The organism is Lichenicola sp. GTC18331, assembly GCF_055386855.1.
In genome coordinates this window covers 1,183,424-1,237,366 of the sequence record NZ_AP045015.1, presented here as the reverse complement: position 1 = coordinate 1,237,366, position 53,943 = coordinate 1,183,424, and the positions used below count along the sequence as shown (strand labels likewise).

The 53,943-nt window shown below is 66.9% G+C and carries 54 protein-coding genes, 2 tRNA genes and 1 pseudogene (2 of these 57 only partly in view); 31 read left to right on the top strand and 26 right to left on the bottom strand.

What is annotated here, in order from left to right:
* From ACZ5BM_RS05790 to ACZ5BM_RS05770, 5 genes are all read right to left on the bottom strand, one after another.
* Nucleotides 1-383, bottom strand: partial view of an ABC transporter permease gene (locus ACZ5BM_RS05790; protein WP_498910506.1) — the start only. The gene continues 592 nt to the left of window position 1, outside the view; the window shows 383 of its 975 coding nt (coding positions 1-383); its start codon is at nucleotides 381-383; its stop codon lies off the left edge, out of view.
* Complete coding sequence (locus tag ACZ5BM_RS05785; protein WP_498910504.1) at nucleotides 380-1,384, bottom strand: ABC transporter permease; 1,005 nt, start codon at nucleotides 1,382-1,384, stop codon at nucleotides 380-382. Before ACZ5BM_RS05785 ends, ACZ5BM_RS05790 begins: the two co-directional genes overlap by 4 nt.
* The gene (locus ACZ5BM_RS05780; protein WP_498910502.1) at nucleotides 1,381-3,150 is read right to left on the bottom strand and encodes an ABC transporter substrate-binding protein; all 1,770 of its coding nucleotides are present in this window, start codon (nucleotides 3,148-3,150) and stop codon (nucleotides 1,381-1,383) included. The genes ACZ5BM_RS05785 and ACZ5BM_RS05780 overlap by 4 nt, the downstream gene beginning before the upstream one ends.
* Nucleotides 3,147-5,951, bottom strand: coding sequence for a DNA polymerase I (gene polA, locus ACZ5BM_RS05775; protein ID WP_498911510.1), 2,805 nt, complete (start codon nucleotides 5,949-5,951; stop codon nucleotides 3,147-3,149). The genes ACZ5BM_RS05780 and polA overlap by 4 nt, the downstream gene beginning before the upstream one ends.
* A 68-nt stretch (nucleotides 5,952-6,019) precedes the next feature.
* The gene (locus tag ACZ5BM_RS05770) at nucleotides 6,020-6,241 is read right to left on the bottom strand and encodes a zinc-finger domain-containing protein (RefSeq protein ID WP_498910500.1); all 222 of its coding nucleotides are present in this window, start codon (nucleotides 6,239-6,241) and stop codon (nucleotides 6,020-6,022) included.
* Between the two features lie 95 nt (nucleotides 6,242-6,336).
* Here ACZ5BM_RS05770 and ACZ5BM_RS05765 point away from each other — a divergent pair, with 95 nt between their 5' ends.
* Together ACZ5BM_RS05765 and ACZ5BM_RS05760 are read left to right on the top strand one after the other, a co-directional pair.
* A complete protein-coding gene (locus tag ACZ5BM_RS05765; protein ID WP_498910498.1) occupies nucleotides 6,337-7,473 on the top strand; it encodes an alpha/beta fold hydrolase domain-containing protein in 1,137 nt (378 codons plus the stop codon).
* A gap of 51 nt (nucleotides 7,474-7,524) precedes the next feature.
* Nucleotides 7,525-7,601: transfer RNA gene (locus ACZ5BM_RS05760), tRNA-Arg, on the top strand.
* 63 nt (nucleotides 7,602-7,664) lie between these two features.
* Here the strand turns inward: ACZ5BM_RS05760 and ACZ5BM_RS05755 are convergent.
* Nucleotides 7,665-8,000, bottom strand: coding sequence for a cupin domain-containing protein (locus ACZ5BM_RS05755; protein ID WP_498910496.1), 336 nt, complete (start codon nucleotides 7,998-8,000; stop codon nucleotides 7,665-7,667).
* A gap of 63 nt (nucleotides 8,001-8,063) precedes the next feature.
* Nucleotides 8,064-8,465, bottom strand: a pseudogene (locus ACZ5BM_RS05750) (O-methyltransferase); the annotation flags it as partial.
* 88 nt (nucleotides 8,466-8,553) lie between these two features.
* Here ACZ5BM_RS05750 and ACZ5BM_RS05745 point away from each other — a divergent pair.
* Nucleotides 8,554-9,780 (top strand): hypothetical protein, encoded by a 1,227-nt coding sequence (locus ACZ5BM_RS05745; RefSeq protein WP_498910495.1) that lies wholly within the window; start codon nucleotides 8,554-8,556, stop codon nucleotides 9,778-9,780.
* Nucleotides 9,781-9,795: 15 nt separating this feature from the next.
* On the opposite strand, the gene ACZ5BM_RS05740 is transcribed toward ACZ5BM_RS05745, so the two are convergent.
* The gene (locus ACZ5BM_RS05740) at nucleotides 9,796-10,692 is read right to left on the bottom strand and encodes a LysR family transcriptional regulator (RefSeq protein ID WP_498910493.1); all 897 of its coding nucleotides are present in this window, start codon (nucleotides 10,690-10,692) and stop codon (nucleotides 9,796-9,798) included.
* A 131-nt stretch (nucleotides 10,693-10,823) separates the two neighbouring features.
* Here ACZ5BM_RS05740 and ACZ5BM_RS05735 point away from each other — a divergent pair, with 131 nt between their 5' ends.
* The 5 genes from ACZ5BM_RS05735 to ACZ5BM_RS05715 all read left to right on the top strand — a co-directional run bounded on the left by ACZ5BM_RS05735 (nucleotide 10,824) and on the right by ACZ5BM_RS05715 (nucleotide 15,051).
* Nucleotides 10,824-11,918, top strand: coding sequence for an alkene reductase (locus ACZ5BM_RS05735; protein WP_498910492.1), 1,095 nt, complete (start codon nucleotides 10,824-10,826; stop codon nucleotides 11,916-11,918).
* Between the two features lie 52 nt (nucleotides 11,919-11,970).
* Nucleotides 11,971-12,645: a peroxiredoxin-like family protein gene (locus tag ACZ5BM_RS05730; RefSeq protein WP_498910490.1), complete on the top strand. Its 675-nt coding sequence runs from the start codon at nucleotides 11,971-11,973 to the stop codon at nucleotides 12,643-12,645.
* A gap of 130 nt (nucleotides 12,646-12,775) precedes the next feature.
* Nucleotides 12,776-13,651 (top strand): Rossmann-fold NAD(P)-binding domain-containing protein, encoded by an 876-nt coding sequence (locus ACZ5BM_RS05725; RefSeq protein WP_498910488.1) that lies wholly within the window; start codon nucleotides 12,776-12,778, stop codon nucleotides 13,649-13,651.
* 152 nt (nucleotides 13,652-13,803) lie between these two features.
* A complete protein-coding gene (locus ACZ5BM_RS05720) occupies nucleotides 13,804-14,253 on the top strand; it encodes a cupin domain-containing protein (RefSeq protein ID WP_498910487.1) in 450 nt (149 codons plus the stop codon).
* A 201-nt stretch (nucleotides 14,254-14,454) separates the two neighbouring features.
* Nucleotides 14,455-15,051 (top strand): BglII/BstYI family type II restriction endonuclease, encoded by a 597-nt coding sequence (locus tag ACZ5BM_RS05715; protein WP_498910485.1) that lies wholly within the window; start codon nucleotides 14,455-14,457, stop codon nucleotides 15,049-15,051.
* On the opposite strand, the gene ACZ5BM_RS05710 is transcribed toward ACZ5BM_RS05715, so the two are convergent.
* The gene (locus ACZ5BM_RS05710; RefSeq protein WP_498910483.1) at nucleotides 15,028-15,696 is read right to left on the bottom strand and encodes an MT-A70 family methyltransferase; all 669 of its coding nucleotides are present in this window, start codon (nucleotides 15,694-15,696) and stop codon (nucleotides 15,028-15,030) included. The two genes, ACZ5BM_RS05715 and ACZ5BM_RS05710, sit on opposite strands and share 24 nt — an antisense overlap.
* Before the next feature lie 563 nt (nucleotides 15,697-16,259).
* Between ACZ5BM_RS05710 and ACZ5BM_RS05705 the strand changes: the two genes are divergently transcribed.
* From ACZ5BM_RS05705 to ACZ5BM_RS05680, 6 genes are all read left to right on the top strand, one after another.
* Nucleotides 16,260-17,093, top strand: a complete 834-nt coding sequence (locus ACZ5BM_RS05705; protein WP_498910482.1) for a shikimate 5-dehydrogenase — start codon at nucleotides 16,260-16,262, stop codon at nucleotides 17,091-17,093.
* 257 nt (nucleotides 17,094-17,350) lie between these two features.
* Entirely contained in the window at nucleotides 17,351-17,635 is a 285-nt protein-coding gene (locus ACZ5BM_RS05700) for a hypothetical protein (protein WP_498910480.1), read from the top strand.
* A gap of 2 nt (nucleotides 17,636-17,637) precedes the next feature.
* The gene (locus ACZ5BM_RS05695; RefSeq protein WP_498910478.1) at nucleotides 17,638-17,817 is read left to right on the top strand and encodes a hypothetical protein; all 180 of its coding nucleotides are present in this window, start codon (nucleotides 17,638-17,640) and stop codon (nucleotides 17,815-17,817) included.
* Entirely contained in the window at nucleotides 17,807-17,938 is a 132-nt protein-coding gene (locus ACZ5BM_RS05690; protein ID WP_498910477.1) for a hypothetical protein, read from the top strand. The genes ACZ5BM_RS05695 and ACZ5BM_RS05690 overlap by 11 nt, the downstream gene beginning before the upstream one ends.
* Nucleotides 17,939-17,967: 29 nt before the next feature.
* Nucleotides 17,968-18,738 carry a Rossmann-fold NAD(P)-binding domain-containing protein gene (locus tag ACZ5BM_RS05685; protein WP_498910475.1) on the top strand — a complete coding sequence of 257 codons (771 nt, stop codon included), beginning with the start codon at nucleotides 17,968-17,970 and terminating at the stop codon, nucleotides 18,736-18,738.
* A 45-nt stretch (nucleotides 18,739-18,783) separates the two neighbouring features.
* Nucleotides 18,784-20,124 (top strand): GntP family permease, encoded by a 1,341-nt coding sequence (locus ACZ5BM_RS05680; protein WP_498910473.1) that lies wholly within the window; start codon nucleotides 18,784-18,786, stop codon nucleotides 20,122-20,124.
* A gap of 4 nt (nucleotides 20,125-20,128) precedes the next feature.
* Here ACZ5BM_RS05680 and ACZ5BM_RS05675 read toward each other — a convergent pair whose 3' ends face one another.
* Nucleotides 20,129-20,422, bottom strand: coding sequence for a hypothetical protein (locus ACZ5BM_RS05675; protein WP_498910472.1), 294 nt, complete (start codon nucleotides 20,420-20,422; stop codon nucleotides 20,129-20,131).
* A 137-nt stretch (nucleotides 20,423-20,559) separates the two neighbouring features.
* On the opposite strand from ACZ5BM_RS05675, the gene ACZ5BM_RS05670 reads away from it, so the two are divergent.
* Both ACZ5BM_RS05670 and ACZ5BM_RS05665 read left to right on the top strand, forming a co-directional pair.
* Nucleotides 20,560-20,799 carry a hypothetical protein gene (locus tag ACZ5BM_RS05670; protein WP_498910470.1) on the top strand — a complete coding sequence of 80 codons (240 nt, stop codon included), beginning with the start codon at nucleotides 20,560-20,562 and terminating at the stop codon, nucleotides 20,797-20,799.
* 89 nt (nucleotides 20,800-20,888) lie between these two features.
* Nucleotides 20,889-21,353, top strand: a complete 465-nt coding sequence (locus ACZ5BM_RS05665; protein WP_498910468.1) for a Ros/MucR family transcriptional regulator — start codon at nucleotides 20,889-20,891, stop codon at nucleotides 21,351-21,353.
* Nucleotides 21,354-21,546: 193 nt separating this feature from the next.
* On the opposite strand, the gene ACZ5BM_RS05660 is transcribed toward ACZ5BM_RS05665, so the two are convergent.
* Complete coding sequence (locus ACZ5BM_RS05660; protein ID WP_498910466.1) at nucleotides 21,547-22,989, bottom strand: coniferyl aldehyde dehydrogenase; 1,443 nt, start codon at nucleotides 22,987-22,989, stop codon at nucleotides 21,547-21,549.
* A gap of 102 nt (nucleotides 22,990-23,091) precedes the next feature.
* Here ACZ5BM_RS05660 and sppA point away from each other — a divergent pair, with 102 nt between their 5' ends.
* From sppA to ACZ5BM_RS05625, 7 genes are all read left to right on the top strand, one after another.
* The gene (sppA, locus tag ACZ5BM_RS05655; protein WP_498910464.1) at nucleotides 23,092-24,063 is read left to right on the top strand and encodes a S49 family peptidase; all 972 of its coding nucleotides are present in this window, start codon (nucleotides 23,092-23,094) and stop codon (nucleotides 24,061-24,063) included.
* A 19-nt stretch (nucleotides 24,064-24,082) separates the two neighbouring features.
* Complete coding sequence (locus ACZ5BM_RS05650; RefSeq protein ID WP_498910462.1) at nucleotides 24,083-24,370, top strand: integration host factor subunit beta; 288 nt, start codon at nucleotides 24,083-24,085, stop codon at nucleotides 24,368-24,370.
* A gap of 123 nt (nucleotides 24,371-24,493) precedes the next feature.
* Nucleotides 24,494-26,041 carry a DUF2339 domain-containing protein gene (locus tag ACZ5BM_RS05645; RefSeq protein WP_498910461.1) on the top strand — a complete coding sequence of 516 codons (1,548 nt, stop codon included), beginning with the start codon at nucleotides 24,494-24,496 and terminating at the stop codon, nucleotides 26,039-26,041.
* A 153-nt stretch (nucleotides 26,042-26,194) separates the two neighbouring features.
* Complete coding sequence (locus ACZ5BM_RS05640; RefSeq protein WP_498910459.1) at nucleotides 26,195-26,542, top strand: hypothetical protein; 348 nt, start codon at nucleotides 26,195-26,197, stop codon at nucleotides 26,540-26,542.
* An 85-nt stretch (nucleotides 26,543-26,627) separates the two neighbouring features.
* The gene (locus tag ACZ5BM_RS05635; RefSeq protein WP_498910457.1) at nucleotides 26,628-26,948 is read left to right on the top strand and encodes a hypothetical protein; all 321 of its coding nucleotides are present in this window, start codon (nucleotides 26,628-26,630) and stop codon (nucleotides 26,946-26,948) included.
* 4 nt (nucleotides 26,949-26,952) lie between these two features.
* Entirely contained in the window at nucleotides 26,953-28,413 is a 1,461-nt protein-coding gene (locus tag ACZ5BM_RS05630; protein WP_498910454.1) for a glycosyltransferase family protein, read from the top strand.
* A 234-nt stretch (nucleotides 28,414-28,647) separates the two neighbouring features.
* On the top strand, nucleotides 28,648-29,850 hold the full coding sequence (locus tag ACZ5BM_RS05625) for a mechanosensitive ion channel family protein (RefSeq protein ID WP_498911508.1): 1,203 nt from the start codon (nucleotides 28,648-28,650) through the stop codon (nucleotides 29,848-29,850).
* A gap of 58 nt (nucleotides 29,851-29,908) precedes the next feature.
* Here the strand turns inward: ACZ5BM_RS05625 and ACZ5BM_RS05620 are convergent, their stop codons facing one another.
* Together ACZ5BM_RS05620 and trxB are read right to left on the bottom strand one after the other, a co-directional pair.
* On the bottom strand, nucleotides 29,909-30,793 hold the full coding sequence (locus ACZ5BM_RS05620) for a LysR family transcriptional regulator (RefSeq protein ID WP_498911506.1): 885 nt from the start codon (nucleotides 30,791-30,793) through the stop codon (nucleotides 29,909-29,911).
* Nucleotides 30,794-30,842: 49 nt separating this feature from the next.
* Nucleotides 30,843-31,859 carry an NAD(P)/FAD-dependent oxidoreductase gene (trxB, locus tag ACZ5BM_RS05615; RefSeq protein ID WP_498910452.1) on the bottom strand — a complete coding sequence of 339 codons (1,017 nt, stop codon included), beginning with the start codon at nucleotides 31,857-31,859 and terminating at the stop codon, nucleotides 30,843-30,845.
* Between the two features lie 187 nt (nucleotides 31,860-32,046).
* On the opposite strand from trxB, the gene ACZ5BM_RS05610 reads away from it, so the two are divergent.
* The 6 genes from ACZ5BM_RS05610 (at nucleotide 32,047) to ACZ5BM_RS05585 (ending at nucleotide 38,819) form a co-directional block, all read left to right on the top strand.
* Nucleotides 32,047-32,526 (top strand): Lrp/AsnC family transcriptional regulator, encoded by a 480-nt coding sequence (locus ACZ5BM_RS05610; RefSeq protein WP_498910450.1) that lies wholly within the window; start codon nucleotides 32,047-32,049, stop codon nucleotides 32,524-32,526.
* Nucleotides 32,526-33,683 carry a glycosyltransferase gene (locus tag ACZ5BM_RS05605; protein ID WP_498910448.1) on the top strand — a complete coding sequence of 386 codons (1,158 nt, stop codon included), beginning with the start codon at nucleotides 32,526-32,528 and terminating at the stop codon, nucleotides 33,681-33,683. The genes ACZ5BM_RS05610 and ACZ5BM_RS05605 overlap by 1 nt, the downstream gene beginning before the upstream one ends.
* A complete protein-coding gene (locus ACZ5BM_RS05600; protein WP_498910447.1) occupies nucleotides 33,638-35,155 on the top strand; it encodes an ArnT family glycosyltransferase in 1,518 nt (505 codons plus the stop codon). The genes ACZ5BM_RS05605 and ACZ5BM_RS05600 overlap by 46 nt, the downstream gene beginning before the upstream one ends.
* 57 nt (nucleotides 35,156-35,212) lie before the next feature.
* Complete coding sequence (locus ACZ5BM_RS05595; protein ID WP_498910446.1) at nucleotides 35,213-36,361, top strand: flagellar motor protein MotB; 1,149 nt, start codon at nucleotides 35,213-35,215, stop codon at nucleotides 36,359-36,361.
* A gap of 3 nt (nucleotides 36,362-36,364) precedes the next feature.
* On the top strand, nucleotides 36,365-37,231 hold the full coding sequence (gene motA / locus ACZ5BM_RS05590; protein ID WP_498910444.1) for a flagellar motor stator protein MotA: 867 nt from the start codon (nucleotides 36,365-36,367) through the stop codon (nucleotides 37,229-37,231).
* An 85-nt stretch (nucleotides 37,232-37,316) separates the two neighbouring features.
* Nucleotides 37,317-38,819: an FAD-dependent oxidoreductase gene (locus tag ACZ5BM_RS05585; RefSeq protein ID WP_498910442.1), complete on the top strand. Its 1,503-nt coding sequence runs from the start codon at nucleotides 37,317-37,319 to the stop codon at nucleotides 38,817-38,819.
* Nucleotides 38,820-38,934: 115 nt separating this feature from the next.
* Here the strand turns inward: ACZ5BM_RS05585 and ACZ5BM_RS05580 are convergent, their stop codons facing one another.
* The 4 genes from ACZ5BM_RS05580 to ACZ5BM_RS05565 form a co-directional block, all read right to left on the bottom strand.
* Nucleotides 38,935-39,348 carry an NUDIX hydrolase gene (locus tag ACZ5BM_RS05580; RefSeq protein ID WP_498910440.1) on the bottom strand — a complete coding sequence of 138 codons (414 nt, stop codon included), beginning with the start codon at nucleotides 39,346-39,348 and terminating at the stop codon, nucleotides 38,935-38,937.
* Nucleotides 39,345-39,812 (bottom strand): GAF domain-containing protein, encoded by a 468-nt coding sequence (locus ACZ5BM_RS05575; RefSeq protein ID WP_498910438.1) that lies wholly within the window; start codon nucleotides 39,810-39,812, stop codon nucleotides 39,345-39,347. Before ACZ5BM_RS05575 ends, ACZ5BM_RS05580 begins: the two co-directional genes overlap by 4 nt.
* 162 nt (nucleotides 39,813-39,974) lie before the next feature.
* Nucleotides 39,975-40,051: transfer RNA gene (locus ACZ5BM_RS05570), tRNA-Arg, on the bottom strand.
* 55 nt (nucleotides 40,052-40,106) lie between these two features.
* Nucleotides 40,107-40,547 carry a hypothetical protein gene (locus ACZ5BM_RS05565; protein WP_498910436.1) on the bottom strand — a complete coding sequence of 147 codons (441 nt, stop codon included), beginning with the start codon at nucleotides 40,545-40,547 and terminating at the stop codon, nucleotides 40,107-40,109.
* Nucleotides 40,548-40,634: 87 nt separating this feature from the next.
* Between ACZ5BM_RS05565 and guaA the strand changes: the two genes are divergently transcribed.
* Nucleotides 40,635-42,206: a glutamine-hydrolyzing GMP synthase gene (guaA, locus tag ACZ5BM_RS05560; RefSeq protein ID WP_498910434.1), complete on the top strand. Its 1,572-nt coding sequence runs from the start codon at nucleotides 40,635-40,637 to the stop codon at nucleotides 42,204-42,206.
* Between the two features lie 125 nt (nucleotides 42,207-42,331).
* Here guaA and ACZ5BM_RS05555 read toward each other — a convergent pair whose 3' ends face one another.
* Entirely contained in the window at nucleotides 42,332-43,642 is a 1,311-nt protein-coding gene (locus tag ACZ5BM_RS05555; RefSeq protein ID WP_498910432.1) for a DUF2254 domain-containing protein, read from the bottom strand.
* A gap of 81 nt (nucleotides 43,643-43,723) precedes the next feature.
* Here ACZ5BM_RS05555 and ACZ5BM_RS05550 point away from each other — a divergent pair, with 81 nt between their 5' ends.
* Nucleotides 43,724-46,828: a PAS domain-containing protein gene (locus ACZ5BM_RS05550; protein ID WP_498910430.1), complete on the top strand. Its 3,105-nt coding sequence runs from the start codon at nucleotides 43,724-43,726 to the stop codon at nucleotides 46,826-46,828.
* Nucleotides 46,829-46,838: 10 nt separating this feature from the next.
* Here the strand turns inward: ACZ5BM_RS05550 and ACZ5BM_RS05545 are convergent, their stop codons facing one another.
* The 8 genes from ACZ5BM_RS05545 to ACZ5BM_RS05510 all read right to left on the bottom strand — a co-directional run.
* On the bottom strand, nucleotides 46,839-48,038 hold the full coding sequence (locus ACZ5BM_RS05545; protein WP_498910427.1) for an acyl-CoA dehydrogenase: 1,200 nt from the start codon (nucleotides 48,036-48,038) through the stop codon (nucleotides 46,839-46,841).
* Nucleotides 48,039-48,122: 84 nt separating this feature from the next.
* Nucleotides 48,123-48,395, bottom strand: coding sequence for a helix-turn-helix transcriptional regulator (locus ACZ5BM_RS05540; RefSeq protein ID WP_498910425.1), 273 nt, complete (start codon nucleotides 48,393-48,395; stop codon nucleotides 48,123-48,125).
* Nucleotides 48,383-49,705, bottom strand: coding sequence for a type II toxin-antitoxin system HipA family toxin (locus tag ACZ5BM_RS05535; RefSeq protein WP_498910423.1), 1,323 nt, complete (start codon nucleotides 49,703-49,705; stop codon nucleotides 48,383-48,385). Before ACZ5BM_RS05535 ends, ACZ5BM_RS05540 begins: the two co-directional genes overlap by 13 nt.
* A gap of 74 nt (nucleotides 49,706-49,779) precedes the next feature.
* Complete coding sequence (locus ACZ5BM_RS05530) at nucleotides 49,780-51,009, bottom strand: argininosuccinate synthase (protein WP_498910422.1); 1,230 nt, start codon at nucleotides 51,007-51,009, stop codon at nucleotides 49,780-49,782.
* Nucleotides 51,010-51,093: 84 nt separating this feature from the next.
* A complete protein-coding gene (locus ACZ5BM_RS05525; protein WP_498910420.1) occupies nucleotides 51,094-51,252 on the bottom strand; it encodes a hypothetical protein in 159 nt (52 codons plus the stop codon).
* Nucleotides 51,253-51,371: 119 nt separating this feature from the next.
* Complete coding sequence (locus tag ACZ5BM_RS05520; RefSeq protein WP_498910419.1) at nucleotides 51,372-52,853, bottom strand: mannitol dehydrogenase family protein; 1,482 nt, start codon at nucleotides 52,851-52,853, stop codon at nucleotides 51,372-51,374.
* 85 nt (nucleotides 52,854-52,938) lie between these two features.
* Complete coding sequence (locus tag ACZ5BM_RS05515) at nucleotides 52,939-53,493, bottom strand: helix-turn-helix domain-containing protein (RefSeq protein ID WP_498910417.1); 555 nt, start codon at nucleotides 53,491-53,493, stop codon at nucleotides 52,939-52,941.
* A 53-nt stretch (nucleotides 53,494-53,546) separates the two neighbouring features.
* Nucleotides 53,547-53,943: the 3' end of a Hint domain-containing protein gene (locus tag ACZ5BM_RS05510; RefSeq protein WP_498910415.1), read on the bottom strand. Its footprint extends 1,343 nt past the window's final position; only the last 397 of its 1,740 coding nucleotides appear in the window; its start codon lies off the right edge, out of view — the gene reads right to left on this strand; the stop codon is at nucleotides 53,547-53,549.

Below are 53,943 nucleotides of genomic sequence, written 5' to 3'. Positions count from 1 at the left end.
GAACCGCGCGTCGCGGCGGCGATCGTGCCGATCAGGATCGACACCGTCACCCAGATCACCGCGGCGCCACCCACCAGCGACAGCGTCACGGGCGCGGCGCGCGCGACCTCGGGCACCACCTTCTCGCCGTGATCGACATAGGAGGCGAGGTCGCGCGTGATGAACAACCGGTCCATCATGTGCAGATACTGGATCGGCAGGGGCTGATCGAAACCATACTGATGCCGGATCGCGGCCACGGTCTCCGGGCTAGCGTTGCGTCCGGCGATGCGCGCGGTGGGATCGGCGCCGGGGGTGGCGAAGAACACCAGAAACACGAGCACGCTGATGCCGAACAGCACGAGCGCGGTCTGCCCGAGGCGTCGGAGTACCGCGCCGATCATGCCCCGCTCCGCCGGCTGGTTTCGCGCACGTCGAGCGCGTCGCGCAGCGCATCGCCGAGAACGTTGAGCGCCAGAACGGTGACGACGATGGCAAGGCCGGGGGCGATCGCCACCCAGGGGCGCGTGTAGATCAGTCCTTGCCCGTCCTGGATGATGGTGCCCCAGCTGGCCGCCGGCGCCTGCACACCGATGCTCAGGAAGGAGAGTGCGCTTTCCGCCAGCAGCGCCAGCGCCATCACCAGAGGCGCCAGCACGATCAGCGTGGTGGACACGTTGGGCAGGATATCACACAGAAGGATGCGCCGTCGCGACGCACCCAGGCATCGTGCGGCCAGCACGAATTCCGATTGCCGCAGGCTCATCACCCGTCCGCGGATCGGGCGCGCGGCATAGGGCACGTAGACGAGGGCGATGATGCAGATCGGCAGGACGAGGCTGTCGGAGCGGATGGTGATCGGACCCAACCGCAAACCGTGGCTCACCGTGACGATGGAAAGCGAGATCGCGAACAGATAGACCGGGATCGCCCACATGATGTCCATCATGCGCGACAACAGCGTATCGACGATGCCGCCGAAGAAGCCGGCGCAGATCCCGACGCTGGCGGCAAGAACGATGCAGAGCAGCGCGGCCGAGAACGAGATCAGTAGAGAGTTCCTGCCGCCATAGAGCAGGCGCGCGGCGACGTCGCGCCCTTGGCTGTCGGCACCGAGCAGATCGGCGCCGGGGTTCCAGGTCGGGCCGATCGGCGTCAGGCCCAGATGCAGCCGGTTGTTGTTCGGCTGCATCACCGGGATCTCCTGGCCGTGCAGCGTGACCGTGCCGGCGACGTCGCTTTCAAACGGGTCGGTATGGGCGATGTGCGACGCATAGAACGGCGCGCCGGCCGAGAGGATGACCAGCAGAAGCAGGACGGAGGCGGCGGCGATGGCGCTCGGCATGCGCGACAGGCTGCGCAGTGCGACGGCCCAGGGCCCGCGCGTCCGCGGTGTGGCGTTCATTTCACCCAGGCCTGCGAGAACAGAAGGTGGTAGAGATTGGTGGTGTAGAAATTGCCCAGACGTTTCGACACCAGCTCGATCTTTCGGAACTGGAACAGCGGCACGGTGGGTGCTTCCTCGGCCAGGCGGCGATCGGCTTCCGCCCAGAGCTTGTTTCCGGCCGCCTTGTCGGTGACGGATACCAGGGCGGCGCGATGGATCAGATCCTGGAAGGTCGGATCGCAGAAGCCGGAAACGTTCGGCGAGGAATCCGAGCCGGGATGGAAATTCTCGCAGCCATAAAGGGCGGTCAGGAAATCCGAAGGCTCGGCATAATCGGCATACCAGTTGTTGATGCTGATCTGCACATTGTTGTTGGTGTTCTGGATGTAGGTGAACTGGATCGCGAACGCGATCGGCTTCACGTCGGCATCGTAGCCGATCCGGCGCAGCGTGTTTTGCAGATCGGTGCCCATCGCAATCTCCACCGCGCGGTTCGGCACCACCAGTGTCACGTGCATGCCCTTGGTGCCGCTTTCCTCCACCAGCTTCTTCGCCAGGGCGAGATCGGGCGCGGACCATTGCTTGGCCGGATGCTGGAAGTCGGCGCCCTTGGTGTAGGGGCAGAACGGTTCGTAGCCCGGCAGACCCTTGGGCACGGTCTGGCACAGGATATCCGCCACGGCCGGACCGCCCATGAAAGTCTGCATCGCGCGCCGGTTCACCGCGTAGTTGACCGCCAGACGCGCCTTCAGGTTGTTGAAGGGCGGCAGATGAACGTTCAGCGGCAGGTAGTAGGTCGCGTAGACCGGATTGATGTGCACCTGGTCCGGCACCGTGTCGCCCAGCTCGCCGTAGCGATCCAGCGGCACGTTGTCATACATGTAGTCGAAATCGCCGTTGATGGTGGCGGTGGTTTCCGCCTCGTCGCTGAGCCCGAACGAATACACCATCCGGTCCACGTAGCCGTCCGGTTGCGCTTCCGCCGACCAGACATGGAAGAACGGGTTCCGCTCCACGACCATCTGCCGGTTCGGATCGTAGGACACGATCCGGTAGGGGCCGGTGCCGGGCGGCGCGGTGTTGCCGAGATCATGCGGCGCGGTGTCGGCCGGCAGGATATAGGCGTGCGCGAAGGCGAGCTTGTCAAAGAACTCGGCATCCGGATGGGTCAGGTGGAACGTGACGGTCCCGGCGCGCTCGTCGCCGACCACCCCGCCGGCCAGGGTGCAATGCGCGCCGTCCTTGAGACATGCCGCCGCGCCGACGATGCCGCCGTAGAAGCCGCCGGCGGTGGGCGAATTCACCTTGAAGATGCGCTGGAAGCTGGCCACGACATCGTTCACGTCGAGCACATGCCCGTTGGAAAAACGGATGCCGGGACGCAGGTGGAAGGTGTAGGTCAGGCCGCCGTCTTCCGGCGGCGGCAGCGCCTCGGCGAGATCGGCCACCGGAACGTTGCTGGCATCGCCGGGATGTTTCGAGAATGCGGTGAGGCCGTCATAGACGACGACCTGCACCTGGAACATCTCGGAGATGTAGTTGATCTGCGGATCGGCGGTGCCGGCGCCGGCATCGGCGGTCAGACGCAGCGTGCCGCCGCGATGCGGGCTGCCTTTGGTTTCCCCGTCCGGCGAGACATAGGGCGGCAGATCGGTGGAATCCGGCGCGCGGGTCTTCGGTGCCGGCGCTTCGGCGACCGGAACCGGCGGGGGCAGGGGGGCCGGGGCGGCGGCGGCGGTGGCCAGCAGCGCCGCCGGAAGCAGTTGACGCAGCAGGGGGCTCAATGCGCCTCCGCCCAGCTGCGGCCGATCCCCGTTTCCACCACCAGCGGCACGCGCAGCACGGCCGCGTTCTGCATCACGTCGCGCACCAGGGCCGCCAGCGTTTCCGCTTCCGCTTCCGGCGCCTCGAACAGCAATTCGTCATGCACCTGCAGCAGCATGCGCGCTTCGAGCCCGGCCTTCCGCATCGCCGACGGCAGACGCACCATGGCGCGCTTAATGATGTCGGCGGCGCCTCCCTGCAACGGCGCGTTGCTGGCCTGTCGTTCGGCATAGCCGCGACGGGCGCCGTTCTTGTCGTCGATGCCGGAAATCCAGCAACGGCGGCCGAACGGCGTCAGCACGTAGCCGTTCGCCTTCGCCTCGTCCCGGGTGCGGTCCATGAAATCGCGAATGCCCGGATAGCGTGCGAAATAGGCGTCGATATAGGCGCGTGCCTCGCCGGGCGGGATCGAAAGCTGTTTCGCCAGACCGTAGGCGGAGATTCCGTAGATGATGCCGAAATTGATTGCCTTGGCGCGGCGACGCGTCAGGCTGTCCATCCCTTCCATCGGGATGTTGAACACCTCCGACGCGGTGCGGGCATGGATGTCCTGGCCTTCCGCGAAAGCTTCGCGCAGGGCAGGGATATCGGCGACATGCGCGAGCAGGCGCAGCTCGATCTGGGAATAATCCGCCGAGAGCAGCAGATGGCCAGGCTTCGCCACGAAGGCGCGCCGGATGCGCCCGCCTTCCTCCGTGCGGATCGGGATGTTCTGCAGATTGGGCTCGTTGGAAGACAGACGCCCGGTGGCGGTGATCGCCATCTGGAACGAGGTGTGCACGCGTTTGGTGTCGGGATTGATCTCCTGCACCAGCGCGTCGGCGTAGGTGGATTTCAGCTTGGCGAGCTGGCGCCACTCCAGGATGCGTTTGGGAAGTTCGCTGCCCTGGTCGGCCAACGATTCGAGCATCGCCGAGTCCGTGCTCCAGGCGCCGGTTTTCAAACGCTTGCCGCCGGAGAGCTTCATCTCGTCGAACAGGATCTCGCCGAGCTGCTTCGGCGAGCCGAGATTGAAGCTGCGCCCGGCCAGGGCATGGATCTCGGTTTCCATCACCGCCATGCGCGCGCCGAAATCGGCCGACATGCGGCGCAACTCGGCTTCGTCCACGGCGATCCCGGCGTTTTCCATGTCGTGCAGGACACGGATCAGCGGTCGCTCGAGTTGCTCGTAGAGCGCAAGCGAGTGGTTGGTGCGCAGCGTCGGGTGGAGAATGCGCCAGAGCCGAAGCGTCACATCCGCATCTTCGGCGGCGTAGTCGGTGGCTTTCGGCAAAGGCACGCGCGCGAACGGGATGCGGTTGCGTCCGGTGCCCGTGACCTGGTCGTAGGTGATCGGCGTGTGGCCGAGATGGCGTGCGCTCAGCTCGTCCATGCCGTGCCCATGCAGCCCCGTCGCCTGGGCGTAGGAGATCAGCATGGTGTCGTCGATCGGCCCGATACGCAGGCCGGCCCGCGCACGCTCCAGCACGGCCAGATCGAACTTGGCGTTCTGGAACACCTTGAGCGTGCCGGGATCTTCCAGAAGCGGTGCCAGGATCTCCAGGGCGCGCGCGGTGTCGATCTGCGGCCCGGTCGGGTACTCCAGATCCCCCTCGTGGCGCAGCGGCACGTAGCAGGCATGACCCGGTTGGGTGGCGAGCGAGAAGCCGACGAGACTGGCCCGGCGCGGGTCGAGTCCGTCGGTTTCGGTATCCACCGCACACAAACCGGCCGTGCGCGCCTCCGCGACCCAGCTTTCCAGCTCGGCCTCGTTGGTGACGCAGAGATAATCCGCGAACGGGGCATCGTGTTTGGGGATCAGGTCGGACGTGCCGTCCGTCGGCGTCGCGACGGATGAGGCGGTCGCTTCCGGTTCCACCGCCTCGATCGACAAACGCTGGGCGATCGATTTGAAGCCCATCCCGCCGAGCCAGACGCCGAGACCGGTGCTGTCCGGCGTGGTGAAGCCGAGCGCTTCCACCGGCAGGGGCATCGGCGCATCGGTGCGCAGGATCACCAGATCGCGCGAGATGCGAGCGTTCTTCTCATGCGCCTCCAGCGCGTCGCGCCGCTTGGACGGCTTCATCTGCCCGGCATGCAGCGCGCGATAGATGCCGTCGAGATCGCCATACTCGTTGACCAGCGTGGAGGCGATCTTGGGGCCGATCCCGGGCACGCCGGGAACGTTGTCGACGCTGTCGCCCATCAGCGCCTGGACCTCGACCACCTTGTCCGGTGCCACGCCGAAACGCTCGCGCACCTCGTCGAGGCCGATCGGTTTCTGCTTGATCGGATCGAGCATGTCGATGCCCGGCCGGATCAGCTGCATCAGATCCTTGTCGGACGAGACCACGGTGCAGCGCCCGCCGGCGGCGGCGACATGGGTGGCGTAGGTGGCGATCAGATCGTCCGCTTCGAACCCGGCGAGTTCGATCGCGGGAATGCCGAAGGCGGCGGTCGCTTCGCGCACCAGCGCGAATTGCGGCACGAGTTCAGGCGGCGGTTCGGGACGATGCGCCTTGTACTGGCCATACATCTCGTTGCGGAACGTCACCCGTCCGGCATCGAAGATCACGGCGAGATGGGTGCCGACATGCTCGCGCAGGAAGCGCGCCACCATGTTGGTGAAGCCGAACACGGCGTTCACGGGCGTGCCGTCGCGGCGCGTCATCGGCGGCAGGGCGTGAAAGGCGCGGAAGATGAAGCCGGAGCCGTCGATCAGCACCAGATGGGTGTCGGCGAGCGCGTTCCCGCGCTCGGACGTGGTTTCGACCGACCGGATCGCGCGATCCACGTCCTTGGCGTCTTCCGCTACCCGGACCTCGTCCCTCCGGGGCCGTGTGTCGTCGGTCAATGGCCGCTATCGTCGCCTTCGCCGGCGCCGGGCGCCAGCACGTAGACCCGCGAACAATAGGGACAGAAGGTCTGTTCGCCGACGATGCGCAGCCAGACGCGCGGGTGGCCGAGCGGCCCGGCGCCGCCGTCGCAGGCGAGCACGCGCGAGGTGACGGTGATGGTTTCGATGGCCTCAGGGCCCAGTTGCGGGCTCGGAAGCGCGGCGCCGAACGGCATTCTTTGGCCTCGAGGATGGCAGGACGGGAGGGCGGATGATACGCACAAGCCGTCCGCTTTGGAACCTCTACCGGGGAAAGAGACAGCGCCTGCGCATGCGAAGCCGTTTCCGTTTGCCGGTGTCCGGCCGATCCATCGTCGATCCGGGCCGCCTCCGCCGCCTGGTTGTCGCCGGTCTTCGTGCCGCCCGCCTGCTGCCGGTTCCGTTGCTGCTTCTGTCCGCCTGTGCCGCTCACACGCCGCCGCCGGCGCCGCCGCGGACCCATCTCGCCGATCGCCGCCTGGTGCCGCCCGACACGGTGTTCACCCTGTCCGACGGTGCGCGTCTGCCGGCCCGGATCTGGCGCGCGACCGGCCCGGAGCGGGCCGTGGTGCTGGCGCTGCACGGCTTCAACGACAGTCGTGACGCCTGGGAATTGCCGGCCCCGATCCTGGCCGCGCAGGGCATCACCATGTTCGCGCCCGACCAGCGCGGTTTCGGCGGCGCGCCGGATCGCGGCCGCTGGGCCGGCACAGACCGCATGGTGCAGGACGCTGCCGAACTGGTCCGGCAGATCGCGTTGCGCGAGCCGGGCGTGCCGCTCTTCGTCATGGGCGAAAGCATGGGCGGCGCGATCGCGCTCTGCCTGGCCGCATCGCCCGACCGGCCGCCGGTGGCGGGGTTCATCCTGCTGGCGCCGGCGGTGTGGAGCCGCAAGGAGATGAACCCGACCCTGACCGCGAGCCTGTGGCTGGCCGCGACCTTCGCGCCGGACTGGCACCTGACCGGTCGCCATCTGCCGTTGCGCATCCAGGCCACGGACAATCGCGACGCGTTGTATCGGCTGGCCTACGACCCGCTCACCGTGCATGAAACCCGGGCGGCGACGCTGCGCGGTCTGGTGAATTTGATGACCCGGGCACAGGACGACGCGTCGCGGGCGACCGGCCGGATCCTGATCGCCTATGGCGGTCACGACCAGCTCGTTCCGCCCCGCGCCACCGCGTCCGCCTGGGATGCGCTGCCTCCCGGCGCGCGCAGGTCCTTCTATCCGTCCGGCTACCACCTGCTGCTGCGGGACCGGAATCGCGACCGGCCCCTCGGCGATATCGTGTCCTTCATGCTCGAGCCCGACCGGCCTTTGCCGTCCGGCGGTGACGTCGCCGCGGCGGGCTGGCGGGCAGGGGAGGGCTGGGACGCGGCGCCACCGCTCTTTCTGCCAGGCGCCCTGGACAGTCTCGCCGGTCGCTGAACCCGATCGGGGCTGGCGCTCGCTCCCGGTTCGGGCTATGCAACCCCGTCCGCACCCGTAGCTCAGCTGGATAGAGCGCTGCCCTCCGAAGGCAGAGGTCAGGGGTTCGAATCCCTTCGGGTGCGCCATATCTCGCCTCTTGATGACCGCTGAAACGGTCACAGCCGCAGGGGCTTCGGCGATCCGATCGATCACGCCTCCCCGATATGGATCGCGAGCCAGACGGTCGGCCGATCGGGATCGGTGAAGGTGACGCGATGCTCCACGCCCGCCGGAATCAGCAGATGGTCGCCGGGAAGCAGCGCGATCTCCCGGCCCCCCATCGCGATCCGCGCCGCCCCGGCGAGCAGCAGCACCCATTCCTCGTGCGCCTGCACATAGGGCCGGTCGACCGGCGTGATCTGGCCCTGCGACACGATGCGCTCGATCCGACAGCCCGGCCGTGAGACGAGTTCGGTGAAGGCCTCGTCCGCCGCTGCATCGGGCAGGGCGTCCAGAAGATTCGTCGGCATCCCGTCGGTCGTCATGGTGCGGCGCTCCGTTTCAGATCCGACACATCTGAACCGCACCGGCCACCCGACGCCAGCCCGCTACGCGATCCTGACCGCGAATTCGTTGCCCCGCCCTTCGTCGATCGGCAGGGTCTGCGCGACATAACCATTGGCCGGGTCCCGGACATAGCGGAGATAGTCCGGGGCGAACCCGTTCTCCGCCAGGATCGCCGCGCCCGGCCGCAGATGCGGCTCGATCAGTTTCAGGACCGGCAGATAAAGCGACCACGCCCCGTCGATATGCGCCAGATCGACCATGCCGCCGACATCGCGCAGCGTGTCGAGTGCGTCGCCTTCGCGGATCTCCACAAGGTCGGCGAGACCGGCTTCCTCCAGATGTCTCCGCGCACGCGCGGCCTTGCCCGGCTCGAGCTCGCTGCCGACGATCCGGCCGCCGCCATTGTCGCGCAAGGCCGCCGCCAGATAGAGCGCTTGCCTGCCTTGTGACCCGCCTGCCGCTCCGGCCTTGAACCCGGCCCCTGGGTCGGCTCATCGTGACCTCCACGCTCGCCAAGGGGAGACGAGGACCATGACGCTGCAACCGCCGCAGGATGGGCTGACAGGTCTGGCGCCGATCGAGCCCGTCCGCTCGATCGGCACGATGCCGAACGCGCAGCACCAGACCTTCCACGGCTTTATGACCGGCGCACCCTACCAGCTCGCGATCGTCGAATTCGACGATCAGGGACGCTGCTACGATCGCGGCCAGATGGACGGCATCGCCAACGCGATTGAAGCGCTGATGGAAGCGGAAACCGACGTCGTGTTTCTCGTCTTCGTGCATGGCTGGCAGCACGATGCGCGCACGGACGATCCCAATCTCTCCGCCTTCCGCACGCTGCTTAGCGAAACCGTCGCGCATGAGCGCGCCACGACCGCGCCGGGCGCGACGCCGCGCGCGGTGCTCGGCGTGTTCGTCGGCTGGCGCGGTCTGTCCGAATTCGGCCTCGGCCCGGCGATCGCCGACGCGACGTTCTGGGGCCGGCAGGCAGCGGGCCAGCGCGTCGCGACAGGCTCCGCTCGCGAACTGTTCGGCAGGCTGCGCCATTATCGCAACCACCGCCTCGATCGTCAGGGATCGCCGCTGCTGGTCATCGCCGGTCACAGCTTCGGCGGCATGATCGTTTATTCCGCTTTGTCGCAGTCGCTGATCGAGGCGGCTTCGGCTCCTGCGGGCGAACTGGTGCCGCGCTTCGCCGATCTGGTGCTGCTGGTGAATCCGGCGATCGAGGGCGCGCGCTATCTTCCCATCCATGATCTCGTCGACGGCAACGCGTTTCGGCAGCGCGCCACCGCGCAGCTTCCCGTCTTCATCTGCGCGCAGGCTGAAAACGATCAGCCGGTCGGCACCTGGTTTCCGGTCGGGAACGTCGCGCACGGTCTGACCGAGGCGACCATCGGCGCGCTGGAAAAGGAGTGCGTGACGCACGCGATCGGCTTCGTACCCTCGTTCCGCACGCATCGCCTCGGCGGCCCTGTCGGCGACGATCCGTTCAACCTGTCGCCGCCGGAAACGGCGCAGAACAATCCGTTCTGGGTGGTCGGCGCCACGCCTGAAGTGATCGACGGCCATGGCGGCATCTGGCAGAAACCGTTTCTGCTGTTCCTCGCCAGCATCGTCTTCCGTCACGTCCAGGCGTCGAAACGGCCCGCCGCGCGCGTCCGCGCCTTGCAGGCGGCACCGGGACAACACGAGACCGAGACGCTGGCCGCCTATGCGCGCACCATCGGTCCGATCGCGGTGCCGCCGACGTAACGCGCCGCCGCCTGTTCACGCCGGACCGGCCAGCTTCCCCGCCATCGCCGCCTCCACGAAGCGCGCGAACGCGCGCGCCTTGGCGCTCGCCATGCGGCCGGTCGGGAACATCGCCCAGAGATCGATCGGCGGCAGCGCCCAGTCCTGGAGAACGCGCCGCACCGCGCCGTCCGCCAGCTCCGGCGCGAACATCCAGTCCGAGGCGATCGTCAGCCCCATATCCGCCAGCACCGCGGCGCGCAGTCCTTCGGCCGCACTCACGCGCACACGGCCGCGCACGGAGACGGAAGCCTCCGCACCTTTGCGCGTGAACGACCAGTGCGAGGGGAGCTGGCTGTAGATCACCGCCTCGTGCCCTGCGAGGTCGGCCGGGCTGTGCGGCACACCGGCACGCCCGAGGTAGCCGGGCGTCGCCAGAACCGAACGTCCGCCGGTCGCGATCCTGCGGGCCACGGCGCTGGAATCCGGTAGAGCGCCCAGACGCAGCGAGACGTCGACACCTTCCGACACCAGATCGATCACACGGTCGTCGAGGATCACGTCGATCTCCAGTCCGGGATGCTCGGACAGGAAGCGCGGCAGCAGCGGCACAACGTGCAGGCGCGCAAAGGTGGTGGCGGCCGATACGCGCAGACAGCCGGTGAGCCCCGCCCCGGCGCCGCGTGCGGCCAATTCCGCCTCGTCCGCTTCCTGGAGCGCCGCCTTGGCCCGTTCGAGAAAGCGCAGTCCCGCCTCGGTCGGCGTCAGCCCGTGCGTCGAGCGGATCAGCAGGCTCACCTGGAGCCGGTTCTCCAGCTGCGCGATCGTCTTCGACACCGCCGGCTGGCCCACATTCAGCAGACGCGCCGCCGCCGAGAACGAGCCGGTTTCCACCACGCGAACGAAACTGGCCATCGCCTGATACCGGTCCATCCCATTCCTCCCAGGAATAAACCTTATCGCGACAAGGGCGCTGCCGTCTTGTCGGGCGAAGGGGCATCTCTTGGTAGCGCCATCGTCGAACCCGGTCTTTGCCGGCCTGATGCGCCCCCGGGAGGAGACCCATGTCGAAACTCTTCACACCGTTCACCGCCGGCGCCCTGTCGCTCGGCCACCGCGTGGTGATGGCGCCGCTGACACGCATGCGCTCGGATGCAGGCGACCGCCCGAGCGCGCTGATGCTGGAATACTACACGCAGCGCGCTTCCGCGGGCGGCCTGATCATCTCCGAAGCCACTCCGGTGTCCCGCCAGGGCTACGGTTATGCGGGTGCGCCGGGCATCTACGATGATGCGCAGATCGAGGGCTGGCGCGCGATCACCGATGCCGTTCATGCACGCGGCGGCCGGATCGTGATGCAGCTCTGGCATGTCGGCCGCCAGTCTCATCCCGATCTGCAGCCGGGGCGGCAGGCGCCGGTCGCCCCGTCGGCGATCGCGGCGGAAGGCCATGCCTACGCCACGCACGGCCCGGTGCCGTTCTCGGAGCCGCGTGCGCTGGAGCGCTCGGAAATTCCGGCCATCGTTTCGGAGTTCGGCGCTGCGGCGGCGCGTGCGAAGCGGGCCGGTTTCGACGGCGTCGAGATCCATGGCGCGAACGGCTATCTGCCGGATCAATTCCTGCAGGACGGCACCAACCGCCGTACCGACGATTACGGCGGTTCGCTGGAGAACCGCGCGCGGTTCCTGCTGGAGGTCACCGGAGCGGCGATCGACGCGTTCGGTGCCGACCGGGTCGGCGTGCGCCTCAGCCCTAGCGGCACATACGGCTCGATGTCGGACAGCGATCCGCAGACGACCTTCGGTTATGCTGCCTCCCGTCTCGATGCCTTGGGAATCGCCTATCTTCACATCGTCGAACCGCGCATCAAGGGCACGGAGCTGATCTCGCAGGCCGAGCCGGTCGCTGCGCATCATCTGCGCGCCTTCTTTCCCGGCACCATCATCGCCGCCGGCGGCTTCGACGCGGAAAGCGCCGAGGCGATCCTCGACACGGGCGACGCCGATGCGGTGGCGTTCGGGCGCGCCTTCATCGCCAACCCGGATCTGCCGGAGCGTCTGCGTCTCGGCCTCGCGCTGAATGGCTACGACCGGGCGACGTTCTATGGCGGCGATGCGCGCGGCTACACCGACTACCCGTTTCACGAACGCGCCGCCTGAGCACAGAATCGGCATGCGCACCGTTTTCCCAGTCCAACACGAAAGACTCGTCATGACCCTGCAGAACAAGCTCGACGCCTTCAAGGCCGACTTCCGCGCCGGCAAGCCGCCCTATAACGTGCCCGCCGAGGTGATCGCGGTGATGGACCGCGCCACGGACGCGCTGATCGCCAGCAATGCCGCCGCCGGGGCGCTGAAGGCCGGCGATAAGGCTCCTGCCTTCACCCTGACCGACCCGGACGGCAACCCCGTTTCCTCAGCCGATCTGCTTGCGAAAGGACCTTTGCTGATCAGCTTCTATCGCGGCGTCTGGTGCCCATACTGCAACATGGAACTCCAGGCGCTTCAGGCCGCGCTGCCGGACTTCGAAGCGCTGGGCGCGCATCTGGTGGCGATCTCGCCTCAGACCCCGGTGAACAGCCGCAAATCGGTCCGTCAGAACGCGCTCGGCTTCCCGATTCTGTCCGATCCGCACAACGACGTTGCCGCCGCGTTCGGTCTGCGTTTCGAACTGCCGGATTATCTGGTCGAACTCTACAAGACCCTGAAGAACGATCTGCCGAGCTTCAACGGCGATTCGAGCTGGACGCTGCCGATGCCGGGCCGCTTCGTGATCGCGCAGGACGGCACGATCCTCTACGCCGAGGTGAACCCGGACTACACGCGCCGTCCCGAGCCGGAAGACATGCTGCCGGCGCTGCGTCGCGCCGTCGACAAGGCGGCCTGATGTTGGGTCCCGGCCGGGCAACCGGCCGGGGTTCGCCTCGATCCGTCACGATCACGGTTTCATGCCTCGATCGAACCGCTGCCACCGTTCCCCGTTCGGCGCCCGACACAGGCCGAATGGAGCGCACGCCATGACCACAGATCCGCGCACACGCTTTCCCCAGCCGCCTTTCGAGGCGCAGTCGCAGGAATTTCCGGGCTCGTCCGGCAAAATGAAGCCGGAGCCTGATTCCGGCGAAACCTCCTACAAAGGCTCCGGCAAGCTTGCGGGAAAGGTCGCGCTGATCACGGGTGGCGATTCCGGCATCGGACGCGCCGTCGCCATCGCCTATGCCCGCGAGGGCGCGGATGTGGCGATCTCCTATCTCGACGAGGAAAGCGAGGACGCACGCTATACCGAGCGTTTCGTGCGCGAGGCAGGTCGCGACTGTCTGCTGCTGCCGGGCGACATCGCGACGGTGGCCCAGTCACGCGCCATCGTCGCGAAGACGGTGGAGCGGTTCGGTCGTCTCGACGTTCTGGTCAACAACGCCGCCTTCCAGGCTACGCGTGCCACGCTCGACGAGATCAGCGAGGAGGAGTGGGACCGCACGTTCCAGGTCAACATCAATGCGATGTTCTATGTGACCAAGGCCGCTGTCCCGCACATGCAGCCGGGTGCTTCGATCGTGAACAGTTCTTCCGTGAACTCGAAGCATCCGATGCCGAGCCTTCTGGCCTATTCCGCCACCAAGGCCGCGATCGCCAACTTCACCGTCGGTCTGTCGCAGATGCTGGCCGAGAAGGGCATCCGCGTGAACGCCGTGCTGCCCGGCCCGGTCTGGACGCCGTTCATCGTCACGGGCATGGGCGAGGACAGCGTCGTGAAGTTCGGTGAACAATCCGCCATGGGCCGCCCCGGCCAGCCGGCCGAACTGGCACCGGCCTATGTGCACCTCGCAGCCGATGAAAGTTCCTACACAACGGGCGCGTTGTATCCGGTGCATGGCGGGATGGCGATCTTCTGATGAAGGTCTTCTTTTTCTGAAGAAAAAGAAGCAAAAAGACTTTTGTCCGTTTGGGTGATGAGAACCGGGATGATGCGGAGCCAAACGGACAAAAGTTCTTTGGTTCTTTCTTCCAAGAAAGAACATCCTCTTCCGCGACGGAGCGTCTCCCGATGATCGACCTGCGCGACCCCACGCTCGAGGCGCGCGACGTGATCGCCGCCCTCCGCCTGCTGCCGCATCCCGAAGGCGGCCATTTCCGCGAAACCTGGCGCGATGCGCCTGCGGATGGCAGCCGGGGCGCTTCCACGGCCATCCTGTTCCTGCTCGGGCTGGACGAACTGAGCGAATGGCACCGCGTGGATGCCGACGAACTCTGGTTCTGGCAGGCCGGTGCGCCTTTGTCCCTCACGACCTCCCCGAACGGCCATGATGCCGAAGCCCATACCCTCGGTCCCGATCTCGGCCTGAACCAGCATTTGCAAGCGGCCGTGCCCCGCCATCACTGGCAATGCGCGGTCTCGCTCGGGCGCTGGACCCTGGTCTCCTGCATCGTCGCCCCGGCCTTCTCGTTCGACGGCTTCGAGCTGGCCCCGCCCGGTTGGCGTCCGACGCCACGGTGATCAGGGGGAGGGCAAGGCGGCTCGAATGCCGGAACCTGCCTTGCTGTGCCAACTCGCGTTCGTTGGCTCACCGTTCCTCTGGATCAGCTTTGTCCACGGACGCTAAGTTGATACGGCAGGCCAGCAAGTGGACCGTTAGGAGGGCCCAAAGCCGAGTTTGACCTTGCTTGGCGAATGCGCTGTCACCCTTCATAAAGGGTTATGTCGACTGAGCATCTGATTCCCCCGTCGTTGTTGGAAGGCTATCACGTCCGCGAATGGCGGAATGCAACGGGCGTTTTGACGACGGCTTGTCCGGAAGAGTGGAAGGAGATCGTTGACACGCTTTCGGCCTTCAGACTGCTCCGATCTGAAATCGAGACACCCGGCGGAGCACGTTCACCCATCTCGCGCGGCATCGACACAGTCTTCTATGGCCTGGGATGGAAGGAGAAGCAGTTCCACACCTCAATTAAGGTCGACGATCAGACCTACGAAAGCCCTACACACAAAGTCGATTGTTTTAAGGGGCGCGTCGCCCTCGAACTCGAATGGAACAACAAAGATCCGTTCTTCGATCGCGATCTCAACAACTTTCGCCTGCTGTTCGACTTACGTGCGATTGATGTGGGTGTGGTCGTGACCCGCTCAACCGAGCTTCAGAAGATATTTCAGAAGCTCGGTAAGGGTGCATCCTACGGTGCCTCAACAACCCACCACACGAAGCTGTGGCCGCGCGTCGAAGGTGGAGGTGGTGGCGGTTGCCCGATCCTGACTTTCGCGATCAAGCCGTCCCTATACGTCGATGACGTCGAATAGGCTGCGATCCACCTGACTGTGGTGAGCGTAGGTCTTCCAGGTTGGCTCGTAACTCTCGTCAGCCTGATTGCCCCAGGTTGTCCAACCCTTGCGGACGCCTCGTCCGAACATCTCTAGGTAGGGACCCGGCGAGCACGACTCGATGAGGCCATACTGCTCGTCAGGCTTGCGTGAGTGCTCTCGCTTGCGAGTCTGAATCATGTTGACCTGGGTGCGGCCCGGGGCCAGCGTGCGGGCATTCTTGCCGATGACGCCGAACAGCAGTAATTCGGTGACGTTTCTGAAATAAAAGCCAACTCCGCGTCCGTCGGAGCCGCCGTCCTTGCGGATTTTATGCCAGACTACGTTGGCCTTGTACTTGAATCCCCATGCCGCCATCACTGCCAGCCCCTCAGGCAATAGTGCGTTCGGCACCCACAGGTAGAGATGAGACGTGTCAGCGGCGACGCTTGAGACCGGAAGGGCCTTGATGTCATCAAGAGTCATGGTCCCGTAGCGATTTAACCGCTTATGCTCGGGCGCCACCTTGCCGGTCGAGTTCTGGAAGCGCCATGGCGGGTCGGCCATGATGGTCGAGAAGCGCCGGCCGGCAGTGGTGGCCAGCAAGTCGGCCGAGGCGGCGGGCGTTTGGACATGCTGGTTCATGGGACATACCTCTCTGAGGGGCGGGCTAGCGTCAAGCTGGAGAGCGGCGCTGTCCTCACATCTTTTGAGGTTAGGTAAGTCTGCCTTTCGAGGTCGCCTATCCGAAAATCAAGGCACTGCTGGGTCAAGAGTAGGATCGACGTGTGATCCTCAACCTCGACCAGTGCGGTCATGGTCATCTCACAGAGTACGGCATCTTCCCGTGCGTCCCGCTCATACGGGCGCGTAAAACACTCCCCCCAGGACCGCTTGCTCTATCGACGGCGCCACAGGGTCGGAGACTATGTCCGGCAGACTCAAGGCCTGGAGGCGCATCGCGATCCGCTGCGATTGCTGCGCCCACACCTTTTCCGGACTCTGCATCGCCGCGACCGTCATCTTCTGGCTGGATACAGAGCCCTCTGCCGGGCGATCGCCTGTCCGCCAGCTCGATTCGATCCACAATTTCTGTGGACAAGCATGTGGGCGGCCCGCCGGAGCTTCGGTCGATGCGCCGAGTCCGCTACAGACTCCTTGGATCGCCTCCCGGACAAGCCCGGCGCACCATCATCGAGGACCGATCCATGCCCCGTCCCCCGATCAGCAAGTCCACGCTGCTCTGCATGTCCCTGTCCGCCCGTCCCGGCAATTTCGGCACGCGGTTCCAGAACCATCTCTACGAGGCGATGGGGCTCGACTTTCTCTACAAGGCCTTCACCACTACCGATCTCGTGGCGGCAGTGGGCGGCATACGCGCGCTCGGAATTCGCGGCTGTGCGATCTCGATGCCGTTCAAGGAAGCCTGCATCCCGATGCTAGACGATCTGGACGAGTCCGCCGCGGCGATCGGCGCGGTCAACACCATCGTCAACGATCTCGACCCCGTGTCGCCCCGGCTGCGCGGCTACAACACCGACTACATCGCCGTGCGCAGCCTGATCGCGCAGCACGGGCTCACCCCGGACATGCGCCTGCTTCTGCGCGGCAGCGGCGGGATGGGCCGCGCCGTCGCCTGCGCCTTCCGCGATGCGGGCTTCCGCGACGCCACGCTGCTGGCCCGCAACGCGCAGACCGGCCGGGCTCTGGCCGATGCCGCCGGGTTCCGCTGGACTGCCACCGAGCAGGGGACGGAGGCCGATCTGCTGGTCAACGTCACCCCGCTCGGCATGTCGGGCAGCCCCGAAAGCGAGACCTGCGCCTTCGCGCCTGAGACCATCGCCCGCGCCCGCGCCGTGTTCGACGTGGTGGCGATCCCCAGTGAAACGCCCTTGATCCGCGCCGCCCGCGTCGCTGGCAAGCAGGTGATCACCGGCGATGCCGTTCTGGTTCTGCAAGGGGTGGAACAGTTCGTGCTCTATACCGGCCGGCGCCCCGATCCGGCCCTGTGCGACGAGGCGGCGGCGGTGGCGTTCGCCTGAGCGCGCGCCGGCCTCAAGCGTGCCATGCCGATACCTGCGGAAACGGGGCCGCGACATCGTTCGCGTCCCGGCCGGCAGGATCCGCAGAATGAGGCCGGAGCGACACCCGCTCGCGACGGACAGGCCTCGGTTGCGATGGAAGGGGGCAGATGCTAGCGCTCGACCATCAAGAAACGCCGTTTGAGGGAGAGCGGGTGGTGCGTGTGTCGGGAACAGGTTTCAAGGGAAGCAGGTTCGCAACGGCGCCGGTTGCCCTGTTGGGCACGGCTCTGCTTCTGGCCGGTTGCGGCGGTCATTCCGATCCTGGCCCGCCGACCCTCTCCGTCACCTGCGACAACAGCCTGATGCTGGCCGGCGCCAGCCAGGTCTCCGTTCTGTCCAGCAACGGCGGCGGCGTCGCCACGCTCCAGTTCCCCGATCCGGCCAATCCGGGTCAGACGGGAACCCTTCCGGTGCCGGGCGGACGGTCCTGCGTCATCACCCCCGTGGTCGGCACCGGCAAGGATGACGCCCAGCATGGGGCGGCCCGCTCCGGCCATTGATCGTGCCATTCGACAGCTTCGGCGCGCCCCCGGAATGGCGCGAGGCGGATGAACCCGAAACGCCGTGGACGCGGCGGGACCGTCTGGTCGCCGCCGCCATCGCCTTCGTTCTGGCGGTGATCACCGTCGGCGAATGCGGCGCACTGGTGAGAAGCTGGGCGGGGTTGTCGCATGGCGCTTGATCCCGACGACCGCACGCCGATGCGCCCGCGCGACTGGGCCGTGGCGATCGTGCTCGCCACCGTGCTGGTGCTGATCGTCGCCGCCATCTTCCGAAACGGTCTGGCCTACATGTACGGCTGAGCCGTTCGCGATCTCGAGGTAGAACGACCATGCCGACGCCCGATCTGTTCTCCCTGCGCGGACGCCGCGCCCTGATCACCGGCGGATCGCGCGGCATCGGTCTCGCCTTGGCCCGCGGCCTGGCCGGGCACGGCGCCGAGGTGGTGCTGAACGGCCGCAGCCCGGACGCGCTCGAACAGGCGCGCGCCGCGCTGCAGGCCGACGGCTTCGTCGCCCATGCCGCCGCCTTCGACGTCACCGATCAGGCGGCGGTCACCGAGGCCGTGTCCCGGATCGAGCGCGAGCAGGGTCCGATCGACATCCTGGTCAACAATGCCGGGCTGCAACGACGCGCGCCGCTGGAAGACTTCACCCGCGCCGACTGGGACACGCTGCTCAGCACCAACATCAGCGCGGTGTTCTTCGCCGCCCAGGCGGTGGCGCGGTTCATGATCGGGCGCGGCGCCGGCAAGATCATCAACATCTGTTCGGTGCAGAGCGAACTCGCCCGCCCGAACATCGCCCCCTACACCGCCACCAAGGGCGCCGTGCGCAACCTCACGCGCGGCATGGCGACCGACTGGGCGAAGCATGGCCTGCAGGTGAACGGTTTGGCGCCGGGCTATTTCGAAACGGAGATGAACGACGCGCTGGTGCGCGATGCGGCCTTCACCGACTGGCTCTGCCGGCGCACCCCGGCCGCGCGCTGGGGACGGGTGGAGGAACTGATCGGGGCGGCGGTGTTCCTGGCCTCGGACGCGTCGAGTTTCGTCAACGGGCACATGCTGACCGTGGATGGCGGCATCTCGATCTCGCTTTAAATTACATCGTGTAATGAAATAGCCCGAAGGGGCGGAGAAACGGCCATGAGCGTTCTGTTCGCCGTCGGTTTGATCGTGGCTGCCATCGTCGCGATCGTCTTGTTGATCTCGCGTCTGCGGCTCAATCCGTTCATCGCCCTCTTATGTATTTCCCTGGCGGTTGCGCTGATCGCCGGGATGCCGGCGGACAAGGTCGTGGCCTCGTTCGAGGCCGGGGCCGGGCATGTTCTGGGCCATGTCGGCACCGTGATCGCGCTCGGCACCATGCTGGGCAAGATGCTGACCGAGTCCGGCGGTGCCGATCAGATCGCCCAGACCATCTCGCGCGCGGCCGGGCGCAAGCGCGTCGACTGGGCGATGATGGTGATCGGGCTGTTGGTGGGGCTGCCCGTGTTCTTCGAGATCGGCTTCGTTCTGCTGATCCCGATCGCCTTCGTGCTGGCGGACCGCACCGACACGCCTTTGCTGCGCGTGGCGCTGCCGATGGGGGCGGCCTTGTCGGTGACGCATGCGCTGATCCCGCCGCACCCGGCGGCGCTGCTGGCGGTGAGCGCGTATCACGCCGATATCGGCAAGACGATCCTCTGGGGCATCATCATCGGCACGCCGATCGCGGTGATCGCCGGGCCCTTGTTCGGGCGTTTCGCGGCCGCGCGCGTGCCGCTGACCGAGCATAATCCTTTGGCCGAACAGTTCGTGCGCAGCACGCCGCCGGACAACATGCCGAGCTTTTCGGTCACGGTGGCGACCATCATGCTGCCCGTGGTGCTGATGCTGGTGGGTTCGGCCGCGGACAGCGTGAGCGCGCCGCACACGACCGCCAACACGCTGCTGCATTTCTTCGGCAACACCGACATCGCCCTGCTCGTGGCGACCCTGATGTCGTTCTACGTTCTGGGTACCGCGCGCGGCTTCTCTCAGGACACGGTGCTGCGCTTCACCAACGAGTGTCTGGGGCCGACCGCGCTGATCATGCTGCTGGTCGGTGCGGGCGGCGGGTTCGGGCGCGAACTGGTGGATAGCGGCGTGTCGAAGGTGGTGACGGATGCGGCGTTGACCATCCATATGCCGCTCCTGGTGCTGGCCTGGCTTCTGGCGGTGGTGGTGCGCGTGGCGGCGGGGTCGGCCACCGTGGCGATGGCGACGGCATCCAGCATCATGGGGCCGATCCTGGTGCATGGGGGCGGCGCCGCGCCGGAGCTGATGGTCCTCGTGACCGGCGCCGGTTCGGTGGCGTTCGGGCCGTTGAACGATGCCGGTTTCTGGCAGATCAAGGAATATCTGGGTTTGACCGTGTCGCAGACGGTGAAGACCTGGTCGGTACTGGAAACGCTGATCGCGGCGTTCGGCCTGATCTTCTGCCTGCTGGCATCGCTGGTGGTTTGAGGGTTCAGCCGCGCTGACGTGGGCAGCCCGGCTGGCAAAGCCGGCTGAGCCTGAACTCGATCGCCCGGCCGCCGCATTGCGAGCACACCATGCGCGCCGCGAGATCGGCGAGCGGCGTGCGTCCGTCGAATCGGCGCAGCATCTGCGCCACAGGCAGGGGTGCTGCATGGCCGCAGCCCTGGCAGCGCGCGAGTCGCACCATGCCGGAAATAGGCGTCACCCAGTCGCGCAGCCGCGGGGTGCGATCGCGGTAGCTGTTTCCGGCAGGCGGTCCGGAAAAGAAAGGGTCGGCGGACATAAGGAAGAACATAACAAGAACATACCCTGGCGTCATGCGGTGTTTCGGACGGCGCCGGTTTGGAAGAAACATATCCGGCGTCGAACCGGGCGCGTGCGGGAATCGTTGCTGACGCTGATCTTCACCGGAGCGCTCGGATGCCGAATCATCGTTATGTCACCACGGGTTTGCTGGTCGCGCTGTTCTGTCTCTCCGCGTGCCGGTCCGGCGACGGACTCGGGATCGGCGCGCCTGCACCTGCGCCGCGTGCGGGATCTCTGGCCGACGGTCCGCTGCCGGCGATGATGCCGACGCCGACCTCGGTCGGGGTGGCCGGAACCGGTCCTGCCGGTGCGAATGCCGATGTCGGCGACGGAACTGTGATGACCGGACGTTAATCGTCTCGCGATTTATTCTGAGTGGGTGCTTTCGATCTTGGTGCTTCTTGTTGTAGAGGGAGCAAAACCACAGCAATACGGATGCGGACATGGCTGAAGAAGACAACCAGGCAATACTCGCGCTCACGGCGCAGATCGTGTCTGCTCACGTATCTAACAATACGGTACCTGCCGACGGTCTGACCGCTCTGATCCGTCAGGTGCATCAGGCACTCACCGGCGTGACCGCCGTGGTGCCGGAGCCCGAGAAGCCGCAGCCCGCCGTGCCGGTGAAGCGTTCCGTTTTCCCGGACTATATCGTGTGCCTCGAAGACGGAAAGAAGCTGAAGATGCTGAAGCGGCATCTTCAGAGCGCCTACAACATGACGCCGGAACAGTATCGCGAGCGTTGGGGTCTGCCGCAGGATTATCCGATGGTGGCGCCGAACTACGCCGAGCGTCGTTCCGCCCTGGCGCGCCAGATCGGTCTGGGCCGCAAGGATGGCCGCGTCGCCGCCGAGGCTGCGACCGCCGAGCCGGCCGCCGCCAAGCCGGGCCGTCGTCGCAAGAGCTGATCCGGATCGGATCCGAACAGATGAACGCCCCGCACTTCGGTGCGGGGCGTTTTCGTTTCGGGGTCCTGACGCCGGTCGTGGAGGCCCCGCGATGGGCAGGCGGCGTCACCCGACCGGGACGGTGTTTCCGGTCGCGCGATGCCGTTCGACGAACCGATACTTCGATGACGCGACCGATATTCTTTTGTGACTGTCAGCGGCTGTCTTTTCTGCCGAATGTGCCCAGCATCAAGGGCAGCATCATGCGCGTGAGCGCACCATGCGGTGGTGCCATCAGGGTGAAGCCGCTGAAACGGCCCTGACGATACACGCCGCGATCATGCGAGAAGCGGTCGAATCCGGCCTTGCCGTGATAGGCGCCGGTGCCGCTCGGGCCGATGCCGCCGAACGGCAGCGCGGTCTGGGCGCAATGCAAGAGCGTGCCGTTGATGGTGGCGCCGCCGGACAGGCTTCGCGACAGGATGTGCCGTTCGGTCGCCGGATCGTCGGTGAAACCGTACAGCGCCAGGGGCCGGGGTCTGGCGTTCACGTAGCGGATCGCGTCCGGCAGGGAGCGATAGCCGACGATCGGCAGCACCGGGCCGAAGATCTCGTCCCGCATCGCCGAGACGCCGTCCGGCGTGTCCAGAAGCAGGGTCGGCACCATGCGATGGGAGCGTTCCGCGTCGGATGCTTCCGCCGCGTGGCTGATGTCGCGCCGTATCCGCGCGCCGGCATCGCCGGCCTCCTCCACCATGGCGCGGAGGCGGTCGAGATGCTGCTGCGAAATGATGCTACTGTAATCGTCGTTGTTGGCGATGTGCGGATAAAGGGCCGCCGCGCTGTCGAGGCAGGCGGCGGCGAATGCGTCCACGCGATCCTCCGGCACCAGCACGTAATCCGGTGCGATGCAGGTCTGACCGGCATTGAACAGTTTGCCGACCATGATCGTATGCGCGGTGCGGTCGAGCGGTGCGTCCGGCGCGACGATGGCCGGACTCTTGCCGCCGAGTTCGAGCGTCACCGGCACCAGCCCGTCCGCCGCCGCGCGCATCACCGCCGTGCCGACACGGGTGGAGCCGGTGAACATCAGATGGTCGAAGGGCAGGGCGGTGAAGCGTCGTGCTGTGTCGACATCGCCCTCCACCACGGCGACGCGGTCGGCCGGGAAGATGCGCGCCAGTTCGCGTTTCAGCAGGGCGGCGAAGCGCGGCGTGGCTTCGGAGGGTTTCAGCATCACCCGGTTGCCGGCGGCGAGCGCGTCCACCAGCGGCCCGACAGACAGGAACAGCGGATAGTTCCAGGGCGAGACGATGCCGACGCAGCCGAGCGGGCGTTTCTCCACCCAGGCGCGTCCGGGCTGGAACGTCATCCCGACGCGCGCGCGCTTCGGGCGCATCCAGGAGCGCAGATGGGTGTGGGCGTAGCGGATCGCGTCCCGCAGCGGCACCAGCTCGGCCAGAACGGTTTCGGGATAGGCGCGATGACCGAAATCGGCCGAGATCGCGTCGTGGAAACGGTCGGCAGCATCGGACAGAAGGTCATCGAGCGCCGAGAGATGGGCGCGTCGCTCGCTCAGGGACGGCTCGCCCCGTTTTGCGGCGGCCGTGCGCTGTGCATCGAGGATCGCGCGCAGATCCTGTTCCATATCGGGCATGGCGTTTCTGTGCTCCCCGGCCGCCGCAACGAGCCGTATTCCGGCTTTCCAAGCGGCCGTCTTCCACCATAGGCTCGCCGACGCACGGGCTGGAACCATCGCATGAGTCTCGACGCCGATCTGTTGCTGGACCGGATGCGTTTGAAGCGCCGGCTCGTGTGGTGGCGCGTGGGCGCGATCGTTCTGCTGGTGGGGATGCTGCTCCTGTCGGCACGGATCGGCGTCGGCGGGCATGGTACCCTCTCCGGGCCGCATCTGGTACGTCTCCGTGTGGACGGCGTGATCGCCGAGGACCGCAAGCGCCTGGACGAGATCGACCGGGCGACCGACGACGGCAGCGTGAAGGGCATGATCCTGGCGATCGACAGTCCCGGCGGTTCGGTATCGGGCGGCGAGTCGCTGCACGACGCCATCGCGCGCTTCGCCGCGAAGAAGCCGGTGGTGGTGACCATGGGCGGCGTCGCCGCGTCGGCCGGCTATATGATCGCCGTGCCTGCGGCACGGATCTACGCGTCCAACGCCACGCTGACCGGATCGATCGGCGTGATCCTGCAGAGCCCGGACCTGTCCGGCCTGCTCGGCAAGATCGGCGTGTCGGTGGACGAGCTGGTCTCAGGTCCGTTGAAAGGGCAGCCGAGCGTGGTGAAGCCCTTGTCGCCGGAAGGCAGGGCGATGCTGCAGGGCGTGGTGACGGATCTGTTCGACCAGTTCGTCGCCATGGTGGCGTCGGGGCGTCACATGGACGAGGCCCGCGTTCGGGCCCTGGCGGATGGGCGGCCCTATACCGGGCATCAGGCGCTGGGGCTCGGTTTGATCGACGCCATCGGCGGTGAGCGCGAGGCGCGTCAATGGCTGGCGAAGAACCGCTCGATCCCGGAAGATATGAGGGTGGAACCGTTGCAGCCTCGGCACAAGCGCGGCTGGCTGCGGGGGCGGATCAGCGGTCTGGCGCGTGGTCTGGGGGCGGATGCGATGAGCGGCGCACTCGATACGCTTCCGAGTGGAGTTTCAACGAAAGTCCTTTCCGCGCAAGGGGTTGCGCTTGACGGTGCCGTGTCGCTCTGGCAGCCTTGAGGGCGCAGAAGGAGCTCGGATGACCAAGTCGGAATTGATCGACGAGCTGGCTGCGGCGAATCCCCATTTGCAGAGCCGCGACGTGGAACTGATCGTGTCCACCATCTTCGACGAGGTGTCGGCGGCGCTGGCACGCGGCGAACGTGTGGAGTTGCGCGGTTTCGGCGCCTTCACCGTGAAGCAGCGCGACGCCCGGACCGGACGCAATCCGCGCACCGGCGAGCCGGTTTCGGTGGACGAGAAGGTGGTGCCGTTCTTCAAGGCCGGCAAGGAACTGCGCGAGCGGGTGAACCGGCGCGGGCGTTGACCGCTCTGTCCGCAGCACAGGGACATGGCGAGATGCTTGTTTCGGGGCGTGCGGTTCGATAAGTCGGCCGGGCGCAGCCTCTGTACCGATACGGAACGCCCGTCGCGGATTCCGGAAAGAGGCATGATGCCGTCCAAGGTTCAGGGGGCGCCCTTAGAGTCGGCGAACCCTTTTCTGCGTCTCTGGCATCAGGTGCCGGTTCTGGTCGCGCTGCTGCTGCCGCTGCGGCTGATCCTGTCCTATATCGGCGACCCTGCCGTGCCGGGCAATCACGGCCGCTTCCCGAACGGGTGGTGGGGCTGGTGGGACCAGGCGCAATACATCCTGTCGGCGCACTCACTAGCGGCGGGCGACCTTGCGCCGGATCATCACTGGTATCCGATCGGCTACGCGATGCTGGGCGCGCCGTTCACGGTCTTGTCGCGTCTGCATCCGTATCTGCTGCCGGATCTGGCGTGTGTCCTGGCGGCATTGTTCGGCTTCCTGGCCTTTGCGCGTGCGCTCGGAGTGGGGCGCAGTGTGGCGTCCCTGCTGTTCTTCTATGCCGTCGCATGTATCGAACCGATCCGGGGCGTCTGGGCCGAGCCGTGGAACACGACCTTGTCGGCCGCCCTGGTCTGGGGGCTGCTCGGGCTGACCGCGCGTCATTTGTCGCGGGTGGGCGACGTGCCCGTCTATCGGTTCGGGCGGATGGTGGCGCTGGGGGCGATCGCGGGATTCATGCCGGTGACCCGGCCCACGGATGCTCTGCTCGTGGTGATCTGGGCCATTGGCGCCGGCGCGACAGGTTTGTTCATGCGCCGGCTGAGCTGGACCGACGCCGCCTCGCTACTGCTCGGCGGCGGTCTGGCGTTCGCACCCTCGGCGTGGTTGTGGTTCGCCATCCATGGTGCCGCGCCCGGTGACTACATGCGCAATTCCATAGCGCTCGGCTTCGACTGGGGCACGCTCGGCTGGCGCACCTATCTGCTGCTCGTGTCGCCGCAGCCCTGGTTCCCGTACGGGGCGGGCATGATGGCGATGTTGGTCTGGTTGATCCCGGGCGTCGGCGGCCTGCTGGCCTTGCCCTGGCTCGTGCGCGGGCTGGCGTTGCGGCTCGCTCTGCTGCTGGCGGCGATGATCGTCTGCTACTCGGCTTTGTTCTTCTCGTATGTGGATCTGATTCCATCGGGTCTGTGGCGGTACAACAACGTCCATTACTTCAAATGGGCGCTCCCGGGCATGATGCTGTTCGGTTGGCTCCTCATTCGGCAGCTTGCCGCGGGGCCGCACCGCTCCGGTTTCCGGGCTGCCGTTCTGGCGAGTTTGGTTGCCGTGCTCATCGCCGATCTCCGGCTCGTTCCGTTGCCGGCGAAGGCCGAGACGCCTGCCTGGATGGTGCAGATAAAGGGCCCAGTGCCGGGCTGGGATGAAAGCTATTTCGGTCATATCACGCTGCGCGACTCGCTCGGAGAACTGCAATCGATCCGGGATTTTCGTGCCCTCCCGGACGAGCAGGGCTGGCGGTTCGTCGCACTGAGCCGACCTTTCGTCGGGTCCCTGCACATCTCCGGTGTCGGTCATTGGCCGGACGGCCTGCTCGATCCCGGCATACCGGGAGAACTGCGCTGGACCCGCCGGTTGGGCTTTCGGGTGCCGTTCCTGCATGGGCGTCACACCACGATTCCGTAACGAATTCACAGCTCAGATGCAGTTCAGCAACAGGCGTGCTCTTGCTGCAACAAGGTTAACGAACCGAATCAGTTCTCTCTTTGTTCATAGACTGTGGGGCTCCTGGCGCTGTATCGTTCTTCCAGCATGATGCACGCCTGGTTGGTCCAAAAAATGCGCCTTCCCCTGACCGCACTGCTTGTTGCAGCCTCTTTTGCGGCGCAGCCGGCTTCGGCGCGGATGAGCGGCCATGCGGCGGCGGCCATCGCTCACCATGGCGCCGCTCACACTCTATCCGCCCGCCACTCCGCGCATCCGGTGCGGGTCGCGCTGCGCATGCCGCATCGCCCGTTGGGTGGCAGCCTCGTGCGCTGCACCCTGCTGAGCCAGCCACATCGCAACGAGCGTCTGACCGCGAATCGCCACAAGGCCCGTTATTTCGCGCCGACCAGCCAGGCTGTGTTCTTCGCCCATGCCGGCGATCGCTGCGTGTGGCACGCCGGAGCGGCCGTTCACGGCTGAGGCAGGGCTGCCGGACGACGAGGGCTTGCCGGGCGTGATGCGACGGGGGAAAACCCGAGCCGGCCCAAGGGCGGGAGGAACCACGATGTTCGGCAAGAAAAACAAGCAATCCGTCACGCCGGTTCCGGCGCCCAGGCCGGTGGCGAAGCCGTCCCCCGTCAAGGGCGGGGCTGCGGTGCCGTCGCCCTCGGGCAAGGGGAGCGGCAAGCTGGCCTACGAGACCCGCCGTGCCGAGAAGGCCGGGATGGGGCTGGAGAAATGGATGGCGGAGAAGGACCGCCGCGCCCGTGCCGAGCGCGAAGCGATCGCCGAGGCGAAGCGCAAGGCCGATCCGGGCCGGAAGGCGGAGAACGCCAAGCCCGGCCTGCTGCGCCGCCTTCTGGACCGTGCGCACAAGCCGATCTGATCCCATGTCCGACCGTTTCGATGTTGCGCCCCCCGCAACGCCCGCCGCCACGGTGACCGTGGTTCCCGTCATTCTGTCCGGCGGTTCCGGCTCGCGCCTTTGGCCCGTCTCGCGCGCCTCGTTTCCGAAGCAGCTCTGGCCGCTGGTGTCGGATCGCACCATGCTGCAGGAAACCGCCCTGCGCGGCGTGGGTGCCGGCTTCGCGCCGCCGATGGTTGTCTGCAACAACGAGCATCGCTTCCTGATCGCCGAGCAGCTTCGTGCCGCCGGGATCGAGGATGCGCGAATCGTGCTGGAGCCGGTGGGCCGCAATTCGGCACCTGCCATCGCTGCTGCCGCGCTTCTGGTGGCCGAAACGAATCCCCACGCGGTGCTGTGGGTGATGGCCGCCGATGCCGCCATCGCCCGCACCGACGCGCTGGCGGAGTCGCTCGCGCTGGCCGTGTCCGCCGCGACCGACGGCAAGCTGGTGTTGTTCGGCATGAAGCCGACCCGGCCCGAGACCGGCTACGGTTATATCGAGGTGGGCGCGCCAGTTCCGGGCCGTGACGGCGTGCATGCCGTGGCCGCGTTCGCGGAGAAGCCGAATGCGGTTCGAGCGCAGGAGCTGCTGGAGACCGGGCGGCATCTGTGGAACTCCGGCATGTTCGTGGCCACCGCGGCGACGCTGATCGAGGAGCTGCGCCTGCATGCGCCGGAGGTTCTGGCGGCGACGGAGCGCGCCGTCGGGCAGCGCGGAACTGATCTGGATTTCACCCGGCTCGACCCGGCATCCTTCGCCGCAGCACCCGACATCTCGATCGACTACGCGGTGGCGGAGCGCACCGCGCATGCGGCCGTGGTTCCGGCCGATCTGGGCTGGTCCGACGTCGGCTCCTGGGACGCGCTGTGGGACATCAGCGCCAAGGACGCGGACGGCAATGTGGCGATCGGCGACGTGTTTCTGGAGCACACCAGCGATTGCTATGTGCGCTCGGACGGCATCGTGACCGCCGTGACCGGGTTGCAGGATGCGATCGTGGTGGTGACGGACGATGCGGTTCTGGTGACCCATCGCCACCAGGCGCAGGACGTGAAGAAGGTGGTGGACCGTCTCCGTGCCGCCGGGCGGCACGAGGCGGTGGCGCATAACCGCTCCTATCGCCCCTGGGGGTTCACCGAGGGGCTGATCGAGGGCGAGCGCTTCCAGGTGAAGCGGATCGTGGTGAAGCCGGGCGAGCGCCTTTCCTTGCAGCGTCATTTCCATCGCGCCGAGCATTGGGTGGTGGTGGCCGGCGTGGCGCTGGTGACGCGCGAGGGCGAGCAGATCCTGGTGCGGGAGAACGAGAGCGTCTACCTGCCGCTCGGTTGCGTGCATCGTTTGGAGAATCCGGGCCGGATCCCGCTGACCCTCATCGAGGTGCAGAGCGGCTCGTATCTGGGCGAGGACGATATCGTGCGTTTGGAGGAGCCTGCCGCCGGCTGACCGGCGACCCCCGGCGGCCCCGACGGTCGCCGGGCTTCCCCCGCATCGGGGATTGGTCGCCACGCGAAACCGGCGTCGGCGGTCAGGGGCGGTTTTCCACCGCTTGCGGAACGATGTCCTGATTCTTGCAACTCCCCGGGCCATGCTGCATTGCAGCAATCCGGTCTCCATCCCGCCCCGGAGGATGGCGGCGTCTGCATGACCGCGCCAGACGCGGGGAAGTGGGTCCAGCGCGTGCGGAACGACTACGTCACCATTCTGTCCCGTCTTCGGCATCAGGTGGACTGGCTGCCTGGGCCGGTCTTCTCCGTGCTTCTGCTTCTGGCCGCCTTCGCCTGCGCGCTTCTGGTGGACCGGTTGATCATGGACGCGATCCTGCGTCTGCCGGGGGAACGTCGCGGGGCGTTCGTGCGCAATTTCATGCGCCGCATCCGCCGCACCGCGCGGCTGATGCTGGTGATCGTGATGGTCGGTGCGACCATTCCCGCCACCAGTTTTTCCATCGCGACCAGCGCCATCATGGCGAAAGTGCTGGCGGTGATGATGATCCTGGCGATCGGCAACGCGATTCGCATCGCCCTGCATGCCTTCACCGACGCCTATCTCGGCCGGATCGCCGCGAAGGGGCCAGTGGACGATATCGCGCTGCGCTCGCACCAGACCCAGGTGCGGATGCTGCGCCGCATGCTGGAGATCCTGGCCGGGCTGGTCACGGTGGGCGTGGCGCTGATGACGTTCGATTCAGTGCGGCAGTACGGCGTGTCGCTGTTCGCTTCGGCCGGCGCCGCGTCCCTGGTGGTGGGTTTGTCGGCGCGGCCTTTGCTAACCAATCTGCTGGCAGGCATCCAGATCGCCATCACCCAGCCGATCCGGATCGAGGATCTGGTGATCATCAACGGCGATTGGTGTTGGGTAGAAGAGATCACCAGCACCTATGTTGTGCTGCGCGTGTGGGATCTGCGCCGGCATATCGTGCCGATCTCGTTCTTTCTGGAGAACCAGTTCGAGAACTGGACCCATAACTCGGCGGCGCTGATCGGCACCGTGTTCCTTTATCTCGATTATGCGGCGCCGATGGATCGCATCCGCGCCATGCTGGACGAGGTGATCGAGACCTGCCCGCTTTGGGACCGGAACGTGCTGGCGTGCCAGGTGGCCGACAGCGACGGGGTGACCAAGAAGATCCGAATCATCGCCGGTGCGTCCGGCGCGCTGCAGAGCTGGGATCTGCGCTGCGACATTCGCGAGAAGATGCTGGACCGGATCATCGCCGAATGCCCGGAGGCGTTGCCGCGCAACCGTCAGGCTCTGGTGCCGTCCATGCCGGGCGTGGCGCCGCACTGGCCGGACCGGGAAATGTTGTCGCCGCAGATCCGGCGTCCGCCGGCGATGTCGGGCGGGGACGGGGCGGCATCGGCCGGGATCGGGGTGGGGTAACGAAAAACCGGCCATCCCGAGGGGATGGCCGGCCGGACTCGTCGCTGCTCGGCGGAAATCAGGCCCGGGCGGGCATTTCGGCGAGCAGGAAGTCGCGGAACACGGCGACGCGCTTCGAGGTGCGAAGCTCTTCCGGATACACGAAATAGGCCTCGATGGTCGGCGGCTTGATGTCGGTCATAATGCGCTGGAGACCGGGCCGGTCGATCAGCATGTAGTGCGGCAGCGAGCCGATGCCGAGGCCGGCTTCGATCGCGTCCGCGAGGGCGGTAAGGCTGTTCACCTCGAACACCGGCTGGCGCTTCTGGCCGTTGGAGCGGCCGAAGGCGGCGAGCCAGTTCACGTCCGCGACCGGCGGATGATAGGCGCCGAACATCAGCAGGCGGTGCTTGTCCAGATCCTCGGCCGTGGCCGGCGTGCCGTGCTTGGCGATGTAGGACGGGGCGGCGCAGACCTGAAGCTGGATGTCGGTCAGATGGCGCTGCACCAGATCGGGCTGACGCGGCGGATGCATGCGGATCGCCACATCGGCCTCGCGCATACCGAGATCGAGATCGCTGTCTTCCAGGATCAGGGTGATCGAGATGTCCGGATGCGCTTCCAGGAAGCGCGGCAGGCGCGGCGTGAGCCAGGAAGTGCCGAAGCCGGTGGTGGTGGTGACCTTGAGCCGGCCTGCAGCCTTCTCCTTGCTTTCGGTCAGCAACGCTTCGGTCATCGCCAGCTTGGCGAAGACGTCGCGCACCGTGCGGTTCATCTGCTCGCCCTGCTCGGTGAGGATCAGGCCGCGCGCGTGGCGGTGGAACAGCGGCACCTGCAACGCTTCTTCCAGCGCCGAGATCTGCCGGCTCACGGCGGACTGGCTGAGATTGAGCACGTCGCCCGCATGGGTGAAGCTGCCCGCTTCCGCCACGGCGTGGAAAATCCGCAGCTTGTCCCAATCCATGCTCATCGTTTCCTGCTTCCTGTCCGCATGACGGAGATGCGGACCGTGTTCAAGCCGCCGCCGCCCGGGCTGCGTTGGGGGCGGACGAATCCGCCTCGAGGGGAGAAGGCGCCGGGATGCCGGCCAGGAAACGCTCCGCATCGAGCGCCGCCATGCATCCGGAGCCTGCCGCGGTCACGGCCTGCCGGTAGATCTTGTCCTGCACGTCGCCGGCCGCAAATACGCCGGGCACGCTGGTGCGCGTCGTTCCGGGCTCGGTGACCACATAGCCCTCGGAATCGAGCTCGACCTGGCTTTTGAACACCGCCGTGTTGGGGGTGTGGCCGATGGCGATGAACACGCCGTCCACCGCGAGGGTCGACTCCGTGCCGTCCTGGGTGTCGCGCAGGCGGATGCCGCTGACCACGGGCGGGGTGCCGCTATCGGTGATCTCTTCCACCGTCTTGTTCCACAGCACCGAGACCTTCGGGTGGGCGAACAGGCGATCCTGGAGAATACGCTCGGCGCGCAGGCTGTCGCGACGATGGATCAGCGTCACGTGGTCGGCATGATGGGTGAGGTGGAGCGCCTCCTCCACCGCCGTATTGCCGCCGCCGACCACGGCCACCTGCTTGCCGCGATAGAAGAACCCGTCGCAGGTGGCACAGGCCGAGACGCCTGCGCCATGCAGGCGGCTTTCCGACGGCAGACCGAGCCAGCGCGCCTGCGCGCCGGTGGCGATCACCACCGTCTTGGCCAGGAACACGTCGCCCGAATCGCCGACCATGCGGAACGGCTCGCCCGGCGCGCGGGCCGAGAAATCGCATTCGACGATCAGATCGTGGATGATTCGCGTGCCGACATGCTCGGCCTGGGCTTGCATCTGTTCCATCAGCCACGGGCCCTGAACCGCTTCGGCGAAGCCCGGATAGTTCTCGACATCCGTGGTGATCATGAGCTGACCGCCCGGCTGCAATCCTGCCACCAGCATCGGTTTGAGGTTCGCACGCGCGGCGTAGATCGCCGCGGTGAAACCCGCCGGGCCGGCGCCGATCACAAGGAAATCGGTGGTGAAGGTCTGGCTCATGGTCTGCGAATCGGTTCCATAGTCGGGTCAAGGATATGAGCGCGCGATGCTGCCGTGCAAGCAAGTTGGCCCCAAAGACCCGTTGTCATGTCCCATGATCAAGACAAACCCGTTTCCGCGCAGGAACGATCGCGACTGTCCCCGCCGGGCTTTTCGCCGCGTCGGCGGTGCCATACATAGGGCACCGATGCAGACCGCCGACAAGATGCCAGCCGAACTGGATGCGATCGATCGCCGGATCGTCGCCGAACTTCAGCGCGACGGCCGGATGACCAATGTGGAGCTGGCGCGGCGCGCCGGCATCTCCGCGCCGCCCTGCCTGCGGCGTGTGCGCCGTCTGGAGGAGCTGGGCGTTCTGCGCGGCTATTACGGCGACAGCGATCCGCATCTGCTCGGCTGGAGCATCGTGTTCTTCGCGCTGGTCGGTCTGGACAGTCAGAAGGAAGCGGTGCTGACACAGTTCGAGACCGTGGTGGCCGAATGGCCGGAAGTGCGCGAATGCCACATGATCCGGGGCGGCGGTGATTTCCTGCTTCGTTTGGTGGCGCGCGATACCGCGCATGAGAACCAACTCACCCGGCGCCTGACCGAGATGGCGAATGTGAGCCGCCTGCAGACCCTGCAGACCATCCGCACCAGCCGCGATCTCGCCGGCGTGCCGATCTGATGGATGATCGTGTCGGCGTGACCGCGTTCGATCTGTCCAGCGCCTCTGCGCTTGAGATCAGCGTCGTGATTCCGTGCTTTCGCGAGCGGCCTAATATTCGGCCGATGGTGGCGGCGCTTGATGCGGCGCTGGCGGGTCTGCGCTGGGAAGCGATCTTCGTCGACGACAACAGCCCGGACGGCACCTCGGACGAGATCCGCGCCGTGTCGCAGGCCGATCGTCGTGTACGGGGTCTGCGCCGGATCGGTCGGCGTGGTCTCGCCTCTGCGGTGATCGAGGGGATTCTCTCGTCGTCCGCAGAGATGGTGGCGGTGATCGACGGCGATCTGCAGCATGACGAAACGCAGATCCCGGTGCTGCTGGAAGCGGTGCGCTCCGGGCGCTGCGATATCGCCGTGGCGTCACGCCATGCCGAGGGCGGCGATGCGGCCGGGCTGTCCTCTGCATGGCGGCATCGCTTGTCGGAAGGCGGCATCCGCATGGCCCAGGCCGTGTTGCCGAAACGACCCGGGTTTCCGCCTTTGCGCGACCCGATGAGCGGGTTCTTTCTGTGCGAGCGGTCGTTTTTCGAGCGTGCTGCGCCGTATCTGAGCGGGCACGGCTTCAAGATCCTGCTCGATCTCATCCTGTCCGCGCCGCGCGCGACCGGCGAAGTGCCGCGAGTCCTGGAACTGCCGGCCCGGTTCCGGCCGCGCGTGCAGGGCGAAAGCAAGCTCGACGCGCTGGTGCTGGTGCAGTTCGCGGCCATGCTGCTGGACAAGTTCTGTCGCGGTCTGCTGCCGCTCCGGTTCCTGAGTTTCGCGCTGGTCGGGCTGGCCGGCGTGGCGGTGAACCTGCTGGTGCTGGACGGCGGACTCTGGTTCGGGTTCGATTTCAACGAAGCGCAGCTGGTCGCCACGGTGGTCGCGACGCTGGCCGATTTCTGGCTGAACAACACGCTGACCTATCGCGATCGCCGTCTGCGGGGCGGGCGTCTGTTGATCGGACTGCCGTTGTTTCTGCTGGTGTGTGCCGTGGGCAACGTGGCGGGAGTCGGCATCGCCCGGGCGCTGTACGACAGCCATCACGGCTGGCAGCCGGCCGGCGCCGCCGGTGCCGCGATCGCCGTGGTATGGAACTACGCCATATCGTCCACCCTGATCTGGCGGGCGCGGTGACGCTGCGCGGGTTGCCCACGCGTCCGAACGTTACGGTGTTCCTGGGATTTCTGGCGGCGCTGACGGTTCTGCGCCTGGTGGTCGCCGGGTTCGCGCCGCTGTCGGCCGACGAGACCTATTACTGGGTGTGGTCGCGAGCGCTGGCGCCCGGTTTCCTGGACCATCCGCCGATGGTGGCGGTGTGGATACGGCTCGGGACGTGGCTCTGCGGCGACGGCGGGCTGGGGATTCGCCTGTTGGGGCCGCTTTCGGCAGCGTTGGGGACGATCCTGCTGGCGTCGGCGGCGGCGGATTTCGGTCCTGCGGAAGGACGCGCGGCACGGGCGGTGGTGGCCGGGACGCTGCTGAACGCGACGCTGATTCTGGCCGTCGGCAGCATCACCATCACACCGGATACGCCGCTTCTGTTTTTCTGGACGGCGGCCTTGTTTGCGCTGGGACGCCTGCATGCGACCGGCCGGGCGTTGTGGTGGCCGGTGGCCGGGATCGCCATCGGTCTGGCGCTGGACAGCAAATACACGGTGGTTCTGCCGGGGGCGGGCCTGGCGGCGTGGCTGGTTCTGACCCGTCCCGGCCGCGTCTGGCTCCGGACGCCGTGGCCGTGGATCGCGGCGTTGCTGGCGGTTCTCGTGTTCGCGCCGGTGCTGGACTGGAATGCCGCGCATGGCTGGGCCAGCTTCGCCAAGCAGGGTGGCCGAACCGGAGACTGGCATCCGGCCAGAGCGCTTCAGTACTTGAGCGAACTGGCCGGCGGGCAGATCGGGCTGGCGACGCCGGGCGTGTTCGTTCTGATCGCGCTCGGGCTTGTGCGGGCGATGCGGGCCGGGCGTGCGGGCGATCCTGCCGGGTCGCTGCTGTGCTGGGTGACGCTGCTGCCGGTCTGCGTGTTCGTGCAGCACGCGTTCGGCGATCGCGTGCAGGCGAACTGGCCCGGATTGCTGTATCCGTCCGCTGTGCTGGCGGCGGCTGTATGGGCGCCGCGCGGCTGGCGTCCGGCGGCGGCTCTGGGGCTGTTTCTGGCCGTGCCGCTGTATCTCCAGGCGGCGGCCGCGCCGTTCGACCTGCCACGCAAGGTCGATATCACGCTGCAACGATTGGCGGGCTGGCCGGTCCTGGCGCGGGAGACGGCGGCGCTCGATCCCGGGTTCGTCGCGGCCGACGAGTACGGTCTGGCGGCCGAGTTGGCGCATGCGCTGCCGGCCCGTGAGGTGATCGCGGCGGAACCGCGCTGGCGCTTGTTCGGGCTGACCCATCCGGATCTCGCCGGACGCAGCGGCATTCTGCTGCGCGATGCGCGTCGCAAGGACGGCCCGGACCCATCGCTCTGGGTGCTGCGTGGCGCGCCGATTCCCGTGTCGCGGGGACGGGGCGGCCGGACAGCGGAAACCTATCTGGCTTGGCCGGTCTCCGTGCCGTTCGGTTTGTCGCGCGCGGAACAACAAGAGTTCGCCCGGATGCCGTCGCCGCATTAGCGAAGCGTTAAGTGCGCCCTGCCTAGGATCGCCCGTCGGATCGGAGGGGCAAGCCGGATGGCCAAAAGGCGCGGCAAGGGCGAGGGCGGCACCGTCGTCATCAAACGAGAGGAGATCATCGCCGGGGGCCATCATGGCGGCGCCTGGAAGGTCGCCTACGCCGATTTCGTGACGGCGATGATGGCGTTCTTTCTGTTGATGTGGCTGTTGAACGCCACCACGGAACAGCAACGCCGGGGCATCGCCGCCTATTTCAGCCCGTTGGCGAACGTGGAGAATGGTTATTCCGGTACCGGGCTTGTGCCGGGCGGTATCACGCCGCTCGATAACGGCACCGATCTGGCGGCGAAAGCCAACAGCGCGCCGAAGGTGATGATCATCGGTGCGCCCGCGCGCTCCTCGTCGCCGGACAGCAATCCGGGCAACACGGTGCCGGCGCCTGAGAACAGCAAGGCGTCCGACGCGCCCGCCATCCTGAACGGTGGCGGCCCCGTGCCGACCGATTCCGATCAGTCGCCGGACATGTCCGGACAGGACGGGCATGGCGGGGAAACCGCACGCAACGATCCGATGGCGCCCGTGAAAACGGATGGCGCCGTCGAACAGGGCAAGGCGGCGGTCGGCAGCGGGCCCGAGGCGGCGGCGCGCGAGCAGCATGCCCTGCAGAACGCGGCCGCGGCGCTGACGCGCTCGGTCGCCTCCGATCCGAGCCTTGCGGGTACGGCCGGACAGATGGCGATCGACGTGACGCGGGAGGGTCTGCGCATCCAGATCATGGATCGCGACCAGCAACCGATGTTCGCACGCGGCGGCGTCGCGCTGAACGAGCGTGCGGTGGCGCTCTTGCGCAAGGTGGCACCGTTCCTGGCCGGGTTGCCCGAACCGGTCTCGATCGGCGGCTATACCGACGCTGCGCCCTGGCCGCCCGGGCCCGTGACGAATTGGAGCCTGTCCGCGGGACGCGCCAATGCCGCGCGCGACGTCCTGGTGTCGGCCGGTTTGTCGGACAGCCGCATCACCGAGGTGTCCGGCTATGCAGACCGGCACCTGCTTCTGCCGGCGCAGCCGATGGCGGATGCCAACCGGCGCATCGTGCTGACCTTGCGCCGGATGCAGGCGCCGCCGCCGGCTGCGGCCCAGGCCGCCGCCCAGGCTGCCGCGATCGCGCCCGTGGATGCCCCTGCGAAACCGGACGGGGGGAACTGAGACATGTTCACCCTGGGCGGATTGGGTTTTCTGCTGGCGTGCGTGTTCGGCAGCTTCATCGCGTCGGGCGGTGCGATCGGGCCGCTGATCGCCTCGATGCCGTTCGAGCTGCTCAGCATCCTGGGAGCGGCCATCGGCACGTTCCTGATGGCGAACTCGATGCACGACATCAAACACACCATCGGCGGCTTCAAGAAGGTTCTGAAAGGACCCTCGTTCAAGAAGGCCGACTACGTGGAGATGCTGAGCCTGCTCTACTATCTGGTGAAGCTGGCGAGCTCGAAGGGGCCGACGGCGGTGGAGCCGCATATCGAGAAGCCGGAATCCTCCAGCGCGTTCGCGGCCTTTCCCAAGGTGCTGTCCAACCATCATGCCACGGCCATGATCTGCGACTATCTGCGCATGGTTGGCATGAACGTGGACGATCCGCACCAGATCGACGACCTGATGGCGCGCGAGCTGAAGAAGACGCTGGCGGAAGAGCTGCATCCGAGTCACGCCTTGCAGAGCATGTCGGACGCGCTGCCGGCCTTGGGAATCGTCGCCGCCGTGCTCGGCGTGATCAAGACCATGTCAAAGATCAGCGAACCGCCCGCCGTGCTGGGCGAAATGATCGGCGGCGCGCTGGTCGGCACTTTCCTGGGCGTGCTTCTGGCCTATGGCGTGGTGGCGCCGATCTCCGCCCGTCTGAGCGGCGTCGTGCTGGAGGAATCCAAATACTACGAGCTGATCCGCGCGGTGATCGTCGCGCATCTGCACGGCAATCCGCCGCAGGTCAGTATCGAGAGCGGGCGCAAGATGGTGCCGAACGAACATATGCCGAGCTTCGGCGAACTCGAGGCCGCGGTGCAGAACCTGCAGATCAGCTGAAAAACGCGCGGGAGCCGGACACCTGGCCACGCCGATTGCGTTGACCTGTCGCGTCGTCCAGAGCGGCGAAGGCAAGGGAGCGATCATGATGCAGCATGTGGCCCGGCTCAAGGATCTTGCCGATGGCAAGCCGTTCAAGGTCGAGTTGGACGGAACGGCGATCGTCCTGTTGCGCGACGGCGACGCGGTGCATGGTTTCGCCGCAACCTGTCCGCATGCTGGTGCGCCGATGGAAAAGGCCGCCTTTTGTAAAGGCCGGCTGATCTGCCCGTGGCACAAGGCGATGTTCGACGTGCGCGATGGCGGCCTGCTGGAACCGCCGGCGCTGGAGCCGATCGAGCGGTTTCTCGTGCGCGTGGATGGAGACGACGTTTATGCCTGCGCGACGAAGCTGCCGTCGCCGGAAGCGCCCGAGAGCATCGGCGAGACCAAGAGTTTCGCGATCGTCGGTGCGGGGGCTGCGGGTGTCGCTGCGGCCTTGTCCTTGCGCGAATTCGGTTTTGCCGGGCGGATCGATCTGGTCCATGGCGAAGGCGGTACGCCGTTCGATCGCACGGCGTTGAGCAAGGTGGTGCTGGCCGGCAAGAAGACGCCGGACGAAGCGCCGTCCCTGCTGACACCGGAAATGGCGGAACGGAAGCGGATCACGCTGATCGCGGATCGTGTCGCGCGGCTGGATCGAGCCGGAAACGTGCTGCACCTGGAAAGCGGCGAACGTCTCGGTTTCGATGCGATCCTGCTGGCGCCAGGCAGCGTGGCCAAGCCGCTCGACGTACCCGGTGCGGATCGCGCGGGCGTCCATACGCTGCGCACGCGTGCGGACGCGACGGCGATCATCGAGTCCGCGAAGAGCGAGCCGCGCGTCGTGGTGGTCGGTGGCGGATTCATCGGCTTGGAAGCGGCGTCCGCTCTGCGGTCGCGTGGTCTCGATGTCGAGGTGGTGATCCCGTCCGGCTTGCCGATGGCGAAGATCCTGGGCGAGGAGATCGCCGGCCGTCTACGGGCGCTGCATGAGCAGAAAGGCGTCCGGTTCACGGTCGGCAAGGTCGAGTCGATCGCCGGCAACGACCAGGACGCGCCGGCCAACGCCGTCGTTTTGGAGGATGGGCAGCGTCTGCCGGCCGGTCTCGTCCTGGTGGGCGTCGGCGTATCGCCCGCGACCGGTTTCCTGGACGATCTGGAGCTGGCGGAGGATGGCTGGCTGGATACGGATCGGCAGATGCGTGTTGCCGGCAATGTTTTTGCCGCTGGCGACACGGCCCGGTTTCCGTTCGGGCCGGACGGCGTTCCTGTCCGTATCGAGCACTGGCGCGTGGCGCAACAGCAGGGGCGCGCGGCCGCAGCTGCGATGCTGGGCCTGGACGATCCGTTCGATCGGACGCCGTTGTTCTGGACCATGCAGCATGGCAAGCGGATCGAGGTGCATGGCCATCCGGACGGGTTCGATCGCGTCGAGATCGACGGCGATCTGGATGGGATGGCGTTCATCGGACGGCAGTTCCGCGGCGAGACGCTGGTGGGACTGATCGGCTGCGGGCGCGATACCGAGATGGCGGCGCTGACTTTGACACTCCCCGCCCGGCCCTGATCGGTGCCCGTGCGCGGCGTGCGTTCCGATCCGACGCTGCTGTTTCGGGGCCAGGCGCGCGTCCTTGCCGATGATGTCCTGCCAGGTCTGCGAAGAGTCCGGCAGTGGCAGGGAGTTAGCCTGGGAGGGGCGCCTGTCGCGCCAGGGCAGCGGTGCCGAGGCTGAATTCCGGCGCGGCGTCGTCGAGAGCGTAGATCGCGAACCAGCCGACCTCCAGCGCGTCGGTATCGGCGATCGGGTCGCCGTCCGGTGCAGAGCAGGCGACGGCGACCAGAACATAGTGCCGTCCCGGCGCGTCGTTCTCGGGCGGCCGGATCACGTCGATGGCGGTGATGACACCGGTCGCGGTCGATCGGAGTCCGGTTTCCTCCCGCAGCTCGCGTTCGGCGGCCCGCAGCAGCGGTTCGAACGGCTCGATATGGCCGCCGGGGAAACCCCACAGGCCGCGATCCGGCGGATTGGCACGCCGCACCAGCAGAACGCGGTCGTCGCGCCGAACTACGGCCAGAACGGCGGCAATCGCACTCATGCGCGACGCAGCGAGTCCAAAAGCAGCAAGGCCGCTCGTTCGCAGAGGATCTTGTCGTCGGCCGAGAATCGGCCGGGGATCGGGCTGTCGATGTCGAGAACGCCGAGCACGCGGCCATCCTGGATCAGAGGGACGACGATCTCGCTGCGCGAGGCCGCATCGCAGGCGATATGACCGGGGAAGGCGTGCACGTCCTCGACGACGATGGTGCGGCGTTCCTGCGCGGCGGTGCCGCACACGCCGCGTCCCAGGGGGATCCGCACGCAGGCGACCTTGCCCTGGAACGGGCCGAGCACCAGCTCGTCGCCCTGCAGGAAGTAGAAGCCGGCCCAGTTCACGTCCGGCAGCGTCTGGAACAGCAATGCCGCCATGTTGGCCGCATTGGCGATCAGATCGTGCTCGCCTGCGAAAACCGCCGCCAGGGTTTCCGGCAGGGAGTCGAGATCGGTGTCGTGGTTCAGCATCGGCGTGATCCGGGCGTGAGGGCGAAACGCCGTCAGGTCGCAGATTTGCGGTCTGGATGCAAAGGGGCGGAAGGGCTCGGGACAGGAGAGCCGGCGGAACGGTGCGTATCGCAACCGTTTTGCAGTGATCTGCAAACCGCCGGCTCTTCAAGCCTGAGAAGGTGGCGCACCCGAAAGGACTCGAACCTCTAACCCCCAGATTCGTAGTCTGGTGCTCTATCCAATTGAGCTACGGGTGCCTGCCGTGGGAGCGGGGTTTAACGGAGTGCTCCGGGGTCCGCAACCCCCCTTTCGTCATTTTCCGAGCACGCGGTCGAAGGCGTGGTGTTCGGGGCGCCGGAGGGTGATGGAGGCGCGGCAGGCGGGTGTGCCGTAGGTGCCGTCGATGCTGGTTCCGTCCGCCGCCATCGCGCCGTCGAACACCATCGGCAGCGGTTTGTGGTCGGCGTCGGTCAGCGCCAGCTGCGCATGGAGGGATTTGCTCCCCGGCGCGCGGATCCCTTGCAGCACCAGCACGCCGCCGCCCGGGACGAAGGAAATGTCCTTCCCGTCCACCAGGAGGCGGGATGGGCGATCGGTGGGGCAACGCCCTTTTTCCGTTTGCAGCGTGCCGGCCCATTCGCCCTGAAGCGTTCCAGGTGCCGGACCGCCGCATGCGGCCAGGACGGGCAGCAACAGCGCTGCGGCCCATGCGGCGCCGATCGGTGCGGCGCGCGTTTTCTCGGTCGGATGCATGGCTTGGTTTCCCCTTGACCCTGGCCCCTTGCCGGGACGGTCGGTATAGCAGGCCGGATATTCTCCGCGATCCGAAGGCCACACCCCATGAGCGAGCTCGAAGCCGTCCTGCACGAAGATCGGATCCTGATCCTGGATTTCGGCAGTCAGGTGACGCAGCTGATCGCCCGTCGCGTGCGCGAGAGCGGCGTGTATTGCGAGATCTGGCCGTTCAGCACCGCCGCCGAGCGGATTGCCGGGTTCGGTGCGCGCGGCATCATCCTGTCCGGGGGGCCGGCCAGCGTGCTCGACACCAACGCGCCGCGTATTCCCGATGCGGTGTTCGCGCAGGGCGTGCCGGTTCTGGGCATCTGCTACGGCCAGCAGGCGATGTGCGCCCAGCTGGGCGGGGCGGTGGAAACGCACGAGCATCGCGAATTCGGGCGCGCGCATGTGGATGTGCTGGAGGACAGCGCGCTTCTGCGCGGCGTGTGGCAGCGCGGCGCGCGCGAGCAGGTCTGGATGAGCCATGGCGACCGCGTGACGCGCCTGCCGCCCGGCTTCAAGGCCGTGGCGGTCAGCGAGGGCGCGCCGTTCGCGATCATCGCCGATGAAGGGCGCCGCCTGTATGGCGTGCAGTTCCATCCCGAGGTGGTGCACACCCCGCATGGCGCAGCGCTTCTGCGCAACTTCACCCATGACGTGGCGGGTTGCGGCGGCTCCTGGACCATGGCCGGGTTCAAGCAGATGGAGATCGAGCGCATCCGGGCCCAGGTCGGCACGGGGCGCGTGATCTGCGGCCTGTCCGGTGGTGTCGACAGCTCGGTGGCGGCGGTGCTGATCCACGAGGCGATTGGCGACCAGCTCACCTGCATCTTCGTCGATCACGGCATGATGCGGGCCGGCGAGGCGGAGGAGGTGGTGCGGACGTTCCGCAACCGCTTCAACATCCGTCTGGTGCATCGCGACGCGTCCGACCTGTTCATCGGTGCGCTGGAAGGCGTCACCGATCCCGAGATCAAGCGCAAGACGATCGGCCGCTTGTTCGTCGAGGTGTTCGACGAGGAGGCGAGCAAGCTGGGCGGCGCGGATTTCCTGGCCCAGGGCACGCTGTATCCGGACGTGATCGAGAGCGTGTCGCACACCGGCGGGCCGTCCGTGACCATCAAGAGCCACCACAATGTCGGCGGCCTGCCCGAAACCATGCGTATGAAGCTGGTCGAGCCGTTGCGCGAGCTGTTCAAGGACGAGGTGCGCGTTCTCGGCCGCGAGCTGGGCATTCCCGAAGCGATCGTCGGGCGGCATCCGTTCCCCGGGCCGGGTCTGGCGATCCGGATTCCAGGTGACATCACCCGCGAGAAGCTCGATCTGCTGCGCAAGGTGGACACGATCTATCTGGAGGAGATCCGCACCGCCGGTCTCTATGACGCGATCTGGCAGGCCTTCGCGGTTCTGTTGCCGGTGCGCACCGTGGGCGTGATGGGCGATGGACGCACCTACGATCAGGCTTGCGCGCTCCGTGCCGTCACCTCGACCGACGGCATGACGGCGGAGGTGTATCCGTTCGACATGGGTTTCCTGAACCGTGTGGCCGGGCGGATCGTCAACGAGGTGCGCGGGATCAACCGGGTGACGTACGACATCACGTCGAAGCCGCCTGGCACGATCGAGTGGGAGTGACCCGCACCGGGCGATGATGTCGTCGTGGCGGAACGGTCTTCCGCCCGACGGTCGTCTTTCCCTGTTGTTCAAGAGCCGGTAACCGCTCTTCCCGATTCCGGTTTGTACCGCTCATCGCCTCGCCGTCACCCGCTCCAGGCGGACTGAGCGGCGGCGCGGAGCGCGTCCGCGGCGTCGGGCGCGCCATGGGCATCGAGTGCCGAGACAAGGCGCTGCACCGAAGAGCGCAGCATGAAGCTCGGCTTGTGGTCGGCCAACGTGCGCGCGACCAGGGACGCCATTGCCTCGATCCTGTGCCGCAGCGCCGGCGACCAGCGCGGCAGCGTGTCGCTGAGGGCGTCGAGGCTGTGGGCGAGGCTCTGGTGCTGGCGTGATTCCGATGCGGCGACGATCGCGCTTTCCAGCGCGTCGAGCAGCCGGTCCGGCACCACGTCGCGATAGGCGATCGCCGTGACGCCGGGTGCCCTGGGGATCGCGGGCGCCCAGTGGCGTAGCAGATCGTGCAGTGCGTTCAGCACCTCCGCCCCGGCATCCGGGTCCGATTTCGCGGTGCAGATCACCGTCCAGCCGATCGTCGCCAGATGGTCGAGGCTGGCACCGGCATCGGTGCCGACGTCGCGGAGCGGCGAGACGGTAAGAACAGCAGCGACGCGTTCCACCAGCTCCGGCCCGGCCTCGCCGTGCAGCAGGGCGATCGGCGCGCCGGAGGGCAGGAATTCGCCGATCGGGGCCGTCACAGTCAGATGCAGGCCGGGCGCGGTGTCCAGCAGGCGGAACAGCGCCGCCGCGTCGGGCTGTCGCAGCCGTCCTGCTTCGCGTGTGGCGATCACCAGACCGGGTTCCAGGGAAACGGGTTCGGTCGTCGCTGCGAGCCAGGAGAGTTGGCGTTCGCGCGCGGCGAGAGCGGCGAGATGGATGCTGCCGACCACGATGGACGGCCTGGTCTGGTCGATCGTCGACCGGATCAGTTCCACCAGGGCCAGCAGCGACAGGGCGCCGAGCAGGGCGGACACGATCACGCCGAACACGGGCGAGGATGTGTGCGTGGTCTGTACCAGCGTGATCAGCACGAAGACGGAAACACCGACGAAGAAGCCGAGCCACGCCCTGTTGGCGGCGCGGGCGAGGTAGTGATCCACCACCTGCGCGTTGAGTACGGCGGCACCTTGCTGCACGGCGAGCAGCAGGATGGAGAAGGTGATCGAGGTGACGGTGATCAGGCTGCCGGCGATGGCCGACAACGTGCCGATGGCGGATTGCGTGTCGCCGACATACTGGCTCAGCCAGAGACGCAGCGGCCCCCAGCTGCGTCGCGCATCGGCATGGTTGTCGAGCCAGTCGATCGCGTAGGCGAGCACGACGAAGCCGGCGACGATCAGCAACGGCAGGGTGATGAAGCTGCGAAGCAGCCGTCCGGGCGCGGTTCGGAGTGTCATTGCGCGTGGGTAACGCTCAGGTCGCGTCGGGGTGCTCGGGTTTTGTTTGACACCCTTTCCCGAATCCGTGATCTAGCCAGCATGACCACATTCGTCCGTCGGGACATCACGCTGCCCGCCGAACTGCAGGACTTCGTCGATGCATCGCTCGCATCCGGGGCCTTCGCCAATGCCGATGCCCTGGTGACGGCGGCCTTGCTGGCGTTGCGCGACGGTGCGCCTGCGTCGGGCGCGACGGACTGGCCTGTGGGCGGCGGCGAGTGCGGCGCGCTGATCCGCGCGCGCGATTGGAGCAGGACGGCGCTGGGCGCAGCGTCCGGCTGGTCCGCGGAGATGCGGGCGACGATCTCCAATGTGGTGAATTCGCCGGTCGCGAAGATGGTGTTGTGGGGTCCGGACCACATCCTGTTCTACAACGACGCGTATCGCGCCGTGGCCGGGGACCGTCATCCCCTGGCGCTGGGGGCGCCCGTGGCGGAAGCGTTCCCGGAACTGTGGGGTCTGCGCGAGCCGATCCTGTCCGCCGCCTTGCGCGGCGAGGCGAGCGCGTTCCGCGACCAGCCGGTCGTGTTCCGGCGCGCGGATGGGCCGGAAACGCGGTTCTTCGACCTGTTCTACACGCCGGTCTTCAACGCAGACGGTCATCCGGGCGGCGTGTTGTGCACCATGGTGGACAACAGCGCCCGCGTGGCGGCGGAACGCAGCCTGCTGGCGAGCGAGCAGGAGTTGCGGCGCGTCACCGATGCCGTGCCGATGCTGGTGTCGTTGCTCGATCGCGACCACGTCTATCGCCTGGTGAATGCCGGCTACGAGCAATGGTTCGGCGTTCCGGCGGAGTCCGTGGTCGGTCGTCACGCCCGCGAGATCGTGGGCGAGCAGGCCTATCCCAGACGCGCCCTCGATCTGGATCGAGCCCTGGCCGGCGAGGCGGTGATCGCCGAGGACATGGTGCCGCACAGGGACGGCACGGCGCGTCTCGCGGAGTTCCGCTACGTTCCGCGCGTCGAGCCGGATGGGGCGATCACCGGCGTGTATGTGCTTGGCATCGACATCGACGACCGTGCGCGTCGCGAGACCGAGCTCGCGGCGAGCAATGCTCGTTTCCGCACCGCCATGCGCGCCGTCGACGGCATCCTGTGGACCAACAGCGCCGACGGCCGGATGGTGGGAGAGCAGCCCGGCTGGGCGGCGCTGACCGGGCAGGACGAGGAGGACTATCAGGGTTTCGGCTGGGCCAAGGCCGTGCATCCCGACGATGTGGGCAACAGCATCCTGGCCTGGAACGCCGCCGTTGCCGCCAAGGCGCCGTTCGTGGACGAGCAGCGCGTGCGGCGCCACGACGGCGAATGGCGTATCTTCGCGGTGCGGGGCCTGCCGATCCTGCGGGACGATGGCGAGATCACCGAATGGGTCGGCGTGCATACCGACATCACTCATCGCCGTGCCGCCGAGGCCGCGTTGCGCGGACATGCGGAGGATCTGGCGCGCCAGGTGCTGCATCGCGAGCGGGCCGAGGAGCAGCTCCGCCAGCTGAACGAGACGCTGGAAGCGCGGGTGATCGAGGAGATCGCCGAGCGTCGCGGCGCGGAAGCACGTCTGGCGCAGGCGCAGAAGCTGGAAACCGTGGGCAAGCTGACCGGCGGCATCGCGCACGACTTCAACAATCTGCTGCAGGTGATCGGCGGCAATCTCCAGCTCCTGAACAAGGATATCGCCGGCAACGAGCGGGCCGAGCGGCGTGTCGGCAACGCCATGGCCGGCGTGTCGCGCGGCTCCAAGCTCGCCAGCCAGCTGCTGGCTTTCGGGCGCAGGCAGGCTCTGGAACCGAAGGTGGTGAACGTCACCCGCTTCGTGCAGGGCATGGACGACATGCTGCGCCGGGCGATCGGCGGCGGGATCGAGATCGAGACGATCTTCTGCGGCGGATTGTGGAACACCTTCATCGACCCGACCCAGATCGAGAATGCGCTGTTGAACCTTGCGATCAACGCGCGCGACGCGATGGACGGACAGGGCCGGCTCACCATCGAACTGTCGAACGCGGCGCTGGACGACGCCTATGCCGATGCGCATAGCGAGGTCAGCGCGGGTCAGTATGTGATGCTGGCGGTGACGGATACCGGATCGGGCATGTCGCCCGAGATCATGAGCAAGGTGTTCGAGCCGTTCTTCTCGACCAAGCCGGAAGGCAAGGGGTCGGGGCTCGGCCTGTCGATGGTCTACGGCTTCGTGAAGCAGTCCGGCGGCCATGTGAAGATCTATTCCGAGCCGGGCATCGGCACCACGATCCGCCTGTATCTGCCTCGTGCAATGCAGAACGAGGATGTGGAGGTCGCCGTGCAGGCCGGCCCGATCAGCGGCGGCACCGAAACCGTTCTGGTGGTGGAGGACGACGAGGGTGTGCGCGACACCGTGGTCGAAATGCTGGGCGATCTGGGCTACAGGGTTCTGAAGGCGGTCGATGCCGGCAGCGCGCTGGCGGTGATCGAGAGCGGCGTGCCGATCGACATGCTGTTCACCGATGTGGTGATGCCCGGCACGCTGAAGAGCCCGGAACTGGCACGCAAGGCGCGCGAGCGTCTGCCGGATCTCGCCGTGCTGTTCACCTCCGGCTACACCGAGAACTCGATCGTGCATGGCGGCCGGCTGGATGCCGGCGTGGAGCTGCTGAGCAAGCCGTATACGCGCGAGCAGCTGGCACGGAAGTTCCGGCATGTCCTGTCCAACCGGAAGCAGCGCGGCCTTGCGGCGGAAACGGCCGCGGTGCCGGCGCCGATCGGGCCCGTGGCGGCCAATGCGATCACCGTGCTGCTGGTCGAGGACGATGCGCTGATCCGCATGAACACGGTGGAGATGCTGGCCGACGCCGGCTACGTCGTGATCGAGGCCGGCAGCGCGGAGGAAGCGCTGAACGCGTTGCACGCATCGCCGGTCGATATTCTGGTGACGGACAACAACCTGCCTGGAGCATCCGGCCTCGAACTGGCCGAAGCGATGCGCACGGTGCGTCCGGACGCGCAGATCGTGTTCGCGACCGGCGATCCGAGCGCGGTGGCGACGGTGCCGGGGGCGCGTCTGCTGGCGAAGCCCTACGGGTCGCAAGCCCTGCTGCGCGTGGTGGCGGAGGCCGGCGACGGGCTGCGTCCGGTTCTGGACGCGGCGACCCCCGCGCAGGACATCGCCTGAGGCGAACGCGTCAGAAGAACGACTGCAACCCGGTCTGCGCACGCCCCAGGATCAGGGCATGGATGTCGTGCGTGCCCTCGTAGGTGTTCACCGTTTCCAGGTTCTGGGCGTGTCGCATGACGTGATAGGCGCCGGTGATGCCGTTTCCGCCATGCATGTCGCGGGCGGTGCGGGCGATCTCCAGCGCACGGCCGCAATTGCTGCGCTTGATCAGCGAGATCATCTCCGGCGTTACGCGACCTTCGTCGAACAGGCGCCCGACCCGAAGGGCGGCCTGGAGGCCGAGAGCGATCTCGGTCTGCATGTCGGCCAGCTTCTTCTGCACGAGCTGGGTTTGCGCCAGGGGGCGGCCGAACTGCGTGCGGTCCAGCGTGTACTGCCGCGCCCTGTGCCAGCAATCCTCCGCAGCGCCCATCGCGCCCCAGCTGATGCCGTATCGGGCCCGGTTGAGGCAACCGAACGGCCCCTTCAGGCCCGACGCGCTGGGAAGGAGCGCGTCTTCGCCGACCGTGACGCCGTTCAGGACGATCTCGCCGGTGACGGAGGTGCGGAGAGACAGTTTTCCGTCGATCCTGGGCGTGGACAGGCCATCCATGCCGCGCCGGAGCAGGAAGCCGCGGATCGCGCCGTCATGCGCGTCGGATTTCGCCCAGACCACGAACAGGTCGGCGATCGGCGCATTGGAGATCCACGTCTTCGCGCCGTCGAGACGATAGCCGCCGGGGACCTGCCGGGCGCGCGTGGTCATGCCGTTCGGATCGGAGCCCGCATCGGGCTCGGTCAGGCCGAAGCAGCCGATCCATTCGCCGGAGGCCAGTCTCGGTAGGCATTCCTCACGCTGTTCATCGGTGCCGTAAGCGAAGATCGGATACATTACCAGCGAGGACTGCACGCTCATCATCGAGCGGTAGCCGGAATCCACCCGCTCGATCTCGCAGGCGACAAGGCCATAGGCGACATGGGAGGCATCGGCACCGCCGAAGCGTTCCGGCAGGGTCGCGCCGAGCAGGCCGAGCGCGCCCATCTCGCGGAAGATCCCCTTATCGACGGTTTCGTTGGCGTAGGCGTCCACCACGCGCGGGAGCAGCGTCTCCTGTGCGAAGGCATGGGCCGTGTCCCGGATCGCACGCTCTTCGTCCGTGAGTTGCTCGTCCAGGAGGAGCGGGTCATTCCATTGGAAGGCGGCGCTGCGTTTCGATCTCGAGTCCATGACGGTCCTCTTTTCAGCGAGCTTGCGTCGGCCGCGAGGTTGTCCACCAGCCCATCGCCGCGCACGTTCCCGCGCGTGCCGAATTCAGTCGGCAGAACGCCGTACGAATCCGACCCGCATGCCGAATGCGCGGCCAACGCGATCCAGCAACTCCGCCGTCGGATTTGCTACGCCGGTTTCGAGTGCGCTGATCTGGCGCTGGCTGAGGCCGAAACGCCGGCCGAATTCTGTCTGCGACAGTTGCATGATGCCGCGCATGGAGCGGATTGCGGTTGCGACATCCAGGCTGCCGCTTCGCAAACGCGCATCCAGCGCGTCGCGTTGTGCCTGGACCTGTTCGGCCGTCAGTCTGGGCATGGCGTTGCCTCGATCAACCGGGCGAGGACTTCGCCATTGATGGCCCGCGCGACCACCAATTCGGGAACACCGTGATCCCGTGCCAGCACCGGAAGCCGTTTCAGGGCAGGGACCATTCCTTTCATGGCCCGCAGGACATCGCCGGGCTGCAGAGCGGTGCCTTCGGCGCTTTGCTCGCAGATATGCAGAAGATCGGCCGGCCGGTGGGGAATGCTCCCGAACACCCAGCGCGTCGAAGGAACGATCATCGCTTCGTCGAGACGCATGGGTGCGAAGTCGAACAGGGGTGTCAGCCGCACCGTGTCGTTCTTCTTCTGCAAGGCCGTGTTGCGGCCATGATTGTCGGGATCGCCCATCGCCGCACCCAGCAGGTCGCGCAGGACGTATTCCACGACTTCCTGTTCTGGTTCGGTACAGACGCGTTTCAACAGCGACAGATAGGTCTCGTGCTTCTCCATGTGACCGAACGTGCCGATACCGAGCGCGGAGACCAGGCTTTCCTGACCGTGTCGATGCACGCTGCCATCCGCGACGGCGCGATCGAAGCGCGGGATAAGCAGTGTGCCGTCGACCCAGCGAATGGGTGCGCCGCAACGCAAGCCGCAGACACGCGCGACTTCCAGATAGCCGGGCTCACTCCGCAGGATCAGCTTCTGCGTTTCGCTGGCATTGGACGCGCTGGTCTTGGCGATGAAATGGGCCGCCGCGTGCTCGTCTGGCAGGATCGAGTCCGGCCAGAAGCGGTCATCTCGATTGGAACGGGTCAGCAGCAATTTCGGCCATACGCCCTGCACACCGCTGGAACCTGCCGCCGCCGCCGCATAGCCGGCCAGAACCTCCGCAAAATCGCTTGCATGCGCTTCGATCTGGGCAATCGTCAGGCTGGGATCGAGCGGCATGGCGGGATCGGCGAGCCAGCCATCCTGTTCCACCGCTTCGCGAATACGTAGATTGCCAATAGGCTGGCCGCCCGTCCGTAGCAGGACGGCCAGATCGGCGGCTTCGCCGTCCGCGCCGATGCCAAGTCGCCGTACCAACCCGGCGCGGGCCGTGCCCTGGGGCATCATGTCGAGCAGGAAGGCCGGCCATCCCGGGCGACGCATCAACCCGAGCGTAAGCGGCATATGCACGGAGACTGCACGCTGGTCGATGACGGTCTCATCGACTGTCGCATCGACATCGTATGGATATGTGATGGCGTAATCGGAAACGGTTTGGCCACGATGGCCGCGTGCGGGCTCGTCCAGTCGGACCGTCAGGGCATCATGCCAGAGCCCGTGATCGAAAAGCTGCACATGAAGTTGTTCCATGTGCTTCTATACCACCTACGACATAGGAATGTCGCCATTGGCGACATTCCTATGTCATGAACGTCGTAAGTGGCTTAAAGCGTGCCGCCGCGGCGGCCGACGGCGGCGCCGAGACGCAGGCGCAGTGCGTTCAGCTTGATGAAGCCCTGGGCGTCGACCTGATCATAGGCGCCCTGATCGTCCTCGAAGGTGACGACGCGGGTGTCGTAGAGGCTGTTCGGGCTCTCGCGACCGACCACGATCACGTTGCCCTTGTAGAGCTTCAAGCGGACCCGGCCGGTGACGCTCGCCTGCGAGGTGTCGATCAGCGCCTGGAGCATGCGTCGCTCGGGGCTGAACCAGAAGCCGTTATAGATCAGCTCGGCATAGCGCGGCATCAGACTGTCCTTGAGGTGGCCTGCCTCGCGGTCGAGCGTGATGGTCTCCATGTTGCGGTGGGCGGCGAGCAGGATGGTGCCGCCGGGCGTCTCGTAGACGCCGCGCGACTTCATGCCGACGAAGCGGTTCTCGACCAGATCGAGACGGCCGATGCCGTTGGCATGGCCGAGCTGGTTCAGCTTGGCGAGCAGGGCTGCCGGGCCGAGGCTCTCGCCGTTGATCGCCACCGGGTCGCCGTGATGGAAGTCGATGGTGATCTCGGTGGCGACGTCCGGGGCCTGCTCCGGGCTGATGGTGCGCTGGAACACGATCTCGTCCGGCGCCACGGCGGGGTCCTCGAGGATCTTGCCCTCGGAGGAGGAGTGCAGAAGGTTCGCGTCGACCGAGAACGGCGCTTCGCCGCGCTTGTCCTTGGCGATGGGGATCTGATTCTCTTCCGCGAACTGCAGCAGCTTGGTGCGCGAGGTGAGGTTCCATTCGCGCCAGGGGGCGATCACCTTAACGTCCGGCTTCAGAGCGTAGTAGCTGAGTTCGAAGCGGACTTGGTCGTTGCCCTTGCCGGTGGCGCCGTGGGCGACCGCATCGGCGCCGACCTGTTCGGCGATCTCGATCTGGCGCTGGGCGATCAGCGGACGCGCGATGGACGTGCCGAGCAGATACTGGCCTTCGTAGAGGGTATTGGCGCGGAACATGGGGAACACGAAGTCGCGCACGAAAGTGTCGCGTAGGTCGTCGACGAAGATCTCCTTCACGCCGAACATCTCGGCCTTGCGGCGCGCGGGTTCGAGTTCCTCGCCCTGGCCGAGATCGGCGGTGAAGGTGACGACCTCGCAGCCATAGGTGGTCTGCAGCCATTTCAGGATGACGCTGGTATCCAGGCCGCCGGAATAGGCCAGAACGACCTTCTTCACCGATTTGGCTGTCATGCGGCCCTGCTCCTCGCGCGCGTGTTCGATTACGCGAGGAGCCGTAGCATCGGGCGTGCCGTTCTGAGAAGGCGCTGTCGCGGTTCAGCCTTTGCCGGGACCTTTTTCCGGCTCCTTGCCCATCTCGTTGCGGTCGCCGCTTTCTACCTCGGGCCGTTGGGCCTGGCCCTTATGCGGTGCGCCCTTGGTGCCGCCCGGATCGGTATCCTTCACCGGCACATTCCCCGTCGTCTTGTCCGCCATGACCTTCCTCCCTTTGTTGTTCGAAAGGCCCGGGGACGACCGGGGTTCCCTTCAACCCCTGGGGATGAAAGGGGCTCCGCCCCTTTCCGGGGCCTGCGGGGCAGCGCCCCGCATTCCAGTCAAAACTTCAGCTTTTCCGCCGCATCCGCCAGCGTCTTCGCCGCACCGTGCTCGTAGAGCGAGGCCAGCCAGCGCCCGGTCGTCTCGGCCAGGATCGCGTTGCCGCCAAGATCGCCGAACAGGGCGGTGATGCCGAGTACGGGACGCGGATCGCTGCCGCCTTCGATCGCCTTGGTGCGGATCAGCTCCGCGAGCGGATGGCGGATGGCGATGGCGTTGCCCTGCTCGTCCTCGCCGCGCATGCGCCGGATCCAGGCGGCGAGGGCCAGGGCCAGAAGTTCGATGTCGCCGCCGCTGGCGAGCACGTCGCGGATCGGGTCGACCAGCACGTTGAGCGGCGCATCGGTGTTCACGCGCTCCACCGTGTCGCGGATGCCGGGGTTGCTGAACCGCTCGACCAGCTTGCGCTTGTAGGCGGCGACGTCGATCCCGGGCACCGGCATCAGCGTGGGGCCGGTTTCGCGGTCCATCAGCGCCATCATGTATTCGGCCATGTGCGGCGCGGCGAGGGCCTCGTCGATGGTCGTGTCCTCGTGGCCGGCGAGACGGCCGAGGCCGGCCACGGCCAGATGCGAGCCGTTCAACAGGCGCAACTTCATGAACTCGTAGGGGGTGACGTCCTCGACGAACTGGGCGCCGACCTCTTCCCAGGCCGGGCGGCCCTGGACGAAGCGGTCCTCGACCACCCATTGCAGGAAATCCTCGCACACCACCGGCCAGCGATCGGCCAGTCCGTACTGGTCGCGCAGATGGTCGATATCGGGCTGGCGCGTGACCGGGGTGATGCGGTCGACCATGGTGTTGGGGAAGACGGCGTTGGTGTCGATCCATTCGGCTAGGGCCGGATCGCGCAACCGGGCCAGGGTGAGCACGCAGTCGCGCAGCACGTTGCCGTTGTGCTGGATGTTGTCGCAGGACAGCGCGGTGAAGGCCGGCTTTCCGGCCGCCATGCGGCGTCGATAGGCTTCGACGATGATGCCCGGAGCCGAATGCGGCCGTTCCGGCGCGGCGAGGTCGGCGACGATCTGCTTGTGTTCGAGATCGATGCGCTTGGTGGCGCGGTTGAGGCAGTAGCCGTGCTCGGTGACAGTGAGGCTGACGATCTTCACCGAGGGATCGTCGATCAGGGCGAGCAGGGCCTCGCTGTCCTCGGCGGTCCAGAGCACCTGGACGATGGAACCGACCACCGACACGGTCTCCTCGACCGCGCTGCGTTCCACCAGCGTGTAGAGCCCGTCCTGCGGGGCGAGCGCGTCCAGCATCTTCTTGTCGCCCGGCAGCAGCACGGCGCCGGCGATGGCCCAGCCGGCATGGTCCGGGCGTTTGGCGATCAGCAGATCGGTGTAGCGGGCCAGATGCGCGCGGTGGAAACCGCCCAGGCCCAGATGCACGATGCCGGGCGACAAGGATGCCGGGTCGTAGCCGGGGCGTCGGACGCCATCAGGCAAAGAGGGCAGGGTGGCGCGGCTCAGTTCGATCATTGGAGGCTCCCGTGGGTTTTTTGCGCAGGGCTTTGCCCTGCACCCACGAGGCGACACTCGTCCTCTTGCCCCCTGTTTGTCGAGATCAGACCGCGGCCGGCGTACGACGTTCGATGTATTTTTGCGCGCCGATTTTGTCCTCGGGCGAAAGCGCGCGGTAGAGGTCGAGCAGGGCGCTTTCGTCGGCGGTCAGGCTGCGTTCGACCCGCTGCTCGGCCATCCCGTCCAGGAACAGCGAGACCGGCACGCCGAAGACCTCCGCGAGACGGGGCAGGGTGTTGTGGGCGCTGCTGAGCCGGCCGGTTTCCATCGCGGCCACGGCCGAGCGGCTGAGACCGAGCTTCTGCGCCAGGTCGCCCTGCGTGAGCCTGGATGCCTTGCGCAGGGTGGTGATCTTCTTGGCGAGCTCGATGGCGGGGGAGCGGCCGGACGCTTCCGTGCCGGCCGGCGTGGCCGCGTGTTCGCGTATCCAGCGCCGAAAAGAGGATTGGGGAACGCCGTGTTCGGTGTCGTCCGCATCGGCGGGTTCGGACCGGAAGCGGACCACGGCGCCCGAGCGCCCGGTGATCCGACGGGATGGCGTGCCGGGGACGGCGGGGGTCCAGATCTGTCCGAGTTCCAGCAGTTTCAGAAACGGCATAGTCGTGTCCGGGGCAGGCATCCCGGCGGCACGAGGCCGCCGGGATCGGGTTTTCAGGCGCGAAGCGCGTGCGCTTCCTCGCCCGGGCGAGCCGCGAGATACGGCCCGGCAGCCTTGATCTCGATCGTCAGCAGGGCGATCCCGTCCGGAAGGCGCTCGCCGAGCGGCAGCACGGCGTCGCCGGACGTCCAGCGCGCGTCGCCTTCGACGGCGTGCCAGCCCTGCAGAGTCGCGTCGTCCAGATGCGCGGTGATCCGGCGATCGCGATTGCCCTCGAACACGGAGATCGCCCCGACGGCCACGCCCAGGGTGCGGCGATCGTCGCAGAACGACCCGACGACGTCGCAGGGACGGCTGGCGTTGGACACGATGCGGACGGTCTCGGCGCCCGCCGGGATCATGAACGTCACCCGGCCGTCCTGTTCGCGCGCCCGGCGCAGGACGACGCCC

Excerpts from the sequence above, each read along its gene's own strand:
- ACZ5BM_RS05620 (WP_498911506.1), bottom strand. The coding sequence starts at position 30,793 with ATGGATTGGGACAAGCTGCGGATTTTCCACGCCGTGGCGGAAGCGGGC.
- ACZ5BM_RS05630 (WP_498910454.1), top strand. The coding sequence starts at position 26,953 with ATGTCCGACCGTTTCGATGTTGCGCCCCCCGCAACGCCCGCCGCCACG.
- ACZ5BM_RS05600 (WP_498910447.1), top strand. The coding sequence starts at position 33,638 with ATGGAACTACGCCATATCGTCCACCCTGATCTGGCGGGCGCGGTGACG.
- ACZ5BM_RS05680 (WP_498910473.1), top strand. The coding sequence starts at position 18,784 with ATGAGCGTTCTGTTCGCCGTCGGTTTGATCGTGGCTGCCATCGTCGCG.
- ACZ5BM_RS05740 (WP_498910493.1), bottom strand. The coding sequence starts at position 10,692 with ATGGACCGGTATCAGGCGATGGCCAGTTTCGTTCGCGTGGTGGAAACC.
- ACZ5BM_RS05785 (WP_498910504.1), bottom strand. The coding sequence starts at position 1,384 with ATGAACGCCACACCGCGGACGCGCGGGCCCTGGGCCGTCGCACTGCGC.
- ACZ5BM_RS05670 (WP_498910470.1), top strand. The coding sequence starts at position 20,560 with ATGCCGAATCATCGTTATGTCACCACGGGTTTGCTGGTCGCGCTGTTC.
- ACZ5BM_RS05650 (WP_498910462.1), top strand. The coding sequence starts at position 24,083 with ATGACCAAGTCGGAATTGATCGACGAGCTGGCTGCGGCGAATCCCCAT.
- ACZ5BM_RS05580 (WP_498910440.1), bottom strand. The coding sequence starts at position 39,348 with ATGAGTGCGATTGCCGCCGTTCTGGCCGTAGTTCGGCGCGACGACCGC.
- ACZ5BM_RS05565 (WP_498910436.1), bottom strand. The coding sequence starts at position 40,547 with ATGCATCCGACCGAGAAAACGCGCGCCGCACCGATCGGCGCCGCATGG.
- ACZ5BM_RS05665 (WP_498910468.1), top strand. The coding sequence starts at position 20,889 with ATGGCTGAAGAAGACAACCAGGCAATACTCGCGCTCACGGCGCAGATC.
- ACZ5BM_RS05515 (WP_498910417.1), bottom strand. The coding sequence starts at position 53,493 with ATGCCGTTTCTGAAACTGCTGGAACTCGGACAGATCTGGACCCCCGCC.
- ACZ5BM_RS05730 (WP_498910490.1), top strand. The coding sequence starts at position 11,971 with ATGACCCTGCAGAACAAGCTCGACGCCTTCAAGGCCGACTTCCGCGCC.
- ACZ5BM_RS05660 (WP_498910466.1), bottom strand. The coding sequence starts at position 22,989 with ATGCCCGATATGGAACAGGATCTGCGCGCGATCCTCGATGCACAGCGC.
- ACZ5BM_RS05735 (WP_498910492.1), top strand. The coding sequence starts at position 10,824 with ATGTCGAAACTCTTCACACCGTTCACCGCCGGCGCCCTGTCGCTCGGC.
- ACZ5BM_RS05755 (WP_498910496.1), bottom strand. The coding sequence starts at position 8,000 with ATGACGACCGACGGGATGCCGACGAATCTTCTGGACGCCCTGCCCGAT.
- ACZ5BM_RS05585 (WP_498910442.1), top strand. The coding sequence starts at position 37,317 with ATGATGCAGCATGTGGCCCGGCTCAAGGATCTTGCCGATGGCAAGCCG.
- ACZ5BM_RS05725 (WP_498910488.1), top strand. The coding sequence starts at position 12,776 with ATGACCACAGATCCGCGCACACGCTTTCCCCAGCCGCCTTTCGAGGCG.
- sppA (WP_498910464.1), top strand. The coding sequence starts at position 23,092 with ATGAGTCTCGACGCCGATCTGTTGCTGGACCGGATGCGTTTGAAGCGC.
- ACZ5BM_RS05575 (WP_498910438.1), bottom strand. The coding sequence starts at position 39,812 with ATGCTGAACCACGACACCGATCTCGACTCCCTGCCGGAAACCCTGGCG.
- ACZ5BM_RS05530 (WP_498910422.1), bottom strand. The coding sequence starts at position 51,009 with ATGACAGCCAAATCGGTGAAGAAGGTCGTTCTGGCCTATTCCGGCGGC.
- ACZ5BM_RS05540 (WP_498910425.1), bottom strand. The coding sequence starts at position 48,395 with ATGCCCAGACTGACGGCCGAACAGGTCCAGGCACAACGCGACGCGCTG.
- ACZ5BM_RS05720 (WP_498910487.1), top strand. The coding sequence starts at position 13,804 with ATGATCGACCTGCGCGACCCCACGCTCGAGGCGCGCGACGTGATCGCC.
- ACZ5BM_RS05640 (WP_498910459.1), top strand. The coding sequence starts at position 26,195 with ATGCGCCTTCCCCTGACCGCACTGCTTGTTGCAGCCTCTTTTGCGGCG.
- ACZ5BM_RS05520 (WP_498910419.1), bottom strand. The coding sequence starts at position 52,853 with ATGATCGAACTGAGCCGCGCCACCCTGCCCTCTTTGCCTGATGGCGTC.
- ACZ5BM_RS05710 (WP_498910483.1), bottom strand. The coding sequence starts at position 15,696 with ATGAACCAGCATGTCCAAACGCCCGCCGCCTCGGCCGACTTGCTGGCC.
- ACZ5BM_RS05610 (WP_498910450.1), top strand. The coding sequence starts at position 32,047 with ATGCAGACCGCCGACAAGATGCCAGCCGAACTGGATGCGATCGATCGC.
- ACZ5BM_RS05550 (WP_498910430.1), top strand. The coding sequence starts at position 43,724 with ATGACCACATTCGTCCGTCGGGACATCACGCTGCCCGCCGAACTGCAG.
- ACZ5BM_RS05605 (WP_498910448.1), top strand. The coding sequence starts at position 32,526 with ATGGATGATCGTGTCGGCGTGACCGCGTTCGATCTGTCCAGCGCCTCT.
- ACZ5BM_RS05555 (WP_498910432.1), bottom strand. The coding sequence starts at position 43,642 with ATGACACTCCGAACCGCGCCCGGACGGCTGCTTCGCAGCTTCATCACC.
- ACZ5BM_RS05745 (WP_498910495.1), top strand. The coding sequence starts at position 8,554 with ATGACGCTGCAACCGCCGCAGGATGGGCTGACAGGTCTGGCGCCGATC.
- ACZ5BM_RS05535 (WP_498910423.1), bottom strand. The coding sequence starts at position 49,705 with ATGGAACAACTTCATGTGCAGCTTTTCGATCACGGGCTCTGGCATGAT.
- ACZ5BM_RS05675 (WP_498910472.1), bottom strand. The coding sequence starts at position 20,422 with ATGTCCGCCGACCCTTTCTTTTCCGGACCGCCTGCCGGAAACAGCTAC.
- ACZ5BM_RS05705 (WP_498910482.1), top strand. The coding sequence starts at position 16,260 with ATGCCCCGTCCCCCGATCAGCAAGTCCACGCTGCTCTGCATGTCCCTG.
- ACZ5BM_RS05690 (WP_498910477.1), top strand. The coding sequence starts at position 17,807 with ATGGCGCTTGATCCCGACGACCGCACGCCGATGCGCCCGCGCGACTGG.
- ACZ5BM_RS05715 (WP_498910485.1), top strand. The coding sequence starts at position 14,455 with ATGTCGACTGAGCATCTGATTCCCCCGTCGTTGTTGGAAGGCTATCAC.
- ACZ5BM_RS05685 (WP_498910475.1), top strand. The coding sequence starts at position 17,968 with ATGCCGACGCCCGATCTGTTCTCCCTGCGCGGACGCCGCGCCCTGATC.
- trxB (WP_498910452.1), bottom strand. The coding sequence starts at position 31,859 with ATGAGCCAGACCTTCACCACCGATTTCCTTGTGATCGGCGCCGGCCCG.
- ACZ5BM_RS05635 (WP_498910457.1), top strand. The coding sequence starts at position 26,628 with ATGTTCGGCAAGAAAAACAAGCAATCCGTCACGCCGGTTCCGGCGCCC.
- guaA (WP_498910434.1), top strand. The coding sequence starts at position 40,635 with ATGAGCGAGCTCGAAGCCGTCCTGCACGAAGATCGGATCCTGATCCTG.
- ACZ5BM_RS05645 (WP_498910461.1), top strand. The coding sequence starts at position 24,494 with ATGATGCCGTCCAAGGTTCAGGGGGCGCCCTTAGAGTCGGCGAACCCT.
- motA (WP_498910444.1), top strand. The coding sequence starts at position 36,365 with ATGTTCACCCTGGGCGGATTGGGTTTTCTGCTGGCGTGCGTGTTCGGC.
- ACZ5BM_RS05545 (WP_498910427.1), bottom strand. The coding sequence starts at position 48,038 with ATGGACTCGAGATCGAAACGCAGCGCCGCCTTCCAATGGAATGACCCG.
- ACZ5BM_RS05595 (WP_498910446.1), top strand. The coding sequence starts at position 35,213 with ATGGCCAAAAGGCGCGGCAAGGGCGAGGGCGGCACCGTCGTCATCAAA.
- ACZ5BM_RS05525 (WP_498910420.1), bottom strand. The coding sequence starts at position 51,252 with ATGGCGGACAAGACGACGGGGAATGTGCCGGTGAAGGATACCGATCCG.
- ACZ5BM_RS05765 (WP_498910498.1), top strand. The coding sequence starts at position 6,337 with ATGCGAAGCCGTTTCCGTTTGCCGGTGTCCGGCCGATCCATCGTCGAT.
- ACZ5BM_RS05770 (WP_498910500.1), bottom strand. The coding sequence starts at position 6,241 with ATGCCGTTCGGCGCCGCGCTTCCGAGCCCGCAACTGGGCCCTGAGGCC.